Consider the following 57,671-nt stretch of genomic DNA (forward strand, 5'->3'; position numbering starts at 1 on the left):
CGACCCGATCGACAAGCTGCAGGCATTTTCGAACGAACATTGCGCAGGGCGTTTCGCCGTCGCCAGCGCCGGTCCGCGCGTGATCCAGGGGTTCGACGTCGCGCTCAACCGCCCCGCCGCCGCCGATGGCAAGGCGCGTACGATGACCACGCGCACCAGCTATGTCATTGGACGCGATGGCCGGATCGCCTTCGTCCATTCGGACATGAACCCCGCCGACCATGTCCGCACCACGCTGGCGGCGGTACGCGGCCTCGCCGCGCCGCGCTGAGGCGAACCGTGACCGGTGCGGTAATCGTGCATCAATCGTGAATCGCCGGGCAACCCGATCTTAGCAAAGCCAGCCTATCCCTCCTGCTCACGGTTTGGTGGGCGGAGGGACATGCGCGGTGTATATGGAAAGAATCGGTAGCGTGACCCCGGCCGGCAACGGCCTGGTTCGTGCGATCCTCACTTTCCTCGAAGACCAGCGGCTCGAACCCACGCCCGTCAACTACACCTTTGCCTACCGGGTCATGAGCGATCCGGCGGGCGCGCTTGCCCGCGAAGTCGCGCGGCGGACCGATGGCGGCTTTCGTCTGAGCAGCGGCGAGGTCGAGATGCTCGGCAACGCCATCGAGGCCGGTATTCGGTCGCCCGGTCCCGCCGAGCCGGTTCCGCCGCCGTCCGGATCGGCCCCTGCCGCTGCCCCCGACGCCGAACGGGTTGCCGAAACCCAGCGACAGGTCGCCGGGTTCGAATCGATGGTGTCGGCGATCCACAACGAAACCCGCGATTTCGGTCGCGATCTGGCGGCCAGTGCCGACGCGCTGAGCGCCGTGCCGGGGACCGACGTCGTCTCGGCCATCGCCGAACTCGCGCGGATCACCGCGTCGATGCGGGCACGGGTCGATATCGCCGAAACGCGGCTGGCACAGGCGACGCGCGAGGCGAGCGCGTTGCGCCAGGAACTGGCCGTCGCGCATGAGGATGCCCGACGCGATCCGCTGACCGAACTGCCCAATCGTCGTGCGTTCGAATCGGCGTCGACCGATCGCGACGACGGCCCGTTCCATGTCGCGCTGTGCGACGTCGATCACTTCAAGTCGGTCAACGATCAATACGGCCATCCGGTCGGCGACCGCGTGCTGAAGGCGATTGCGGCGACGCTGGACCGCGAATGTGCCGGGCATCTGGTCGCGCGCTATGGCGGCGAGGAATTCGCATTGCTGATCGGCGGCGTCGACCGGGCGACGGCATTCGACATGCTCGAACGGGCGCGCCGTGCGGTCGGTGCGCGCCGCTACCGCCTGCGCGAGACCGATACGGTGATCGAGGGCGTCACCATGTCGGCCGGTCTGGTGACGTTGCGGCCCGGCGAGACGATCGTCGACGGCGTCGGCCGGGCGGACCAGCTGCTCTATGCGGCGAAGCGTGGTGGCCGGGACCAAATGGTTGGCGAAACCGGCTAACTGCTGGCGGAAATTGCGCCAATATCGCGACGCAACTCCGACAGTTTCCAGTAAAATCTATATAAAACAATACGTTAAAGAATTGGCACGGCCCCTGCAAAGCTGTTGGCATCGCCGGCGAGATGGTTCGCACGGCAAGCAGGGAGTTACCACCATGATCCGCCTCGACCTTCGCCAGCAGTTCGCCGCCGCCTTCGCCGCGTTCTTCGTCTCCGCCCTGTTGCTGTCGGCCGCCGCGCCGGTCGTGCCGATCGCCTGATCTATTTACCGGTCAGGGCGCGGCCGACCGCCTCCGCGACCTTGATGCCATCGACCGCCGCCGACAGGATGCCACCGGCATAGCCGGCCCCTTCGCCGGCAGGGAACAGGTTGGCGGTGTTGAGGCTTTGAAAGTCATCACCCCGCGTGATCCGCACCGGCGACGAGGTCCGGGTCTCCACCCCCGTCATCACCGCATCGGGATGGTCATATCCCGGAATCGTGCGGCCGAACGCGACCAGCGCCTCGCGCATCGCCGCCACGACGAAATCGGGCAGGCATTCGGCCAGATCGGTCAGCTGCACCCCCGGACGATAGGACGGAACGACGCTGCGCAACTCGGTCGACGGCCGGCCCGCGAGGAAGTCGCCGATCAGCTGTGCCGGCGCGCGATAGTCGCCGCCGCCCGCCGCATAGGCGCGTTCCTCCCAATGGCGTTGCAGCGCGATTCCCGCCAGCGGATGACCCGGATAATCGCGCGCCGGATCGATGCCGACGACGATGCCCGAATTGGCGTTGCGTTCGTTGCGCGAATATTGGCTCATGCCGTTGGTCGCGACGCGCCCGGGTTCGGAGGTCGCGGCGACGACGGTGCCGCCCGGACACATGCAGAAACTGTAGACGGTGCGCGCATTGGTGCAGTGGTGCGACAGCGTATAGGCGGCGGCACCCAGATCGGGATGGCCGGCGCAGGCACCGAAGCGCGCCTGATCGATCCAGCTTTGCGGATGTTCGACGCGTACGCCGATCGAAAACGGCTTGGGTTCGAGGAACACGCCGCGATCGTGCAGCATGTGAAAGGTGTCGCGGGCGCTGTGGCCGAGGGCGAACACGACGGGGGCGTCGGTCGACAGCGTCTCGCCGGTCGACAGCGTCAGGCCGGTCAGCCGCCGGGTACCGTCGGCCGCTTTCTCCACTTCGATATCGTCGACGCGGTGCGAGAATCGATATTCGCCGCCCAGTTCCTCGACGGTCGCGCGCATCGATTCGACCATCTGCACGAGGCGGAAGGTGCCGATATGCGGATGCGCCTCGGTCAGGATTTCCTCGGGCGCGCCAGCCTTGACGAATTCGATCAGCACCTTGCGACCCAGATGACGCGGGTCCTTGATCTGGCTCCACAATTTGCCGTCGGAAAAGGTGCCGGCACCCCCTTCGCCGAACTGCACGTTCGATTCGGGGTTCAGTTCGCTGCGCCGCCACAGGCCCCAGGTATCCTGCGTCCGCTGCCGAACGACCTTGCCGCGTTCGAGGATGATCGGACGGAACCCCATCTGCGCAAGGATCAGCCCGGCGAACAGCCCGCACGGTCCGGCACCGACGACGATCGGGCGGGGGCCGGCATAGTCGGCGGGTGCCTTCGCGACGAAGCGGTAGCCGGTATCGGGCGTGGGGCCGATATTGCGGTCGCGGCGAACGCGCGCCAGCACCGGCGCTTCGTTGCGGACCGTCACGTCGACCGAATAGACGAGCTGGATATCGTCCTTGTCGCGCGCATCATGCGCCTTGCGCGCGACGGTGTACCGGATCAGGTCGCGCGGGGTGATCCGCAACCGGTCGCGGATCGCGGCCGTCAGCGCCTCTTCCGGGTGATTGAGAGGCAGTTTGAGTTCGGTGATGCGGAGCATCCGGCCATCTACCGCCTGTCCGCGAACGGGGGAAGCGTCGCGATTGTCCCGGCGGCGCGATGGCGATAGGCCGGGGGCATGATGGCAATGTTGCGAACCCTGCTGTCGTTGCTGCTGATGGTGACGGCGATCCCGGCGCTGGCGCAGGCGGCCGGCGATGTGACCACCCGGCTCGACGGTGCGGCCAGCGAATTGGGGCTGGTCGACGGGGCGCTCGACACGAAGCTGGAACAGGGCGACCGTACCGCGCTGCGGGCGAGGGCGCAGGTCGTGCGGGCGACGACCCTCGACGCCGCGCAGCAACTGACCGGCGATCTGGCGCGGATCGACGCACGGCTGGCGCAGCTGGGGCCGGCGGCATCGGGCGAGGACCCGGCGATCCGCAGCGAGCGGACCGCACTGGCACGGCAGCGGACCACGATCGATTCGGCGACGAAGCGCGCCAAACTGTTGTCGGTCGAGGCACAGCAGTTGATCGACGAGATCCAGGAAGGACAGGCGGCGGAGATCAGCCAGAAATGGTTCGGTCGCGGTGCTTCGCCGCTGACCCCGGCCTTCTGGAGCGCGATATTCCGGGCGGTGCCGCGCGATGCGCACCGGATCGAGCGGTTCGTCGCGGCCGAGGTCAGCACCGTCGCCGCCGCCGCGCCGGGGCGGATGTGGCTGGCGTTGCTGGGGCTGGCCATCGCCATCCTGTTGCTGGGACCGGCGCGGCTGGCGGCCGGACGGGTCGGCCAGCGGCTGCTGATCGAAGGTGCGCCGGGGCGGCGGGTGCGGCGATCGGCCAATGCGCTGGGCCGGGTCTTTGTCGGGACGCTCGCGCCGCTGCTCGCCGCCGTGGCGGTGCTGACGGGGCTGCGCTGGGCCGGGCTGGTCGCGCCGGGCTGGAGCGCGATGCTCGACCAGTGGCTGGTCGCGATCGGCTTTACCGGCTTCACCAGTTCGGTGCTGGGCGCGGTGCTGATGCGGGGCAGCCCGAGCTGGCGGATCGCACCGATCGGCGATGCGGTCGCGGCGCGGCTGCGACCCTATTCGTTTCTGCTGGCGCTGCTCGCCGGCTTCGCGATCGCGATCGATGCCGGGCACAGCGCGATCGGGACCACTGCCGCCGCGCGGACCGCGACCGCCGCCGTGCTGGCGCTGGCGCATATCCTGCTGATCGCGGGGGCATTGTTCGCGATCGGCCGGTTGCGGGCGGAGGCGAGCGCGGGCGAGGATGCGCCGGCGCGCACCGGGCTGGCCGCCGTCACGTTGTTCGCATGGTGCGTCGCCGGCGTCGCGCTGCTGGCGCTGGCGGCGGGGTATATCGGGTTCGGCCTGTCGGTCGGACAGATGGCGGCGTGGACGCTGGTGCTGGGTGCGGCGGTCTATCTGGCGCTGGCCGCGATCGACGATGTCGCGACGACGGTGTTCGAACGATCGAGCCCGCTCGGCCTTGCGCTGACCCGCGGACTGGGCCTGCGCGGCGGCACGGTCGATCAGTTCGGGGTGTTGCTGTCGGGGGTGCTGCGGGTGCTGCTGGCGGTGCTGGCGCTGGCGCTCTGGCTGTTGCCGTTCGGCGGCAGCGGCGTGGCGGACATCTTTACCCGGCTCGGCGATCTGGCGCGGGGCATCCAGGTCGGGGGGGTAACGATATCGCCGGGTGCGATCCTGCGATCGGTGCTGGTACTCGCGATCGGGCTGACGCTGGTGCGCGCCTTCATGCGCTGGCTGGAGGGGCGATACCTGCCCGCCACCGAGCTGGATGGCAGCGGACGCAATTCGGTCAGCCTCGTCGCACGCTATGTCGGCATTGCGCTGGCGGTGATCTGGGCGCTGGCGTCGCTGGGCATCGGGGTCGAACGGATCGCGCTGCTGCTATCGGCGCTGTCGGTCGGCATCGGGTTCGGCTTGCAGGCGATCACCCAGAATTTCGTGTCGGGCCTGATCCTGCTCGCCGAACGGCCGATCAAGATCGGCGACCTCATCCGCGTCGGTACCGACGAAGGCGATGTGAAGCGGATCAGCGTGCGGTCGACCGAAATCACGCTGGCCGATCATTCGACGCTGATCGTGCCCAATTCCGAACTCATCACCAAATCGGTGCTCAACAAGACGCTGGCCAGCCCGCTGGGACGGATACAGGTGCAGTTTTCGGTCCCGATCACCGCTGATGCCGCGGCGGTCCAGCAACTGGTGATGGATGCGTTCGCCCGGGAAGCGGCGGTGCTGACCGATCCGGCCCCCGCCGCGTTCATCGACGCGATCGTCAACGACCGGATCGCGTTCAACTGTTTCGGGCATGTCGAATCGCCGCGGGCCGCGTATCGGGCGCGCAGCAACCTCCTGCTCGACCTGCTCACCCGCTTCCGCGCGGAGGGGATCGAGATGGGCACGGTGCCGCAGCGGCTGGAACTGGTGGCGGCCTCGCCGGGCGATCCTATTCCCCCCTTGCCAGCCGATCCCGCCGGCGGCACGGCGCGGTCATGATCCTGCGCAGCGACGAATTTGCCGACCTTCCCACCGCCGATGGCGGGGTGATGCGGACCCATGTCTTTCGCCCGGTGGCGGAAGGACGGTTTCCGGGCGTGATACTCTATTCCGAAATCTATCAGGTGACTGCGCCGATCCGGCGGCTGGCGGCGTTCATCGCCGGGCACGGCTATGTCGTCGCGGTGCCGGAGGTATATCATGAATATGAGGCGCCCGGCACGGTGCTGGCGTATGACAAGCCGGGCACCGATCGCGGCAACGACCTGAAGTTCGCCAAGCCGGTTGGCGGCTTCGATGCCGATGCGACGCGGGTCCTCGATTTTCTCGGCAGCCATCCGGCGTGTTCGGGGCGGATCGGGGTGGCGGGCGTGTGCCTTGGCGGGCATCTCGCCTATCGCGCCGCGCTCGACGCCCGCGTGGCGGCGGCGGCGTGTTTCTATCCGACCGATATCCATTCCGCGACGCTGGGCGCAGGGCGCTGCGACGACAGTCTGTCGCGGATCGGCGAGATCGCGGGCGAGATGCTGTTCGTGTGGGGGCGGCAGGACCCGCATGTGCCCTATGCCGGGCGGCAGGCGATCCGCGAGGCGCTGGAGGCGGCAGGCACGGCCTATGAATGGCATGAGGTGAATGCGCAGCACGCCTTCCTGCGCGATGAGGGGCCGCGTTATGATCCGGCGTTGTTCGTGAGCGCGACGGGGTGGATGCTAGCGTTGTTCGCGCGGGTTTTGGGCGGGCGGGTTTGAACCTGCCCTGATCTCTCTCGCTATCCGTTTGCTTCGAGCCTTTCGAGTACCGTAGTCGAGAAGGGTTGCTCCAAGCAGGCCGTTCTCGACGGACGCTTCTCGACAAGCTCGAAGCTGCTCGAACCGAACGGGTTTGGGTGCGGTAGGCTAACCGACCGCCGCGACCCCCAGCCGCGGAATCTCGATCTTCGGACAGCGATCCATGACGACCTGCAAGCCCGCCGCCTCCGCACGGGCGGCAGCGGCGTCGTTGACGACGCCCAACTGCATCCACACCGCCTTCGCGCCGGCCGCGATGGCGGCATCAACCGCCTCGCCGGCAGCGGCCGAGTTGCGGAAGATGTCGACGATATCGATCGGTTCCCCGATCTGGTCGAGGTCGCGGAACACGAATTCGCCGTGGAGATGCTCGCCGGTGATCTGCGGATTCACCGGGATCACCCGATATCCCTGCCGCTGGAGATACGCCATCACGCCGTAGGACGCCCGGTCGGGACGATCGGACGCGCCGACCAACGCGATGGTGCGTGCTTCGGTCAGCAGGGTGCGGATGCCGTTGTCGTCGAGCATGTCAGTTTCTCGCCAGCCAGTCGCCGACTTGTGCGGCAATCTCCTTGAACGGATCGGCTTCGGCACCGTTCCCGGCCGCAGGCGGCGTGCCGGCATCGGATGCGCTGCGAATCGCGAGCGTCAGCGGGATCCGGCCGAGGAACGGGATGCCGAGCGCCGTTGCCTGCGCCTCCGCGCCGCCGTTGCCGAACGGGTCCGATGCCTGCCCACAATGCGGACAGACATAGCCGGCCATGTTTTCAACGAGGCCGATGATCGGCACGCCGGCCTTGACGAACAGGTCGATCGCGCGCGTGGCGTCGATCAGCGCGAGGTCCTGCGGCGTCGAGACGATGACCGCGCCCGCCGGCTTGTGCTTCTGGATCATGGTCAGTTGCACGTCGCCGGTACCCGGCGGCATGTCGACGACCAGCGTGTCGGCCATGTCCCAGTGCGCGTCGACCAGCTGGGTCAACGCGCCGGCCGCCATCGGCCCGCGCCATGCGATCGCCTGTCCGGCCGGCACCAACTGTCCCATCGACAGCAGCGGTACGCCCAGCTTCGTCGCGACCGGCACCAGTTTCTTGTCGTGCGCCTCGGCCTTGATCCCGTCGACGCCGAGCAGGCGCGGCTGCGACGGGCCATAGATGTCGGCGTCGACCATGCCGACCTTGCGCCCCGAACGGGCGAGCGCGATGGCGAGATTGGCGGCGAGGGTCGATTTGCCGACCCCGCCCTTGCCGCTGGCCACCGCGACGATGCGCTGCGCGACGCGCTCGCTGGTCTGCGCCACGCGGACGCCGGCGATGCCGGGCGCGGTCAGCGCCACTGTGCGGACATCCGCCTCCAGCGCGTCGCGCGCCGCCGGGGGCAGGCCGGTCACGTCGAGGATGATGCTCGCCTGATCGCCGGTCACTCGCACGGTCGCCCGCCCGGCGGCGACGGGGGCGAGCAACGCGTCGAGCGCGGCGGCGGGGGTCGAAGATACGGTCATGGGCGCGATGTAGCGTCGCCCAAGCGCGTTACCACTGTAAAAGGGAGGGCGGCCCCCTATAAAGGAAGGATGCGATGGATCATGGGGTGGCGCCGACGCGCGCAGGTGCTGGGGATGAGCGACAAGGGCCCATGGGGCGGCGGCGGCGATTCCGGCAACGGATCGGGCGGCGGCGGCGATGACGGTCCGCGCAATCCCTGGTCGCTTCCGCCCGCGGGCAAGCGCAGCCGGATCGGCGGATCGACCTCGCTCGACGAATTTCTGAAGCGCGCGCGCAGCGGCGGGCCGGGTGGCGGACCGTCCTTTCCGGTCAATGCCGGGCGGCTGTGGCTGGCGGCGGTGGCGGCGCTGGTGCTGGTGTGGATCGGTTTCACCAGCTTCCATTCGATCGGGCCGCAGGAACGTGGCGTCGTGACCATGTTCGGCAAATATACCAGCACGCTCAACCCCGGCATCCAGTTCACCCTGCCCGCGCCGATCATGCGCGTGCAGGTCGAGGATGTGCAGAATACCCGCACCGAATCTTTCCCCGAAGGCAGCCAGCCCAATCTGATGCTGACCGGCGACCAGAATATCGTCGATCTGGCCTATTCGGTGCGCTGGAACATCAAGTCGCCCGAGGATTACGTCTTCGAAATCAAGAATCCGAAGGAAACGGTGCGTGCCGTCGCCGAGAGCGCGATGCGTGCCGCGGTGGCGGGCAAGAACCTGACCCAGGCGATCGGTTCGGGCCGCGGCGAGATCGAGGCCGAGGTGCAGACGCGGATGCAGGGTCTGCTCGACGAATATCAGTCGGGCGTGCGCGTGCTGGGCATCAGCATCCAGAAGGCGGCCGCCCCCGCCGAAGTCGACGACGCGTTCAAGGCGGTGACGGCGGCGCAACAGGAAGCGCAGTCGAACCTCAACCGCTCGCGCGCCTATGCGCAGCAGGTGATCGCGCGGGCGCAGGGTGATGCGACCGAATTCGACAAGATCTACGAACAATATCGGCTGTCGCCCGACGTGACCCGGCGGCGGCTCTATTACGAGACCATGGAGCAGGTGTTGAACCGCGCCGACAAGACGATCGTTCAGCCGGGCGTGCAGGCCTATCTGCCGCTGCCCGAAGTGCGCCGCCAGCAACAGGCGACGCCCGAACCGCAGGCACCCCCGACGCCGCAGGCGCAGCCGACGGGAGCCGCACGATGAGTCGTATGCTGCGCAATCCAATGGCGGCGGGCATCGCGCTGCTGGTGCTGGTCATCCTGTTCTTCAGCACGATCGTGATCGTGCCGGAGACGCGGCAGGCAGTGATCCTGCGCTTCCAGCAGCCGGTCGGCACGCTCAATCCGTATCGCGCCGATCAGCCGTTCGGGCGGACCGGGGCCGGTCTGGTCGCCAAGATCCCGTTTTTCGACCGGGTGGTGTGGATCGACAAGCGGGTGCTGGACATCGAGCTGAACAATCAGCCGGTGCTGTCGACCGATCAGTTGCGGCTGGAGGTCGATGCCTTTGCCCGGTTCCGCATCGTCGATCCGTTGCAGGCGGTGATTTCGACCGGGTCGACCGCCAACACCGAAGAGCGGGTCGCCAACCAGTTGGAACCGTTGCTGTCATCCGCGTTGCGAGCCGAACTGGGGCGTCGTCCGTTCGCATCGCTGCTCAGCCCGGAGCGCGGCGCGGTAATGGACAATATCCAGAACGCGCTGCAACGCACCGCGCGCCAGTACGGCGCGGAGATCGTCGACGTTCGGATCAAGCACGCCGACCTGCCCGATGGCAGCCCGCTCGAATCGGCGCTGGCGCGGATGCGCTCGGCCCGGGAACAGGAAGCGGCGACGATCGCGGCACAGGGACAGCGTGATGCGCAGGTCGTCCGCGCCAATGCCGAGGCGGAGGCCGCGCGCATCTATGCGGCAAGCTTTGGCAAGGACGCCGATTTCTACGCGTTCTGGCGGGCGATGCAGTCCTATCGCACCACCTTTGCCGGGGCACCGAATCAGAGCGGCAGCACGTCGATCATCCTGTCGCCCGAGAACGGGTATCTTCGCGAATTCGGTGGTCGGGAACGCTAGAACCCCGCCGAACATTCAAACCGCGTTCAGCAAGGCAATGGCAGGTTCATCCCCAAAGGGATCGTGAGCCAAATTCGAGAGGACCATCCAAACGTGCGTTACGCCTACGCCATTACTTCCGCTCTATTGCTGGGCGGCGCCGCCGCGACCCTGACGCTCAATCCGTCGGGGGCGCAGACCGCGCAGAATGAACCCGGTGCGATCAACGCCATGTCCGCACCGCGCCCCGGTGCGCCGATGAGCTTTGCCGACATGGTGACCCGGCTTTCGCCCGCGGTCGTCAACATCTCGACCACGCAGCGTATCACCGTGCAGCAGCAGGCGAACCCGTTCCAGGGTACGCCGCTGGAGCAGTTCTTCGGTGGGCGCGGCGGCGGCGGCGGTGGCGGCCGGACGCAGGAGGCGCAGTCGCTAGGCTCGGGCTTCCTGATTTCGAACGACGGCTATATCGTCACCAACAACCATGTCGTCTCGGCTGGCGCGGAAGGTGCTACGGTCGAATCGATCACCGTGACGCTGGCCGATCAGAAGGAATATAAGGCGAAGCTGATCGGTCGCGATGCGTTGTCCGACCTGGCAGTGCTGAAGATCGACGGTCCGAACTTCCCGTTCGTCCGCTTCGGTGATTCGCGGCAGGCGCGGGTCGGCGACTGGGTGCTGACGATCGGCAACCCGCTCGGCCAGTCGGGTACGGTGACCGCCGGCATCATCTCGGCACTGAACCGCGTGGGTCAGGGACCCTATGATCGCTTTATCCAGACCGATGCCGCGATCAACCGCGGCAATTCGGGCGGACCGATGTTCGACATGCAGGGCAATGTCATCGGCATCAATTCGCAGATCCTGTCGCCGACCGGCGGCAATATCGGCATCGGCTTCGCGATTCCCGCCGAGCAGGCCAAGCCGATCGTCGACAAGTTGATGAAGGGCCAGTCGGTCGCGCGCGGCTATCTGGGTCTCGGGCCGCAGGACGTTAGCGAGGATATCGCCAACGCGCTGGGGATCAGCAAGGATCGTGGCGCATTGGTGCGCAGCGTTTCGCCGGGCGAGCCGGCGGCACGGGCCGGCATCCGCGTCGGCGACGTGGTGCTTGCGATCAACGGCAAGGAAATCACGCCGCAACAGTCGCTGACCTATCTGGTCGGGCTGGAAGCGCCGGGCAGCCGCGTCACGCTCGACGTCCTGCGCGATGGCCGTCGCCAGCAGATTCCGGTGACGCTGGGCACGCGTCCGTCGGAAGAGCAGTTGCAGGCGCAGGACGAACGTTTCGACCCGAACGAGGCACCGAACAATCCGCCGGCGAACGACAGCCTGTCGGCGACCGCGGGCATGGCGGTGCAACCGCTCAACCCGTCGATCGCACGGCAGCTCGGGCTGGAGGCATCGACGCGTGGTGTCGTGATCGTTGCGGTCGATCCGAACAGCGATGCGGCGGCCAAACAGTTGCGGCGCGGCTTCGTCATCCTGTCGGCCGATCGTCAGCCGGTGACGTCGTCGGCCGAGCTTGCCCGCGCGGTCGCGGCGGCGCGTGTGGCGAAACGCAAGCTGTTGCTGCAGATTCAGCCGATCGGTCCCGGCGGATCGGTCCCGCCGGCCTTCGTCGCGATCGCGGTGGACAACCGGTAAGAGGCCGGTTGAAAACTCGCGGTAAGGCGAGTGTCGTAGGAATGCGCCACGGCGCACTTTCAACGGACTTCAAGATAAGGGGGCGGCGGTCATCGGGATCGCCGCCCCTTTTTTCTTGGAAAACACGTGATTTACGTGGACGTCAAACTCGGTAAATATCCTGCCACGACAGGGGGCAGGGCATGACCGACACCACCGAACTCTTCATAGGCGCGACCGCGGCCGGTGTCCGCCAATCGCTCGTCCTGAAACGCGCCAATCGCCATGGGCTGATCGCAGGCGCAACCGGCACCGGCAAGACGGTGACGTTGCAGGGTCTGGCCGAAAACTTTTCCGCCGCCGGCGTTCCGGTCTTCGTTGCCGATGTGAAGGGCGACCTGTCGGGTATCGCCATGGCGGGCAGCGCGACCGCCAGGCCGCACGCCGCCTTTGCCGAACGCGCCGCCGCGATCGGCGACAGCGACTGGCAATATCGCGACACGCCGGTCGTGTTCTGGGACCTGTTCGGTGAGGCCGGCCATCCGATCCGCGCGACGGTGTCGGAGATGGGGCCGCTGCTGCTCGGCCGGATGCTGAACCTGAACGACGTGCAGGAAGGGGTGCTGACCATCGCCTTCCACGTCGCCGACGAGGACGGCTTGCTGCTGCTCGACCTCGACGATCTCCAGGCGATGCTGGTGCATGTCGCCGGACGCGCCGACGAACTGACCACCCGCTATGGCAATGTCGGCAAGCAATCGGTCGGCGCGATCCAGCGTGCACTGCTGCAATTGCGGACCCAGGGCGGCGACCGGTTCTTCGGCGAACCCGCACTCGACCTCGCTGACTTCCGGCGAATGAGCGACGATGGGCGCGGCATCGTATCGGTGCTGGCCGCCGACAAACTGATGGCATCGCCGCGTCTGTATGCGACGTTCCTGCTGTGGCTGTTGTCCGAATTGTTCGAGACGCTTCCCGAGATCGGCGACCCCGACAAACCGGTGCTCGTGTTCTTCTTCGACGAAGCGCATCTGTTGTTCGACGATGCGTCCGACGCGCTGGTCGACAAGGTCGAACAGGTCGTGCGGCTGATCCGGTCGAAGGGCGTCGGCATCTATTTCGTGACGCAGAACCCGGTCGATATTCCCGATGCGGTGGCGGCCCAGTTGGGCAACCGGGTGCAACATGCGCTGCGGGCGTTCACGCCCAAGGAAGCACGGGCGATCCGGGCCGCGGCGGAAACGTTCCGTGCCAATCCCGGCGTCGACGTGGCGCGGGCGATCACCGAACTGAAGACCGGCGAGGCGCTGGTGTCGGTGTTGCAGGCGGATGGATCGCCCAGCCCGGTCGAGCGAACGCTGATCCGGCCGCCGCGATCGCGGGTCGGGCCGGTGACCCCGGTCGAACGCGGCGTGCTGATGGAAACCGATATCATCGGCGACCGCTACGACACCGCGATCGACCGCGAATCGGCAGCAGAACTGTTGGGAGCCAAGGCCGGCGAAGCTGCCGCCGCCGCTGCCGCCGCAAAGGCACAGGTCGCCGCCGACAAGGAAACAGCGTTGCAGGCAAAGGAAGACGCGCGCGCGGCGAAAGAGGCCGAACGCCGGCGCATCGCCGAACAGCGTGCGGCGGACCGCGCGGCGCGTGCGGAAGAGAAGGCGGCGCGTACGGTCGAGCGCGAGGCGGCGAACAATCCATGGAGCCGCGCCACGCAATCGGCGACCCGGTCGGCCGGGTCGGCGGTGGGGCGGATCGTCGTCAACGAAATCGGCAAGCAGGTGTTCGGCACGACCCGCGGCGGGCGTGCGAAAAGCGGCGGCGTCGTCGGCGGTTTGCTGCGCGGTGTTCTGGGCGGGTTGTTCCGCGGTTGACCGGGATGCGGCCGGTCGTCGGCGGGACCGAGACGCCCGACATTCCTCCCGCACTGTTCGCGATGCCGCCCGGCATGGCGATCCGCTACGAACGGCCTGATCCGGCCCTGGCCGATTATACGACCGGTTATCACCTCTATGCCGCCAGCGGGCCGGCATCGATCGGGATGGAGAACTGGTTCCTGCCCGGCACCGCCAATGTCCGGGTGACGTTGAAGGCGGGGCCGATTGCGGTGTCGATCGGGCGGCGGATATTCAACCCGATGCCGCAGGCCAGCCTGTGCGGGCCGAGCAGCCATGCGCTGCATACGCTGACCAATGGCGGAATCATGATCGGCTTCGGGGTCAGTGCGCTCGGCTGGTCGCGGTTCTTTGTGGAAGGAGCCGACCGCTATGCCGACCGGATCGTGCCGCTGGACGATGCCGCGTCGCCGGGGTTCGCCGATCGGCTGGTCGCGACGCTGTCGGCGGTCGAGGACGAACATGGCGTGAAGGCCGCCCTCGACCGGTTCCTGCTCGCCGAGATCGGGCCGCCCAGTCCCGACGAGGAACTGATCCGGCGGATCGCCCGGCTGGTCGTCGACGATGCGCCGGGCGGGCTGGCGCAGGCGGCGCGCGAATGGGATATCTCGCCCGAAGTGCTGCGGCGGATATGCCGGCGGCATTTCGGTTTCCTGCCCAAGACGCTGCTGATCCGGTCGCGTTTCCTGCGGTCGTTGATCCCGTTGATCGAGTCGCGCGGCGAGATCGATTATTCGAGCATCGATCCGGCCTATTTCAGCGCGTCGCATTTCCTGCGCGATTCGCACGCGGTGCTCGGCACGACGCCGCGGCGGTTCCTGCACGAACAGATCGATTTTCTGGTCGCCAGCCTGCGCGCGCGGGCGGCGGTGCTGGGGACCGCGACACAGGCGCTGCACCGGTTGTGAACCGGTAGCGACGTGGCGGCGTGCAAGCCGTTCGGTGAGACGGATCGCCAAGCCCTTCGACGGCCGCCGAAGGGCTTGGCGGGCCAAACCGGTTTACTACGCTACCGACGGCGCGTTACATCGCGCCGAGCAGCGCCTCGATCGTCACGAACGCGAAGGCGACCGAGCTGTCGGCGACGCCATATGGAATGAAGATCCGGTCGCCATGGCGGATCGCGCCGCACGAATAGACGACGTTGGGGACATAGCCCTCGCGGTCCTCGTTCGCCGCTGCAAGGATCGGGTCGCGGGTGCGGCCGATGACCTTCGACGGATCGTCCTTGTCGAGCAGGACCGCACCGATCGCATATTTGCGCATCGCCCCGACGCCGTGGGTCAGCAGCAGCCAGCCTTCGTCGATCTCGATCGGCGGACCACAATTGCCGATCTGCACCAGTTCCCATGGATAGACGGGCTTGAGCAGCATCTCGCCCTCGTCCCAATGGGTCAGCTCGTCGGATTTGATGAGGAACAGGTTCTCGCCGTCCTGCCGGCCGATCATCATATACTGCCCGCCGATCTTGCGCGGGAACAGGCCCATGCCCTTGTTCCGGGCGGCGCTGCCGGTCATCGGCACAAGATCGAACGCGCGGAAATCGCGGGTGCGCAGCAATTCGGACTGGATCATCGATCCGTTATAGGCGGTGTAGGTGCCGAGCCATTCGAAGCTGCCGTCGTCATGCTGGAAGCGGACGAGGCGCATGTCCTCCAGCCCCTTCGACTGGGCCTGCGTGATCGGGAAGATGACCGTGCCCGACAGCGTCGAATCGCGGTGGCGGAACACCGTGACCTCACCCTCGGGCGCTTCGTCCTCTTCACCGATCGCGTCGGCGGCGGTGGCGAAGGGCGGCTCGGGCGCGAGGGTCAGTTCGTTTTCGTCGGTGATGATGCCTTCGCGAAACGCGACCGACGAAATATGGCCTTCGCCGACCGCACGCAGCGACATCAGGATGCGCAGCGACCCGTCGGGCATTCCGGTCTGGTCGAAATGCGGCACCGCGCTCGGGTTCATCAGCGCGGCGGCGGCGTAGCTATATTCGTGACAGAAATAGGCACCGATCAACTGACGCTTTTCATCGCCGATCTCTGCGCCGTTCAGGCCCAGCACCGTCTCGATCTCGTCATAGCGGGTCATGAACACGCGGCGCGTCTGCCAATGCCGCGCCTCGAAATCCTTGAGCACGGTTTCGAGTTGCGCGCGCGTTTCCTGCGCCGACATCGCCAGCACTTCGCCGACCAACCGTTCGGTCCGGCTGGGGGCGGAGCCATTGCGCTGCCACGCAATATGAAACGGGCGCACCACCACGCGCGAGGGATCGGCGTACAGCCGCATGGGGTGGTTGTAGATATCCAGCATTCGCGCGTCCAATAGTCCCGGCCGAAACCGTAGCCGGTCAGGCTACGGCGCGGCGCGGGTCTGCCACGGATGCGCGGCCCTTTGAAAGGGCAGAAATGGCACAGGACGCCAATTGCAGCGCGAGAATCGACTCCGCCCCCTGGTTGCGGTTCAATCCGGTCGGCATCAGCCCGTCGAAACAGCCGCCATCGGCGACGGTCGCCAGCGGCAGGTCGAGGTCGTTGGCCCCGAGATACCAGTTATACGCCTTGACCGCTTCGTTCATCCAGCGCTGGTCGCCGGTGGCTTCGAAGGCGGCGGCGCAGGCCTCGACCGTCGCCTGCGCTTCCAGCGGCTGCTGGTCGAACGGGAGCGGATCAGCATAGGCCCGGCTGAAACTCTCGGTTCCGATCGCCCGGAAGCGACCTTCGGGCGAGGTTTGCTGGCCGACGATCCAGTCGAGCGTTTCCAGCCCGACCTTCAGGTAATCGTCGCGCTGCAATGCCTTGCCGGCGCGGATCATCGCTTCGGGCAGGCGGGCATTGTCATAGGCCAGCACGATTTCGAACCACTGCCATTCGGGCCGGCGCGACGCGTCGAGCAGGGTGACCAGTTCGGCACCGAAGCGGGTCGCAATCTCGGTCGCGAGCGCATGGCCGGGGGTCACCTCCAGCATCGCGACCGCCGCGAGCATCGCGAAGGCCCGCGCGCGGGGCGAGCCGAGGTCGAGCGCGATCGACGCGGTCTGTTCGTACAGCGCGGTCGCCCAGTCGCGATGCTTGCGCGAATGCGCATCACGGGCGGTGATCGCCAATGCCCACAAAGCGCGACCGTTCGAATCCTCCGACCCTTCATCCTCGCACCAGGTCCGGTCGAAATTCATGAAGTTGCGGAAGCGACGCTTGTCGGGGTTCCACGCATATTGGACGAACGATGCGTAGATCGTAGTCCATTTGTCGCGCTGCACCGGATCGAGATCGTCGATCTGCGACATCAGGATCAGCGCGCGCGCATTGTCGTCGATGCAATAGCCGTGGCGGCGATCGGGCACCGAATAGATCGAATGCTGCAACATGCCGGTCGCATCGCTCATCCGCTCGACCGCGGCGAAGTCGGGCGTCAGCGCGGTCAGATCGGTGCTGGGCCGCACCCGACTGGGACGGCCGGCGACGGCGCGCTCGATCTCGACCATCGCCGCTTCGGCAAGGCACGGGAACAGCATCGTCCGACCGCGGGCATAGGCCCGCAGCGCCAGCGTGTCGCGGCGCAGGTCGTTGTCGAGCAGGTCGTTGATTTCACGCGCGAACGCATCGGCGTCACCGAAATCGACGATCACGCCGTGTTCGTCGGCAAGGATCTCGGTGGCATGGACATAGGGGGTCGACACCACGACCTTGCCGACGCCCACCGCATAGGACAGCGTGCCCGACGTGATCTGCGCCGGATTACTGTACGGGGTGACGTACAGGTCGGCCGCCTGGAGATAGTCGAGCAGTTCGTCCTGTTCGACGAAGCCGTCGAGGAAGCAGACATTGTCGGACACGCCCAGCCGGGCGGCCTGCGCCTTCAGCCGGTCGCGATAGGCCTCGCCCTCATGCGCCACCAGATGCGGATGGGTCGCGCCCAGCACGACGTACAGCGCATCGGGATGCTTCGCCGCGACCTGCGGCATCGCATCGATCATCGTTTCGATGCCCTTGTTGGGCGCCAGCAGGCCGAAAGTCAGGATCACGGGACGCCCGGTCCAGCCGAAGCGGCCCTTCATCGTGTCGGGCACGACGAACGGACGGTCATGAACACCGTGCGGGATCGTCACGATCTTGCGCGCATCGGTGCCATGGACGCGCATCAGGATCTCGCGACCCTTGTCGGCCATCACCACCACCTTGGCAGCGCGGCGCAGCAGTGCTTCGAGCACGCGGCGCTCATCGGCATTGGGCGTTTCGAGAATGGTGTGCAGCGTGATGACGACGGGTACGTTCACCCGGTCGAGTAGGCCGACGATATATTCGCCGGCCGAACCCCCATAGATGCCGTATTCATGCTGGACCCACACTGCCTGTGCTCCGCTAGCCTCGATCCGGCGGGCGGCGTCGAGATAGGCGATACGGTCGTTCTGATCGATCGCGTGGGTGACGTCGGGGGGATAGTCATAGGCACCGGGCCGGTCGTCCATCGCATAGACATCGACCGCCAGTTCGGGAAACCGATCGCGCAACGCATTATAGGTGTCGGTCGTAAAGGTCGCGAGCCCGCATTTGCGCGGCAGGAAGTTACCGATCAGCGCGATACGATCGAGCGGCTTCGTGGCGACCATTCGGTCCATCTGCGTTCCTCTTTGCGATGCGGTGAGCAGCTCCCCAAAGGGGCGGTGTCCACAAACAGAAACATTCCGATACGTATAAAAGTTGCATGATTTGTGCGTTGCGGCAGGATTCGACCGTTGAAACGTTGCCGCAACGCGACGAATCATCCGCGTCCGCGATATCCGGGCACGTCCTGTTCAGGAATCCACACGCCGGCGGGTTTTTCCCCCGATTGCCAGAACACGTCGATCGGAATGCCGCCGCGCGGATACCAGTAGCCGCCGATGCGCAGCCACACCGGGTTCATTTCACGGAACAGGCGCTCGCCGATGCCGACGGTGCAATCCTCGTGAAATGCCGCATGGTTGCGAAACGCGCCGAGGAACAGTTTCAGCGATTTCGATTCGACGATCGTCTCGCCCGGCACATAATCGATCACCAGATGCGCGAAATCGGGCTGTCCGGTGACCGGGCACAGCGAGGTGAATTCGGGCGAGGTGAAGCGCACCAGATACGGCGTGCCCCGCGGGTTCGGAACATAATCGAGTTCGGCGGCTTCCGGGTTGGCGGGAAGCGGGCTGGCCTGGCCAAGGAATTTCGGGTCCATGGCCGCCATGTAGGAAAAGGCGGGCGTGAATGGAACGGGTGCTGATCCCGGTGCTGGGCGACCAGTTGTCGATGGGCCTGTCGTCGTTGCGCGACGCCGATCCCGGCTGCACCACGATCCTGATGATGGAGGTGGTCGAGGAAGCGACCTATGTCCGCCATCACCCCAAGAAGATCGCGTTCCTGTTCGCTGCGATGCGGCATCATGCCGCCGCGCTGCGGGAGGCGGGTTGGCGCGTCGACTATGTGACGCTCGACGATCCCGACAATGCCGGCAGCTTCACCGGCGAGGTCGCGCGGGCGGTCGAACGGCATGATCCGACGCGGATCGTCGTGACCGAAGCCGGCGAATGGCGGGTGCAGGCGATGCTGGAGGCGTGGGAGACGGTCTTCGGCATACCCGTCGATGTTCGCGCCGACACGCGGTTCCTGTGTTCGCACGACCGGTTCGCCGCATGGGCGGAGGGGCGGCGCGAATTGCGCATGGAATATTTCTATCGCGACATGCGCCGCGAGACCAGTCTATTGATGGACGGCGACAAGCCGGTCGGCGGCAAATGGAATTTCGATCACGACAATCGCAAGCCCGCCCAGCGCGACATGCTGATGCCGCGACCGCTGTCGTTCGCACCGGACGACGTCACGCAAGCCGTTCTGGCATTGGTCGGCGAACGCTTCGGCGATCATGCCGGGACGCTCGACGGGTTCGACTTCGCCGTCACCCGCAAGGACGCCCTGCGCCAGCAACGCGCCTTCCTGACCCATGCGTTGCCGGGGTTCGGCGACAATCAGGATGCGATGCTGACCGACGAACCGTATCTGTGGCACGCGGTGCTGTCGCCCTACCTGAATGCCGGGCTGCTCGATCCGCTCGACCTGTGCAAGGCGGTGGAGAAGCAGTTCGTGGCCGGCAAGGTGCCGATCAACGCCGCCGAGGGCTTTATCCGGCAGGTCATCGGCTGGCGCGAATATGTCCGCGGCATCTACTGGCGCGAGGGGCCGGACTATGTGACGCGCAATTTCCTGAACGCGAAGCGCGACCTGCCCGGCTTCTACTGGACCGGCGAGACCGACATGCACTGCCTGTCCCAAGCGATCGGGCAGACGCTGGCCAATGCCTATGCCCATCATATCCAGCGGTTGATGATTACCGGCAACTTCGCGCTGCTGATCGGGGCCGAGCCGCAACAGGTGCATCGCTGGTATCTGGAGGTCTATGCCGACGCCTATGAATGGGTCGAGCTGCCCAACACGCTGGGGATGAGCCAGTTCGGCGATGGCGGGCTGCTGGGGTCGAAGCCCTATGCGTCGTCGGGTGCTTATATCGACCGGATGTCCGATTATTGCAGGTCGTGCCGCTATGACGTGAAGCAGCGCACCGGGCCCGATGCGTGCCCATTCAACGCACTGTATTGGGACTTCGTCGTCCGCAACCGCGACAAGTTCGGCAACAATCCCCGGATGGCGATGCCGTATCGCAGCTGGGACAAGATGGCCGGCGAAACGCAGCAGGCGCTCCGTAACCAGGCGGCGGGGTTTTTGAAGGCGCTCGACACGCTTCCGCGGTACGGGGATTGACCGGCGGGACCGCTCGCCTAAGCCTCTCCCCCATGCAATCGCTCCTTTCCACCGCAGGGCTGGCCGACCGGATCGGTACCCCCGGCCTGATCGTCCTCGACGCGACGTTCTTGGCCGTTCAGCCCGATCCGCCGCGCGACGAAGCCGCCGAATATGCCGCCGCGCATGTGCCCGGCGCGCGCTTTCTCGATCTGCGTAGCCTGTCGACGGGCCAGGCGACGTCGCTGCCGACGGCGGACAGATTCGCCGGGCGGCTGGGTGCGCTGGGCGTAGGGCAGGATGCACAGGTCGTGCTGTACGACCATTCGCCGCACCATACGGCGGCGCGGGCGTGGTGGCTGTTCCGGCGGTTCGCGCCGACGCTGCCGGTCGCTATCCTCGATGGCGGCCTGCCGAAATGGCGCAGCGAAGGACGCCCGGTCGAGAGCGGCATCGCAGCGTCCGAACCGACCCGCTTCGTCGCCGATCCCGACCTGGCGGCGGTACGGACCAAGGCGATGATGCTCGCTGGCGACGGGGGACAACTCATTGATGCCCGCTCGCCGGCGCGGTTCGACGGGAGCGAGGCCGATCCGCGCGGGCTGCCGTCGGGGCATATTCCGGGCAGCCGCAACCTGCATTATGCGCGCTTCTTTCGGGACGACGGGACGTGGCGGTCCCCCAAGGAACTGGCGGCACTGTTCGCGAGCGAGGGCGTCGATCTCGACCGGCCGGTGACGACCACCTGCGGGTCGGGCATCACCGCCGCGATCCCTGCCTTTGCACTGCATCTGCTAGGGCGCAGCGCCGCTTTATATGACGGCAGCTGGACCGAATGGGCCGCCGATCCGCAGACGCCGAAGGTGACCGCATGAGCAAGCACGACACCCCGCAATCGCCCGCGACGTGCGTCGTCACCGGCGGGCGGCGCGACGAATGGACCGGCGGCGTGGTCAACGTCCCCGTCTGGCGTGCATCGACGATCCTGTACGACGATGTCGCCGGCCTGCGCGCAGCGGCGGGCAGCGATACCCATCATCGCCTGTTCTACGGCCGGCGCGGCACCCCGACCCAATGGTCGCTGGCCGAGGCGTTGACAGGACTGGAGCCGGGGGCGGAGGGCACGTTGCTCTATCCATCGGGGGTCGCGGCGATCACGACGGCGCTGCTCGCCTATCTGAAGCCGGGCGATCACCTGTTGCTGCCCGACAGTGCCTATGATCCGACGCGCGCCTTCGCGCTGGGAATGCTGCGGACGATCGGGGTCGAGACGACGCTGTACGATCCGATGATCGGGGCGGGCATCGCCGACCTGATGACGTCGCGGACGAAGGTTCTGTTCCTCGAAAGTCCCGGCAGCCTGACGTTCGAGGTACAGGACGTGCCGGCGATGACCGCCCTCGCGCGCGCGCGCGGCATCACCACCATTCTCGACAATACCTGGGCGACGCCGCTGTTGTTCCCGGCAATGGCGCACGGGGTCGACGTGACGATCATGGCCTGCACCAAATATGTCGTCGGCCATTCGGATGCGATGCTGGGATCGGCGACGGCGGTGGCATCGCACTGGCAGGCACTGCGCGACGCGACCTATCAACTGGGCCAGCATGTCGGGCCGGACGATGCCGCGCTCGGTGCACGTGGCCTGCGGACGATGGCGGTGCGGCTGAAACAGCATGGCGAATCGTCGATCCGCATCGCGAAATGGTTGGCGCAGCAGCCCGGCGTCGCGCGGGTACTGCACCCGGCGCTGCCCGGCTGTCCGGGGCACGACCTGTTCGTCCGCGATTTCCGGGGAAGCGCCGGGCTGTTCGCGTTCGTCCTCGACGGCGGCAGCGACGATGCGCGGGCGGCGCTGATCGACGGCCTCGCGCTGTTCGGCATCGGCTATAGCTGGGGCGGGTTCGAAAGCCTCGCGCTGCCGATCGATCCGCACCGCTATCGCAGCGTCACCCGCACGCCGGCGGAGGGGCCGATGATCCGGTTGCAGATCGGGCTGGAGGACGTGGACGACCTGATCGCCGATCTCGACGCCGGTCTGGCGCGGTTCCGGGCGACGCGGTGAACGGGATCGCCGGCTGGCTGACGGCGCGCGGCCTGCCGGTCGGGGATGGCGCGCAATTGGCCGAGGCGGGGGTGGCACTCGGTTTCGTGCTGTTGTCGCTTGCGCTCGGCTGGTTTGTCGGGCGCTGGGCCGGGCCGGGGCTGACCGGCCTGTGGCGTGAGCGGGTGGGCGACCATGCCACCGGCATCGTCGGGCGGCTGTGCGACATCCTCCGCCACCTGGTCGCGGTACTGGCGCTGGCGGTGGTCGGGCAGGTGCACGACTGGGGTGCGTTGGCCGACATCGTCGTCGGACTGGCGCTGGGCGCGGCGGTCGCGCGGCTGGCGGTGCAGCTGTTGCGCGGCGTCCATCTGGCACGGTGGATGGCGTGGACGGTCGGGTTCATCCTGTTCGTCGCCGCGCTGTCGGGCGCGATCGGCGGGCTGGAGCCGATCACCGACACGCTCGACGCGATCGGTTTCTCGATCGGGCGACGGCGGCTGTCGCTGCTGGCGCTGGTCAGTACCCTGCTGACCGCGGTGGTGCTGTATGCGGTCGTGCGGATCGTCAACAAGGTCGTCGCGCATGGCGTGGCGCAGGCCAAGGGGCTGGACCCGGCGCAGAAATTGCTGGCGCAGAAGCTGGCATCGATCGCGGTGGTCATTACCGCGTTCTTCTTCGGGATCGATCTGCTCGGCATCGACCTGACGACCTTTGCGATCTTTTCCGGCGGCCTTGGCCTTGCGGTCGGATTCGGGTTGCAGAAGACGGTCGGCAATCTGATCGCGGGCATCATCCTGTTGATGGACCGCTCGATCAAGCCGGGCGACGTGATCGTCGTCGGCGACAGCTTCGGATGGGTCAACAAGATCGGCGTGCGCGCGGTGTCGGTCATTACCCGCGACGGCAAGGAGCATCTGATCCCAAACGAAAACCTGATGACGCAGGAGGTCGAGAACTGGTCCTTTTCCGACCGAAACGTCCGGGTCCGCATTCCGGTGGGCGTGGGATACGAGACCGATTTGCGGCTGGCGCAGAAGCTGATGTTGCAGGCGGCGACCGAAAGCCCGCGCGTATTGCGCAGTCCCAAGCCCAATGTCTGGCTGATCTCGTACGGCGACTATGCGGTCGAGCATGAGATACTGGCGTGGATCAGCGACCCCGAACAGGGGGTGGGGAACGTCCGGTCGGATGTGCTCAACCGGTTGTGGGATCTGTTCAAGGAGAACGGGATTGAGATACCGGTCCCGCGCCGCGAGTTGCTGTTTCGGGATGGGCTGACGGTGACGAGGGCGTAGGCCTTGTTCGTCGTTCCCGCGCGGGCGGGGGCCAGAGCCGAACAGAACAACGACTTGCGCTTGGAACCCTGGGCCCCCGCCTGCGCGGGGGTACGGCAGGGGGAGGGGTTCGGGACTTTCACAAGTCTCGAATCAACGGACAGACCGGCGTCACGCCTCTTGCCGGGAGGGCCGTTTCCATGGATCCCGGCCTGCGCCGGGATGACGGTGTGAAGGGGGCTACCCGACGCCCGCCATCACCCCTATCTTCGCCCATGTGACGACCATCACCGCCCGCATCGCCGAGGGCGTCCGCGCCGTTCCCGCCGACCAGTGGGACGCCTGCGCGGGCAAGGGCAATCCGTTCCTGTCCTACGCCTTTTTGTCGGCGCTCGAACAATCGGGCAGCGTCGGCGGACGGTCGGGGTGGCAGCCGCTGCCGATCATCGTCGACGATGCCGACGGCGTGCCGGTCGCGATCGCGCCGGCCTATGCCAAGTCGCACAGCCAGGGCGAATATGTGTTCGATCACGCATGGGCCGATGCGTGGGAGCGGGCCGGCGGCGATTATTATCCCAAGCTGCAGATTGCCGTGCCCTTCACCCCGGTGCCCGGCCCCCGGCTGCTGCTGCGCGATCCGGCGCAGGCATCGGCGCTGATCGCGGCGGTCGAGGCGGTGGTGCGGCAGAACGGGCTGTCGTCGGCGCACGCGACGTTCGTCGACGAAGTGCAGTTGCCGGCGTTTCAGGCGGCGGGCTGGCTGACGCGGGCGGGGACGCAGTTTCACTGGGCCAATCGCGGCTATGACAGCTTCGACCATTTCCTGAACGACCTTGCCAGCCGCAAGCGCAAGGCGATCCGCAAGGAACGCGCGGCGGCGCTCGACGGGCTGACCGTGCGGCACCTGACCGGGCGCGACATCCGGGCGGAGCATTGGGATGCGTTCTGGGCGTTCTATCAGGACACCGGGAACCGCAAATGGGGACGGCCGTACCTGACGCGCGGCTTCTTTCCGCTGCTGTCGGAGGTAATGGGCGACGACGTCCTGCTGATCCTCGCCGAACGCGACGGACGGCCGATCGCGGGCGCGCTGAACCTGATCGGCGGCGATGCGCTGTACGGGCGCTACTGGGGTGCGGTGGAGGAGGTGCCGTTCCTCCATTTCGAGCTATGCTATTATCAGGCGATCGATGCCGCGATCGCGCGGCGGTTGCAGCGGGTCGAAGCGGGGGCGCAGGGCGAGCACAAGCTGGCGCGTGGCTATGTTCCGGTTACGACGTGGTCGGCGCATTTCCTGCCCGACCCCGGTTTCCACCGCGCGGTCGCCGAATTCGTCGAGCGCGAGCGCGCGGCGATCGGGCAGGAACAGGAATATCTGGGCGAGATGACCCCGTTCAAGCGGGGGTAAGCCTGATCTACCAACATTGGATCGGACGTCATCCCAGCGCAGGCTGGGATCTCCCGGTGACGGCACGCGGCAGGAGCCGCAAGAGGCCCCGGCCTGCGCTGGGGCAACGTGTTCAGTCGGATGAATCGGGCTTTGAGTTTACTTCCGCCCGAACATCCCGCCGAGATTGCCGAGCACATCACCGGCACCGCCCTTTGCATCGATGTCGAACCCGAATGCCTGCGCGACCTGTCCCAGCGCGTCGGCTCCGCCGATTTCGGACAGGATCGCCTCGATCTGATGACGCGATACGCCGCTATGGTCGGCGGCGTCCTGTGCCGGGTCGACATGGCCGGCGAACTTGCCGAGCAGGCCGATGACCGTCTGCACCTGTTCGGGGGTGATGCCGGCCTTTTCGGCAATGGCGGGCAGGTCGAAGCGACCGGCAAGGTTCAGCGCGTTGTTGAGAAAGTCCATGAAGCGTCTCCTTTACCGGACGATGGTGTCGCGCGCCGCCATCTGGCGCGACGGGCGGCGGCGGGGTTTGGCAAACGGCCGATTGCCCAGATCGCTCCATGTCAGCACCGGCGGCGGGATGCGGTGGTCGATCCGGAACAGCGCGCTGCTGCCATTGCGCCAGACCGGGATCAAGCCCTGTTCCAGCCGCCGGTCATAGGTGGGCGGGCGGATCAGCCAGACATAGTCGAACGCGTCGCGCGGGAATTTGTAGAGCGCGCCGGCGATCGGCCGCCAATATTCGCGCGGGCATTTGACGTCGGTGACCAGTTCGGACGGATCGTGCGAAAAGCCGCGCGCCGGGAAATAGCGCACCGTCAGCAACTGCCCGCCGGCCATCGACCATTGATCGTTGGCATAGGCCAGCCGCCGGGTCAGCGCCATGCCAGGGAGATGTTGCAGCCGGGTCATGCGCCATTCGTTGTAGCAGGTCTCCCCGACGAAAGTGACCAGCCGCGCACCGATCGGCACATGGTCGAGCGCGGCCAGTTCGCGGTCGTACGCGCGGTCGTACAGCCAGAAGCTCGCGGTGGTCGCGCCGATCCGGGCGACGAAGATGGCCAGCCCGATCGCCGCCAGCACCCCGGCACGGCGGATCGACAGGCCCGGCTTGGGCCGGAGCGCGATCAGGCAGATACCGAACAGATACGGGACCAGCCGCATGTCGGCATAGGCCGACCCGAACACGATGCGCGGCAACAGGACATAGACCGCGATCAGGAACAGCGCCGACAGGCCCAGATTGCGCGAATAGCCGATATTGGGATCGCGCACCCCCTTGAACAGCACGAGATAGAAGACCGCGACCGAGGCAAGGTCGTAGAGCTGCCACCGGTCGCGCAACGTCATGGTCAGCCACAACATCTTCGCGCGCCAGTTGAACCAGTCGGCGGTCTGCCCGCCGACATGCCCGCCCGACCGCCACAACAGCATCAGCAGCGCCGGGGGCGCGAGGACGAGGCAGTGGAGTCCGGCATGGAAGGCGGCGGCGAACCAGTTGCGCCGCTTGTCATGCTCGCGGATCAGTTCGGCCGATGCGGCGAGCACGCCCAATGTCCCCCAGCCGAACGTATGGGTCAGCCAGACCAGTCCGGCGATCGGCACGAACACGATCCCGCGCAGCAGCAGCCGCCCCTGCCGCCCCAGCCGCAGCCACAATGCAAAGGCGTTGAGCGCCAGCGCCATTGACAGCGCGAAATTGGCGAATCCGAAATGCAGCGGAAAGCTGTAGACGATCGGCAGCGCGAACAGCGCGGTGGCCGGAATGCGGCCATGCACCTCGCGCGCGATCCACAACAGCCCGATGGCGGTCAGTGGCGGGATGGCGAGGATGATGAGCTTGACGGTCGGTTCGAGGCCGAGCAGCGGTTCGAACAGCCAGACGAGCAGGTCGACGCCGAGATTGCCGATCAGGCTCCAGTCGAAATTATACCAGTCGTGAAACCAGGGTGCCTGTCCGGTGTCCCACAGTTGCTGGACGCGATATCGCCCCATATGACCGGGCAGGTCGACCATCGGCGGAACATCGGGCCACAGCAGCGGCACCGCCGCCAGCACCGCCATGAGCGCGACGAACCACCGCGTCTGCCACCACATACGGCGGTGTTCACCTGCCAACGTCTCTATTCCCCGTATGCCCGCGCCTTTAGTCGACTCTGCGATAAAGCCGGAGCGGCGTTCCGTGCAAGGGGACACGCACAAAGCCCGGCGGCGTTCCACCATGGGTCAGGACCGTGGCGAGGCTGTTCGGATAGGTTCGCTCGACCTTGATCTCCGAAAAATCGCCGGGGCAGAACATCACATAGTCGGCCCGCCACGCCCGCACGATGGGATCGCCCACGCCCGGCGGCGACAGAAAATAACGGTACATGTCCATGTTCGCACGGTCGTTGCGGTGATAGCCCGCGCCCACCGTCTTCATATGTGTTGCGCCGATCATGTACGACGCCATGTTGGTCGGTGCCATCACGACCCCTGCGGGGAGCCGGTCGACCTGTTCCCAGGTATTGCCGCTGTTGCACGCCATCTGCGGCGTCGCGTACGCCGCGCGCCCCTTGGCAAGCAGGGCGGCGGGCGGCGGGTTCAGCCAGCGATCGATATAGGACGGAACCACCAGATACGTGACGCCGGCACCGGCCAGCCAGGCGACTACAACCAGTAGCGGCCGTCCGTGTCGCCGTGCCGTAACGACCCACCCCGCGAGCAGCGGTACGCTGAGTGGTGCGCCGATATAGACGCCGCGCACCTGCGACAGCGTGATAAGTCCCGATACCAAGACGACTGCCACGATCGGTGCCCATCGCGGCCACCGTCGCGAGGCATGCCACGCGGTCCAGCCGCAGGCGACGAGGCCGGCCGCCATCAACCCCGCCAGCGACACCATGCGCCACCACAGCGTTTGCGCAAAGATGCTGTTCGCTTCGTCGATATGGGCGATGAACCGGGTGCGCAGGAACGGCGATACCTGTCCGTATGGCCCGGTCATGCAGGCGGGATAGCGCGCCAGTACCAGCGCGATCACCAGTCCGCCGAGCGACGCCCCTACCCCCAGTCGCTGCCAGGGGGACGTCAGGCGCGGTGTCAGCCATGCCAGCAACGCCAGCACACCCGATACGAGGATGATCGCGCTGGCCGAGGCGGGGGTGAAGGCATCGCACAGCGTGTCCGACCAATAGGTCGGCCGCATCGTCAGGTAGAAGACCAGCGTCAGCCCGGCGAATCCGGCCGCCAGCATCGTCAGCCGCGCCGAGTCGCGCTGCCCCCGCACCGCCCAGCCGACCGCGGCGACGCCGATCAGCGCCACGACCTGCGGCGCAGTTTCCAACCCGATCATCATGCTGCACGCCAGCGCCAGTCCGGCGATCGTTGCCGCAACGCGTCCGGGCGTCATCAGCGCCAGAACCGCGATCTGGATCACGACCACCTGCAATGCGTGATGATCGATCCGGCCGGGAATGAACAACGTCGTTCCCGGATAGGCAAGCCCGGCGAGCACCACTGCCGCCACGCCCGCACGTTCGCCCCACAGCCGCCGGGCGATCCTGGCGCCCAGCAGCATCGAGACGAACAGCAGTAGCAGCGGATAGCCGACCACCGTAACCAGTTCGGCAAGGTAGCGGCCGAAGATCGGCGTCAGGGTCAGGATCGATGCCGCCGGGATCAGGTCGTTCAGCCGCGACCAGTGCATCGGCGAGCCCATCGGCGGCGCCATGCGATATTGCGTCCAGTCGTTCATCGCCTGGCCGCCGATCCAGTCGCGAATCTGCGCGAGGCGCATCATGTCGTCGGCATCGGGCAGGATCAGCCGAGACAACCGCGCGGTATCGGCAAGCCCCCAGCTGAGCCCGAGAATCGTGACCATCGCCAGTGCGATCGCGGTTTCGATCAGGCCGGGGCGGGACATGGCGCGGGCGGGGCGTGGCGGGGTCATCGCCAGCGACGATAGCCGACAATGGTTAACCGTCTTTTCAACCTTCCGCCCTAGCTTCGTGGCATATCTGGTACAGGGGAACACGCGTGCAGGCCATGATCGTCCCGACCGCCCCGGTCGATGTCCCGCATCAACCGGCCATCGACGACATCGAACTGTCGATCGTCATGCCCTGCCTCAACGAGGCGGAGACGCTCGCACTTTGCATCCGGAAGGCCAGAACCTTCCTCGATTCCAGCGGCATTGCGGGGGAGATCATCGTCGCCGACAACGGTTCGACCGATGGGTCGCGACAGATCGCCAATGCGATGGGTGCGCGGCTGGTCGGGGTCGAGGCACGCGGCTATGGTGCCGCGCTGATCGGCGGGATCGCGGCTGCGCGCGGACGCTATGTGATCATGGGCGACGCCGATGACAGCTATGACTTCTCGGCGCTCATGCCGTTCGTCGATGCGCTGCGCGCGGGCGGCGAGCTGGTGATGGGCGATCGTTTCCGTGGCGGGATCGCCAAGGGTGCGATGCCGCTTCTGCACCGCTATCTGGGCAATCCGGTACTCAGCTTTCTCGGTCGGCACCTCTTTGATTCGTCGGTCGGCGATTTCCATTGCGGGCTGCGCGGGTTCCGCCGCGACAAGGTTCTGGCGCTCAACCTCGCCTCTCCCGGCATGGAATTCGCCAGTGAAATGGTGGTCAAGGCGGTCCTGAACCGGCTCGACGTGCGACAGGTGCCGACGACGCTTTCGCTCGATGGACGCAGCCGCGCGCCGCACCTGCGCACATGGCGTGACGGGTGGCGACACCTGCGCTTCCTGTTGACCCATGCGCCGCGGCACCTCTTCCTGTATCCGGGCACCGCGCTGGGTGCGGTCGGTGGGATCGGGGTCGCCGTCCTGTCGACGACCAGCGTCGAGCTGGGTCGCGTGGAACTGTCGGGTACGACACTGCTGTTCTGTGCGCTTGCCGCGTTTCTCGGCAGTCAGTTGATCGGGTTCGGCGCGGTCGCCCGCCTGTATGGCGTTGCGGGCAAATTGTGGCCGACCAGTACGGGCGTCGAGCGGTTCCGCCGCCACTTCACCGTCGAGCGCGGCTGTTTACTGGGCGGCGGGCTGTTCGTGATCGGGTTGGCCGGGCTGGGCGGAGCGGTGGCGATGTGGATGGGCAACAGCTTCGGTCCGATGGAACCCGTGACCATGCTGCGGCTGACCATCCCGGCGATGCTCGCGACGCTGATCGGGTTGCAGACGGTCTTCACCAGCTTCCTGATCGGGCTAATCGACCCGCGCTGATCCGTCGGCACAAGCAAAGGGCCGCGTGGGGATCGTCCACGCCGCCCTTTGCTTGATGTCAGCGCGACAGGATGGTCGCGAAATGCAGCCCACGGTCGAACGCCCAGCTGAACGGGCGGGGGTAGAGCGACAGGCGGTTACCGAATTCGCTCGGCTTGAGCGTGAGCCTGTCCCAGATCGCGCTCCATTCGCAACGCGAGAGGTAATTGTACGGCAAACGCACGCCGTGTGCGGCATTGCCGACCCAGTCCATAAAGCGCAGCGTGATCCCGGCGGCGATGCCGTCCCGCAGATGGTCTTTGAGAATGACGACCTTTGCCACGCGTGCGATTTCCGCCAGCACCGCTTCCGGGTCGTCGGTGTGGTGGAGCACGTCGACGACGATCGCCGCATCGAACGCACCGTCGGGGTGCGGAATGTTCGCACCGTCATAGGCTTCGACCGGAATGGCGGTATCGGGACGGACCAGCACGTCGATGCCGCGAATGGCGACATCGGGCCGCAGCGTCACGATCAGCGCGGCGAGATCGCCGCTGCCGCAGCCGACGTCGAGGACGCGCGCGTTTCGTGGCAGTCGGCCGGCGATCTCGCGCGCGAGGGTCGCGATGCGCCGCCCGAACACCAATTTGCCATGTACCGCACCCAGCATCACCGATTCTCCCAGTCACTCATCGGCCCACCATGGCGGTGAACCCGATGAAGAATGGTTAACGGCAGGTAGGTGCCGGAGGCGGCCGTGCCGCGGACGAAAGGCCTACCGGTCGCGCCGGCCCAGCAGGCGCAGGCGCAGCGCGTTCAGCTTGATGAAGCCGGCGGCGTCGCGCTGGTCATAGGCACCCTGATCGTCCTCGAACGTCACGACCTTTTCGCTGTACAGCGAATTGGGCGAACGGCGGCCGGTAACATGGACGCCGCCCTTGTACAGCTTCAGCCGGACTTCGCCCGACACCTTGTGCTGGCTGTGGTCGATCGCGGCCTGCAGCATCTCGCGCTCCGGCGAGAACCAGAAACCGTTATAGACCAGCTCGGCATAGCGCGGGGCCAGTTCGTCCTTCAGATGCGCGGCACCGCGGTCGAGCGTGATCTGTTCGATCGCGCGGTGCGCGGCGTGCAGGATCGTGCCGCCGGGCGTTTCGTACATGCCCCGCGACTTCATGCCGACGAAGCGGTTTTCCACGAGATCGAGCCGGCCGATGCCGTGCGCCCGGCCGAGGTCGTTCAGCTTGGCGAGCAGCGTCGCAGGGCTCATTCCTTCGCCATCGACCGCCACCGCATCGCCGCGTTCGAACGCGATGGTGACGACCTGTGGCGTATCGGGCGCGTCCTCGGGGCTGACCGTCCGCGAGAAGACATATTCTGGAACCTCGTCCCACGGGTCCTCCAGCACCTTCCCCTCGGACGAGGTGTGCAGCAGGTTGGCATCGGTCGAGAAGGGCGATTCGCCGCGCTTGTCCTTGGGCACCGGGATCTGGTGCTGTTCGGCGAAGGCGATCAGCGCGGTGCGGCTGGTCAGATCCCATTCGCGCCACGGCGCGATGACCTTGATATCGGGTTGCAGCGCGTAATAGCCGAGTTCGAAGCGGACCTGGTCGTTGCCCTTGCCGGTCGCGCCGTGGCTGACCGCGTCGGCGTTCACCTGACGCGCGATCTCGATCTGGCGCTTGGCGATCAGCGGGCGCGCGATCGAGGTGCCGAGCAGGTACAGCCCCTCATACAGCGCGTTCGAGCGCATCATCGGGAACACGAAGTCGCGGACGAATTCCTCGCGCAGGTCGTCGATGAAGATATGCTCGGGCTTGATGCCCATCAGCTCGGCCTTTTTGCGCGCCGGCTCCAGCTCTTCGCCCTGGCCGAGGTCGGCGGTGAAGGTCACGACCTCGCACTTATATTCCTGTTGCAGCCATTTCAGGATTACGCTGGTATCGAGGCCGCCCGAATAGGCGAGTACGACGCGGTTGATGGACTCGGCCATGGGCAGGCTCCTTGAGGCTCGCGATTTGATGTTGGCGCGCGACTAGGCGACAAGGGGACAGGGCGCAAGGATGCGTGGGCGGATGTCTCTCCTTGCCTCCACCACCGTTCGCTTCGAGCGCAGGTTCGAGCTTGTCGAGAACCGTAGTCGAGAAGGTGGCGCCCCAAACGACCCAGTTCTCGACGGACGCTTCTCGACAGGCTCGAAGCTGCTCGAACCAAACGGCATTAAGCCTAAGTGAGAAACCCTATTCCGCCGCCAGCAAACTGGTCGCGCCGCCCAGATCGACCGATACCAGCCGGCTGATTCCGCGTTCGATCATCGTCACGCCGAACAGGCGGTGCATGCGGCTCATCGTCGCGGCATTGTGGGTGACGATCAGGTAGCGGGTGTCGGTATCGGCGGCCATCCGGTCGAGCAGGTCGCAGAAGCGGTCGATATTGGCATCGTCGAGCGGTGCGTCGACTTCGTCGAGGACGCAGATCGGCGCGGGATTGGTCAGAAACAATGCGAAGATCAGCGCGACGGCGGTCAGCGCCTGTTCGCCGCCTGACAGCAAGGTCAGCGATTGCAGACGCTTGCCCGGCGGCTGGGCGAGGATTTCGAGGCCTGCTTCCAGGGGATCGTCCGAATCGATCAGTTCGAGCCGGGCCTGCCCGCCATCGAACAGCGCACCGAACAGCCGGCGGAAATGTGCGTCCACTGCGTCGAACGCTGCCAGCAGGCGTTGTCGTCCTTCGCGGTTCAGCGTGCCGATCGATCCGCGCAGCCGCTGGACCGCCTCGGCCAGATCGGCGCGTTCGGCGGCGGTTTCGCCCTGTGCGGCCTCCAGCTCTGCCAATTCGGTCTCGGCGATCAGGTTGACCGGGCCGATCCGGTCGCGATCGGCGAGCAACCGGTCATGCGCTGCGGTCTCGGCCGCCGCGTCGCCGACCTCGGCCCCGACGAAGCCGATGCGTGGCAAGAGCGGCGGGGGGCATTGGAAACGCTCGCCCGAAAGCCGGCCCGTTTCCAAGCGGCGTTGTTCATGCCCCTCGGCACGCGCCGATGCGCCGGCGCGGGTTTCGCGGGCGGCGGCGAGCGTTTCGGCAATGCCGCTCACGATGCGCTCGGCGGCACGCAGGCGCGCGTCGGCGGCCTGTTCGGCGGCAGCGGCCTCGGCAGCCGCCGCGCGCAACCGGGTGAAGTCGCTTTCGATCCGCGCCAGTTCGGCGGCGAGCGCGGCGGGCCGATCGCGCAGGGCATCGCGGTCGGCGGCGATGGTCGTCATGCGGTCGTCGATCTCGGCGATCCGACCGGCGGCGTCGGCGGCGCGGGCATGCCACGACGCGATCTCGCTGGCAGCCGCCCCGGCACGCTCACGGTCGCGGACCAGCGCGGCGTCGAGGGTCGACCGGTCGGCGCGGGCGTCGGCGACGCGCACGCGGGCGGCATCGGCTTGCGCCAGCGAACCGGCGACCCTTGCGGCGGCCATGGTCCGGTCGGGCAGTTGCGCGACCGCAGCGGCGGCGCGGTCCGCATCGGCCAGCGTTTCGGCAAGGTCGCCGCGCAGACGGTGCAGGCGGGCCGCGACATCGTCGGCGCGCGCCTGTGCCCGTTCGATCACGGCGGCAGCGCGGTCTTCGGCACGGGCGGCATCGCGGGCGACGGTCTCGGCAGCGTCGAGCGCCCGGCGGGCAGCGGTCAGGGCCGCGCGCGCTTCGGCGATTGCGACATCGGCCGAATGGAGCGCGGCATCGGCGACGTCGCGTCGATCGACCAGCGCCCGTCGCCCCTCGCGCAACAGGCGCAGCCGGTTGGTTCGTGCCAGTCGTTCCGCCGCCGCCGCCCCCGATCCGGCGCGGCTGCGCAAACCGTCCCAGCGGCGCAGCGCCCCGTCGAGCGTCACCAGCCGCTGCCCGACCGCCAGGGGCGTACCCTCGTCACGTTCGACGACCAGGATTTGCGCCAGTCGCCGGGCGAGGAGCGGGGCGGTGACATGCGCCGACAGCCGGCCGACCCCGATCGGTATCGCCGGCCCATCGGTTGGGCCATCGTCGCCCTGCCAATGGCGATCGTCGGCCGGATCGCTGCCGGCGTCGAGATCGTCGCCCAGCGCCGCCGCCAATGCCGCTTCGAAGCCCGGTTCGACCACGACCGAATCGATGATCCGGGCGCGCCCGCCCCGGCGGAGCGCACGGTCGAGTGCCGCAATCTCGCTGTCGATCGCGGCGAGTTCGGCGGCAGCGGCGGCACGGTCCGACTGGGCGCGATCCCGTGCTTCCTGCGCGGACCGGTCGGCGGCTTCGGCATGGGTGATCGCCGCGCGGGCAGTGTCTGCGTCGGTCAGCGCCGCCGCCCGACGTTCGGCCGCCGCCGTGCGTTCCGCGAACAACGGGGCGACCGCCGACAGCGCCCCCTGTTCGGCAAGCAGCCGCGCTTCGTCGCGCCGGACGCGGTCGAGCCGGGCGCGGGCGGCATCGTGCGCGGCGGTGGCGACGCGCGCTTCGGCCAGTTCGGCGGCCTGTGCCGCAAGTGCTTCGGCATGCGCGCTGTCGGCCATTGCGGCGGCGTGGGTCGCTGCATCGAGCGCGGTATCGAGTTCGGGCAGGCGGGGTGGCTCCGGCCAGCGTGTCGGCCAGTCGCGTACGTTCGGCTTCGAGTCGTGCGACGGCCGTTTCGGCGTCGCCGGCCAGCGCCGCCTCGCGCGCCCGGTCCTCGGTCAGGCGCGCCGCCTGTGCGGTGAGGTCGGCCAGTCGCCGGGTCGCGGCATTGGCCTGTGCCTGCACCCGTTCGCGGGCATGGCCGACATCGCCGACCTGCTGGCGCAGGCGTTCGGCATCGGCGCGAGCGGTGGCGAGCGTCTGCGTGGCGGCGGACAGTTCGCCGGCGGCCTGCCCCTGCGCCCCGGCCTGACCGGCGACCAGCGCCTCGGCGGCCTTCGCTTCCGCCGTCGCTGCATCGGCCGCCGCCACCGCGTCGCGCCAACGGGCATAGAGCGCCCGCGCCTCCGCCACCCGGATCGCATCGGTCAGTTCGCGGTAGCGCGCGGCGACCCGCGCCTGCCGCCGGAGCGTTGTGGCGCGGGCATCCTGTTCGTGCGCCATCTCGCCCAGCCGGTCGAGATTGGCTTCGGTCGCGCGCAGCTTGCCCTCGGCATCCCTGCGCCGAACGTGCAGCCCGGCGATGCCGGCCGCTTCCTCCAGCATCGCGCGGCGTTCGGCGGGGCGGGCGGCGATGACCGCGCCGATGCGGTTCTGGCTGACCAGCGCGGGCGAATGCGCGCCGGTCGCGGCGTCGGCGAACAGCAGCGACACGTCCTTGGCCCGCACGTCGCGCCCGTTGATGCGATAGGCGGAACCGGCACCGCGTTCGATCCGGCGGACGATCTCGACCTCGTCGCCATTCGCGTCTTCGGCAAGGATCGCGACCTCGGCGAAGTCGCGTTGCGGGCGGGTGGCGGTGCCGGCGAAGATGACGTCGTCCATGCCGGCACCGCGCAGCGATTTCGCGCTGTTCTCACCCATGGTCCAGCGCAACGCTTCGAGCAGGTTCGACTTGCCGCAGCCATTGGGGCCGACCACGCCGGTCAGCCCGGCCTCGATCACCAGATCGGCGGGATCGACGAAGCTCTTGAACCCGCCGAGCCGCAGCCGCCGGAGCGTCAGCCCCGGCGCGCGGGGGATGGCCGCGTCATCCGGCGCGGCCATGGGGTCAGGCGCCGGCGGCCTTCAGCGCCGCTTCGATCTGTGGCCAGCTGACCGCATTCTCGACCTTTTCGCCGTTGATCAGGAAGGTCGGGGTGCCGGTGACGACCGAACCGCCCTCTTCGGTGATCTTGACGACCTGTTGCAGCAGCGTCTGGTCGGCGAGGCACTGGCGTGCCTTTGCTTCCGGTACGCCGCGCTGCTTGACGAAATCGACGAAGCCGGCGGCATCCGCCCATGCCGACACCGCCTGCAATGGCGGGATCGACTGGAGCCGCGCCTGTTCGGCCTGCGGCAGTGCCTGCATCCGGTCGAGCGTGGCGGCCTGATCCTGATACATCGCTTCGAGCAGCGGGAAGAAGGTCGCCGTTCCGTTGCACCGGCCGAGGACCGCCGCGGCGAGATCGGGCGCGCCATGGACCGCGAAGTCGCGGAATTCGAAGCTCACCTTGCCGGTCGAGACATAGTTGTTGATGAGCGGTTCGTTGCCTTCGCGACCGAATGCGCCGCACGTCGGGCAGGTGCGCGAGCCATATTCGAGCAGCTTCACCGCCGCTTGCGGGTTGCCGATGCGATACCCGCCCTCGGGGGTGACCGCGACCATGTCGGACCATTTCTGTCCGGCGGGCGCGGCGACATTGGCGACCGGCGCGGCGGCGCTGCCATTGCCGCCGGTATCACCGCCGCCGCCACAGGCCGACAGCGAAGCAAGCGCGATCAGGGGAAGTGCGAAACGCATGGGGAATACTCTCTTGCGAACGGGGGTTATTTGGCGGTGAGCAGCGGCTTCAGGGTCGCCCAGTCATGGACGTCGGCCTTTTGACCGTTGACCTCGAAGCTGGGCGTACCGGCGATACCGGCGGACTGCGCCGCTTCGGCGATGGCGATGACCCGCTTCTGCGCGGCTTCGTCGTTCAGGCAGGCGGTGATCTTCGCATCGTCGAGGCCGTGGCCGCGCATCAGTGCACGCAGACCGGTCGCCTCGGCCAGCTGTTGCAGGCGGATCGCGATCGTCGCGGCGCGGGTCTGCGCGGCGGGCGTCTGGGCAAAGGCATCGGCTTTGTCGAGCATCGTCGCCTGCTGCGCCATGATCGCGTCATGCGCGGCGATGAAGCGGTTCGGACCGCCGCAGCGCACGAGCAACGCCGCCGCGAGGTCGAGCGCGTCGCGCGGCAGCGTGCGATATTCGACCCGCACCTTTCCCGACCGCAGCAACGCCGGCAGCTCGGCCCTCGCATCCTTGGCGAAGGCGGCGCAATGCGGGCAAGTATAGCTGGCCCATTCGACCAGCTGCACCCGCGCCATCGGGTTGCCGACGACGATCCCGCCGGTCGGCAGCATCGTGACGTTGGTCGACCAGTCGCGGCCGGCGATGGCACGGGCCGGTGCCTGCGCCTTGGCCGGGGGCATGCCGAACAGCGCCAGCAGGAACGAACAGACGAGAATGAGGATGCGCATCAGCGGACCTTGCCAAGAATCGGAATGGCGGGGGGCGGCGGGGCGGCGACGGCACCGGCCAGCGCGGCAAGCACCGCGCGCAGTTCGGGATCGGCGATGTCGCGGATCGATTCGCCCATATCGGCCGGGATCGGCAGCGGATCGCGCCGGACCGGGATCGCGCGGCGCGGACGGACCTCGCCATGCCGGAATTGCAACCGGGCGACGGCGGGATAGCCGAAGAACCGGTTGACCCGTTCGACGATCTCCGGCGCGATATGCTGCATCATCGTGCCGTGCGCGCCCGATACGGTCAGCGTCAGCGTACCATCGGCGCGCTTGCCCGGCGGGAAGCGGATCGATTCGGGCGCGGATACGCGGGCGAAGCGTTCGCCGACGATCTCTCCCCAGCGGCTGACTACCGCCGACTGCACGAACCCGAATTTGCGGAAGGCCGCACCGCCGATATCGGGCAGCAATTCGGCCACGGCGCGCGCGCCGCCACGGCGGCGGGGTTCGGGAATCGTCGCATGGGGGCGGGGACGCGTCGTCATTGTCGCCACCCCATGCCATAGAGCCGCGGTGGACGCCAAGCATCTCTCTGTCGCCGAACGGTTGCTCGACTGGTACGACCGCCATCATCGCAGCCTGCCATGGCGGAGCCCGCCCGGCGCCCCGCCGCCCGATCCGTATCGCGTGTGGATGTCCGAAGTGATGCTGCAACAGACGCAGGTCGCGACCGTCCGGCCGTATTTCCTGAGCTGGACGGCGCGCTGGCCGTCGTTCGCGGCGCTGGCGGCGGCGGCGGATGCCGATGTCATGGCGGCATGGGCCGGGCTCGGATATTATGCGCGGGCACGCAATCTGCTGGCGTGCGCACGGGTCGTCGCGGCGCGGGGCGCGCTGCCCGATACCGAGACTGGCTTACGCGCCCTGCCGGGGATCGGCGACTATACCGCCGCCGCAATCGCCGCGATCGCGTTCGGGCGGCGGGCGGTGGTGGTCGATGCCAATGTCGAGCGCGTCGTCTCGCGGCTGTTCGCGATTGCTCAGGCTTTGCCCGCCGCCCGGCCGGCGATCCGCGCCGCGACCGATACGATCACGCCCGACGACCGCGCGGGCGATTTCGCGCAGGCGATGATGGATCTGGGGTCGATGGTATGCACGGTGCGGGGGCCGCGCTGCCTGCTTTGCCCGCTGCGCGACGATTGTGCCGCATTCCAAGCGGCCACGCCCGAAGCCTTTCCGGTCAAGGCGGCGAAGAAGGCCAAGCCGCAACGTTATGGCACGCTGTTCTGGGCGGAACGCGACGGGCGGGTGTTGCTGGTCCGGCGGCCGGACAAGGGGCTGTTGGGCGGGATGCGCGCGTTGCCGACCGGGCCATGGGTCGACAGCGATCCGGGGACGGCGGGTGCGCCCTTTGCTGCCGACTGGCGCAGCATCGGGTTGGTTCGCCACGGTTTCACCCATTTCGATCTTGCCTGCACGGTCATGGTGGCGGATGCAGGCGACGAACCCGTGCAGGGCGAATGGTGGCCGGTGGCGGAGATCGCCGATGCCGGGCTGCCGACGCTGTTCGCGCGGGCGATAGCGGTGGTGGAGGGAATGCGATGACGATCGGACGATGGGCGCACGGATCGATGGCGCTGGCGGTGCTGCTGGCGCAACCGGTGGCGGCCTTTGCGCAGGCGGCACCGCCCCGCGCACCGGCCGCTCCCGCGACGCGCTCGCTGCCAGCGACCGGGGCGATGGTCAAAACCTATGTCACGGACAAGAAGGTTCCGGGCATGGTCGTGGTCGTCGGCGGTCCGACGTGGACCAGCGCCCACGCCGCCGGACGCACCGCCGCCGATTCGAGCGCCCCTGCGGCCACTGTCGATACGCTGTGGCGCGTCTATTCGATGACCAAGCCGATCACCGGCATTGCGGCGATGATGCTGGTCGAGGACGGCAAGCTGAAGCTCGATCAGCCGATCAGCGACTTCATCCCCGCGTTCAAGTCGATGAAGGTGCTGACCGATCCCGACAACAGCCTTGCCAGCCGTGCGGCGACCAAACCGATCACGGTCCGCAACCTGCTGACCCATACCGCCGGGCTTGGCTATACCATCGTGACCAAGGGGCCGCTGCTCAAGGAATATGAGCGGTTGGGCATCGTGCCGGCAGCGATCAACGCCCAGACCGAGGTCGCGATGGCACAGGCGCGGCCCAAATCGCTGGAAGAATTCGCCAACCGGGTCGCTTCGCTGCCGCTGATCGCCGAGCCGGGGACGAAATGGAGCTATTCGATCGGTCTCGACGTGATGGGCCGGGTGATCGAGGTCGCGAGCGGCATGTCGTTCGAGCGTTTCCTGCAAACGCGGATGTTCGACCCGCTCGGCATGACGTCGACCTATTGGCAGGTGCCGGAGCGCGAGAAAGCGCGGCTGGCGACCAACTATGCGTGGGCCGGCGACACGCTGGCCCCGGTCGATCCGGCGGCAACGTCGGTCTGGTTGCAGAAGCCGAGCTTTCCCTATGGCGGCGCTGGGCTGGCGATGTCGGCGCGGGATTACGACCGGTTCCTGCACATGTTGCAGAATGGCGGGACGCTGGACGGCAAGCGGGTGATGAAGGCGGAAACGGTCGCGCTGGCGATGTCGAACCTGCTGCCCGACGGCGTCACCTTCGGCGGGGTCGATGGCGCGACCGGCGGGCAGGCGGGGCCGAAAATGGGCTTCGGTGCGGGCGGTTCGGTCTATCTGGAAACGCTGCCGGGGCGGCCGGGCAAGGGCACCTATGGCTGGGGCGGCGCGGCGGGCACCGTCGCGTTCGTCGATCCGGTGCGGCAACTTCGGGGAACGGTGATGGTCAATTATTTCCCGGCCGATCGTTTCCCGCTGCGCGAGGATCTAGTGAAGGCGCTGGCGAGCGATCTCGCGGGCGCACGATGATCGGTTTTACCGGCGCGACGCTGGAACGGGTCGATCACGAGCGCGACGATCCGGCGGCATTCGCGCGGGCGCTGGCGCATCCGGGCGCGCGGTTGCTGGTGCTGGACGGGCTTGCGCCGCCGGTCGAGGGCGATCGACTGGCGTTGGCGCCGATGGACCCGGCGCGGGGCGACGCGTTGCTGCTCGGCAATCTGGACGGCGCGCCGTTGTTCGCGATCGGCGACGGCATCGCGACCGCACCGGCGATGCGATCGCCGACGCTGATGACGACGCTGGCCGCCATGCCGGTGGGCGAGGCGGCGCTGTACGGCATCGCCCGCAGCCTGATCGACTGGCACGTCCGGCACGGCTTCTGCGCGAATTGCGGGCAGGCGACGGCGGTGTCGCGGGCGGGGTGGGCGCGCGCGTGCGGCACCTGCGCCGCACAGCATTTTCCGCGTACCGATCCGGTGGTCATCATGGCGGTCGAACATGGCGACCGGGTGCTGCTGGGGCGGCAACCGAGCTGGCCGCCGGGGCGATATTCGACGCTCGCCGGGTTCGTCGAGGTCGGCGAATCGATCGAGGAAGCGGTGGCGCGCGAGGTGCTGGAGGAAGCGGGCGTGCGCGTCGGCGCGGTACGCTATGTCGCCAGCCAGCCGTGGCCGTTCCCGTCGCAGCTGATGATCGGGTGCATCGCCGTCGCCAAGGACGATTTGTTGCGGGTGGACACCGCCGAGCTGGAGGACGCGTTCTGGGCGACGCGGCAGGAGGTGCGGGCGGTGCTGGCCGGGGAGACCGGGCGGTTCATCGCGCCGCCGACCTATGCGATCGCGCATAGTTTGCTGGCGGCGTGGGCCGGCTTCTAACCCCGCTCGCGCGCGCGTCCGTAGCTGCCCAGCAGCCGCATGCTCTTGGTATGGAACGCCAATTCCTCAAGCGCGCGGTCGACATGGGGTTCGCCCGGTCGCCCTTCGATATCGCAGAAGAATTCGGTCGCGGCGAAGGTGCCGCCGCGCTGATAGCTTTCCAGCTTGGTCATGTTGACGCCGTTGGTCGCGAAACCGCCCATCGCCTTGTACAGGGCGGCGGGCACGTTCTTCACCTCGAACACCAGCGTCGTCATGCAGGGCCCGGCGGGCAATTCCGATGCGGCGGCGCGGGCGAGGACGACGAAGCGGGTGGTGTTGTGATCGGCGTCGGCGATGTCGTCGGCCAGCACCTGCAATCCGTACAGCGTCGCCGCGGCGGGCGGCGCGAGGGCGGCGACGGACGGGTCGGCCATCGCCGCCGCCGACGCTGCCGCGCCCGCCGTGTCGGGATGCGCCACCGGTTCGATGCCGCGCGCGCCGAGCCAGTGGCGGCATTGGCCGAGCGCCTGTTCGTGGCTCATCGCCTGGCGCACCGCCTCGATCGGACCGAGGCCCAGCAGCGCGTGCCGGATCGGCAGGAAATGTTCGCCGGTGATGACCAGCCCCGATTCGGGCAGCAGGAAATGAATGTCGGCGACGCGACCGTGCAGCGAATTTTCGATCGGAATGATCGCGCAGTCGGCCTTGCCCGAACGCACCGCGTCGATTGCATCGGCAAAGCCGAAACAGGGCAGGGGCAGCGCGTCGGGAAACGCCTGTACCAGCGCAACGTGCGAATTGGCGCCGGGCGCGCCCTGAAACGCCACGGCGCGATGCGGTTCGCGGGCGGCGGCTTCGGTCATCTGCGCGACAAGGGGACGCGCCGGTGCGGCGTATTTCTGCATGGGGGGCGGCGGATATCGCTCGCGGCGGCAACCGGCAAGCCCGTCTTGCCAGTAATCAAAGCCACCTCTAAGCATGGCTCCAAACAAAACCATCTTAGGCGAGACGGCTCAGCGCATGGACGACCGGACGAACACGATCGCGGGTTGGGTATTGGCGGGATGCGCCGCGGCCCTCGGACTGTCCATTGCCAGTGGCATGATCTTCCATTCCGGTCCGCCGGAAAAGTCGGGCTATCCGGTGGAGGGCGCTGCCGAGGCGGGTGGCGGCGGCGGTGCGGCGGCGGTGCCGATCGCGACGTTGCTGGCCTCCGCCGACGTCGCCAAGGGGGCCGAAGTCTTCAAGAAATGCGCGGCCTGTCATACCGTCAATCAGGGCGGGGCCAATGGTATCGGCCCGAACCTGTGGGGCGTGATCGGCAAGAAACATGGCCATCTGGCCGGTTTCGCCTATTCGAGTGCGTTGACCGGCGTTGCGGGCAATTGGGACTTCGACGCGATGAACGCGTGGCTGACGTCGCCGCGCAAATATGCGCCGGGGACCAAGATGACCTTTGCCGGTCTGGGCAGTGCCGAGGACCGGGCGAACGTCATCGCCTATCTCAACACGCAGGGGTCGAACCTGCCGTTGCCGGCCGCCCCCGCCGCCGGAGCCGCGCCGGCCAAGGAAGGCGTGAAGAATGTCGAGGAGGGCGCGACCGCCAATACCGCCGACATCGTGAACGCGGCCACACCCGCTTCGGGCGCGCCGTCGGTCGATCCGGCGGCGGCGGAACAGGCCGCGAAGAAGGGCGAGTAACGCTTCGGTTCTGTCTTCGCGGCGAGCCGGGATCGGTTCGCGCGAAGGCGCGAAGAAGGTCAGATTTCGCGCAGAGGCGCGGAGGCGCAGAGGGGTTGCGTTTGCTGCGTCTTCGCGTGCGTTCGGCAGACGAATGCGCCCGCTGCAACCTGAAAGAAGGGCCGCGGTCGCGGGTGAGGTTGCGTCAAGAACAACCTCTCCGCGCCTCGGCGGCTCTGCGCGAACCAATTTCTTCTATTCCACGCCGTCGCGTGAACCGATTCAGGCGTTCACCGGCTCCAGCCCCAGCAGCTTCGAAACCTCATCGAAGCCGTGCGCGATGTCGGTCACGCCCAGTTCGCGCAGGCGGGCGTCGTGGCCGACGCCGCAGTGCGACCCCGCACACAGGCCGATCACGCGCGCGCCCGATGCGACCGCGCCGGTGACGCCGACCGGTGAGTCTTCAAGGATCGCGCATTGTTCGATTGGCACGCCGAGCTGCTTCGCGCCGTAGAGATACAGGTCGGGTGCGGGCTTGCCGTTCGCGACATGCTCCTTGCCGCTGTAGATATGATCGCCGAACGCGTCGGCCAGCCCCAGATGGCGCAGATGGGTCGAGATCCAGTGGGTCGTGCTCGACGAGACGATCGCGCGCGGCAGGTCGGCGGGGAGCGAGCGGACGAAGGCGATCGCGCCGGCGACTGCCTCGACGCCCTCTTCCAGCACCCGCGCGTCTTCGATCGCGCGGGCTTCGAAAAAGCCGGCGGGGATCGGTCCGCCGACCCAGCGTTCGATCGCCTGCGTGAAGTGGGTGCCCGACAGGCCCATGAAATTGGCCATCGAATCGGCGGCGCTGGTCGGGTGACCGGCGGCGGTGAGGAATTCGGCGATCTGGCGATTGCCGGCGAATTCGCTCTCCAGCAGCACACCGTCAAAGTCGAACAGCAAGGCTTGCGGACGGGTCATGATACGCTCCGTAACGTCAGCCGCGTGGGCCGAACAGCGCCGATCCGACGCGGACATGGGTCGCGCCGAGGGTGACGGCAGTCTCGAAATCGTCGGACATGCCCATGCTCAACCCGGTCAGGCCGTGGTCGCGGGCGAGCTTGGCGGTCAGCGCGAAATAGGGGGCGGCGTCGAGGCCGGCGGGGGGCACGCACATCAGGCCCGCGATGGGCAGTCCGGCGGCCTTCGCTTCGGCCAGCAGCGCCGGCAGATCGGCAAGGGCGCAGCCGCCCTTTTGCGGTTCGTCGCCGATATCGACCTGGATGAAACAGGCGGGTGCGCGGCCGGTCTTGTCGATCGCTTTCGCCAGTGCCGCGACCAGCGACGGGCGGTCGACCGAATGGATGGCGTCGAACAGGCGGACCGCGTCCTCGGCCTTGTTCGATTGCAGCTGGCCGACCAGATGCAGTTCGATGCCGGGGGTAACGTCCTGCAACGCCGGCCATTTCGCCTGCGCCTCCTGCACTCGGTTTTCGCCGAAGACGCGCTGTCCGGCGTCGATCAGCGGCTGGATCGCGGCGGCGTCGCGGGTCTTGCTGACCGCGATCAGCGTCGTCGCGCCACGGTCCCGGCGCGCGATCGATTCGGCATGGGCGATCCGGTCGCGAAGGTGGCCAAGCGAGGTTGCGGTTTCGGTCATCGCGCGCGCTATAGAGGCGGTCATGCGTCGCCGCCACCCTTTGCCGAGCCGCTGGCTGATGACCGACGAGCGGCTGGGCGACGACCTGGCCGCGAAGGTGGCGAAGTTGCCACGCGGCAGCGGGGTCGTCTTTCGCCAATATGCTACGCCCGAAGGGAAAAGGCGGCGGATGTTTGCACAGGTGCGGCGGATCGCGCGGGCGCGGCGGCTGGTGCTGCTGGTCGCGGGGCCGTTTCTGCCGGGTGGCGACGGGGTGCATGGCCGAAAGGCAAGGAAGAACAGGGGGTTGACGACGCGGCCGGTGCATTCGGTGCGCGAACGTATCGCCGCCGAGCGGGCGGGGGTCGATGCAACCTTCGTCTCGCCTGTCTTCGCCACCCGCTCGCATCCGGGCGCAAGGCCGCTTGGCCGTGTCCGCTTCGCGCTGCTGATCCGCGGCGCGCGCCTGCCGGTCATCGCCCTGGGCGGCATGACCGAGCAGCGCGCCCGCACGCTGCCGGGCATCGCCGGTTGGGCCGCGATCGACGCGTGGTCAGAATTTCGTGCGTAGTTCGACGAAGGCGGTGCGCGGTTCGCCGGGGAAATGGCCGGTCTGCGCGGTGAAGCCCGATGCGGCATAGACCTTGTCGAACAGGTTATCGACGCGCAGCATCAGTTCGGCGAAGCCCAGCTGGCGCGTGATCGACGCGTCGAAGATGGTGTAGGGCAGCACCGGCTGTCCCGAGCGGCTGACCCGGCGCGACACATGCTCGCCGCCGAACGCGAAGGCGGTGCGGAGCGGTGCGACCTGATAGCGGGTCCAGAACCCCAGCTTGTGCGCGGGCGCATTGGCGAAGCGATTGCCGATCGCATCGGCCAGCGACTGGCCGGCGACGCTGCCGGTGATGCGCGTATCGTTATAAGCGTAATTGGCGAGCAGCACCCAGTCCGGCGTCAGATCGGTGGTCAGATCGATCTCGACCCCCTTGCTGGTCACCTCGCCGATCGGGCGGAGCTGATCGACACCGCCGACCGGCGGCAGGCTGGGATCGACTTGCAACAGATTGCGGCGAACGATGCGATAGAGCGCGGCATTGGCCTGTACCCGACCGTCGAGCAGCCGCGATTTGAAGCCGGTTTCGATCTGGTTGCCGGTGATCGGGGCGAAGGGACCGCCGGCGGCGGGCAGCTGGCTGGCCGGGGCCTGCGGATCGAAGCCCTGCGACCAGCTGACATAGAGCGACAGATCGTCCTGCGGCCGGTAGATTGCGCCGGTGCGGAAGGTGATATCGCCGTCCTCGTACCGCGCGTTCGCCGTCACCCGGCCGGCGGTGGCAACATGGGTGCTATCCTCGAACCGGTCGTAGCGGACGCCCGCGACCAGCAGGAGATGCGCGGTCAGGTCGATCTGATCCTGCGCATAGACGCCGAAGCGGCGCGAATCGGTATCGGTGACGGTGAAGGGCAGAGCCGTCGCCCGCAACGCATCACCATCGGAACGGCCATAGACCGGGTTGGACACGCTGAGCGGCAACACGCCAGCGCGCAGGATCCGCGACTCCAGCGCGTTCGATTCGCGATACCAGTCGCCGCCGATCTGAACGCGGTGCGACAGGCCGAGCAAGGTCGTGCGCGCGGTGGCATTGGCCATGAACGACAGGCCATCGACCGGGCGGACCTGATCGCGAAATTCGCGCAGGACCAGATCGGGGTTGGCCGCACTCAACCCGCGCGGCTCGTGATATTGCTGGCGTTCGGTCGAGCGGAAGCTGCGGACGCCGGCATCGAGCGTCACCGCATCGCCGATCGCGGTCGCATAGCGCGCGGCCCATGCGGTCGATGCGAGGTGGAGATCATCGCTCTTTTCGTTCGCATTCCAGCCGATCGAGGTGCGGAAACGGCCGCTGTCGTCGACCAGCACCCCGCGCAGCCGGTTGGCGCGCAGATCATTGTCGTAGGTGGTGACCTGCAGCGTCAGCAGCCCGCCGGGATTGGTGCGGATCGACAGCCCGGCATCGCCGATCAGCGCCTTGTGCAGGGTGTTGAAGCGGTACGGCTGCATCGCTTCGTAAAAGCCGCCGATGCGATAGGACACGACACCATCGGCATCGATGCGGTCGATCGCCTCCGCCGAGATGCCGAACCGGTCGTAATTGCCGGCGGTGACGACGGTGCGCAGCGCCGCGCGGTCCGACGGCGTTTTCGACACATAGTTGATGATCCCGCCCGGCGCACCGGGGCCGAAGAACAGCCCCGCCGGTCCCTTCAGCACCTCGACCCGGTCGATGTTGAACAATTGCGGCACGGTAAAGCCGACGAACGGATTGCCGCGCATCCCGTCATAGAAAGATTCGTCCTGGCGAAACCCACGGAAGGTGACGCCGGCATAGCTGTACGCGCTGACGCCCGAGATATTGCGATACAGGTCGGTCGCGTCGCGCGCGCCCTGATCGGTGAACAGTTCGTGGTTGATGACCTGCAACGCCTGCGGAATGTCGAGCGGGTCCTGCGCCGATTTGCCGACGGTGGTGATGGTGGTGCGATAAAGTTGCCGGGCGCGTCCCTCGACCACGATGTCGGCGTCGTCGCCGGCGGGGCGTTCCTGCGCCGCCACCGGGGTTGCCATCATCGCCGCCGTCATCGCCGGCATCCACCACAGTTTCACGTCGTTCCCCCTATTGCGATTTGCTCGCATTAGCGACAGTCACGACGCGGTGCAATCGTTTCGGATACGATCGTTCGAACGATGCCCGCCACCAACACGGAACGGCGGCGGGTTCCGCCCGTTGACGCACCGAAGGGGATGGCGATGCGGGGTGACACGGAACAGGCGGGACCGGGCTATGCACGGGTCGCGGCGATGACGGTGATGGTGCTGGCGATCATCGGCACCGGGTATCTCATCCTCTCGATGATGCGGCTGGTGCTGCTGGTCTTTGCCGCGACGGTCATCGCGGTGTTGTTCAGCGCGGTCGCGCGCCGCATTCAGAAATGGACCCACCTGCCGCGCGGGCTGGCGCTGGCGGCGGCGATCATCCTGTTGCTGGGGATCGTGATCGGCATCTTCTATGGCTTCGGCGCGCAGCTGGTGCAGCAGTTCGATACGATCCGCGAACAGATCCCGTCGGCGTTGCAGGCGATCCAGCGGCAACTGGACGCATGGGGGCTGGGCGAGCCGGCGCGCGACCTGCTGTCGCAGGGCAGCAGCGACCTGTCGACGATCATGTCGCGCGCGGGCAGCTATGTCCTGTCGATCGGGTCGGGACTGTCGGATGCGGTGCTGGTGCTGGTCGGGGCGATCTTCCTCGCGGCCGATCCCGAACTGTATCGCCGCGGTCTGGTGAAGCTGGTGCCGCCGGCGGCCGAACCGGTCGCGCGCAAGGCGGTGGACGATGCCGCCGCGGGCCTGCGCGGATGGATGAAGGGTGAAGCGGTGGCGATCGTCGTCGTCGCGGTGCTGACCGGCACCGGGCTGTGGCTGCTGGGCGTGCCCGCCGCGATCGGGCTGGGCCTGATCGCCGGGTTGATGGATATCGTGCCCTATGTCGGGCCGATCATCGCCGGACTGCCCGCGGTGATGCTGGCCTTCACCCATTCGCCGTCGACCGCGCTGTGGACGATCGTGCTGTTCCTGATCGTCCAGCAGATTCAGGGCAATATCCTGCAACCCATCGTCCAGAAGCACGCCGTCGACGTGCCGCCCGCCGTGCTGCTGTTCTCGGTCATCGGCATGGGGCTGATGTTCGGGTTCATCGGCGTGGTGCTGGCCGCGCCGCTGACCATCGTCGTGTTCGTGCTGGTGCAGCGGATTTACGTGCAGGCGTTGCTGGGGCGGGAGATTACGGTGGCAACCGACAAGGTGAAGGGGGAGGACCAGTGAGGAAGCGGATGTTTCTGCTCTCCTCCTTCCGGTCCCCAGCCCATGCTCTGTCGTCACTCCCGCGCAGGCGGGAGTCCATATGCGCCGAGGTCACTACTTCAGCACAAACCTCAGCGGCTATGGATTCCCGCCTGCGCGGGAATGACGAACATTCTTAAGGATCGTTGAACGTCGCTCCGTCCTAGTTCGGGCGCGTCCAGAGCGACGGGTCGCGGGGCGTATCGGGGGCCGGGCGCCAGCGGGCGGCGATGAACGCGCGGGCGATCGCCGCGATCTTCTTGCCCTTCGACGTCGTCTGGCGCTGGTCCCACGCCGCGGGGCCAGCCGCCGCAACCTTGCGGGCGATGCCGCCATAGATGTCGGCGGCAGCCAGTACCGCCCATGCCGATCGCCATGGCAGGCGCGCCGCGCCGACCCGGGCGCTGTCCTCGTGGAGCGCCGCGCGCGCCGCCATCCGCCGGGCGAGCACCGCAACCCGATCGGGCGTCGCCATCGGATCGGCCGGGTCGATGCGCTGTTCGGCCAGCCAGTCGCGCGGCAAATAGCAGCGCCCGGCGGCGGCATCCTCCGCCACGTCACGGGCGATATTGGCGAGCTGGAAAGCGAGGCCGAGATCGCAGGCGCGGTCGAGCGTGTCGTGGTCCTGTGCGGGCACGCCCATCACCACCGCCATCAGCCCGCCGACCGCGCCCGCGACGTGATAGCAATATTGGTACAGATCGTTCTCGGTCACCGGTTGCCAGCCATCGGCGTCGAGCTGGAATCCGTCGATCACGTCGTGGATCAGCCGGTGCGGCAAACCGACCTCGGCCGCGACGACGCCCAGCGCGTCGAAGGCCGGATCGCCGGTCGGCTGCCCGGCCAGCGCCTGCGCCGTGCGCTCGCGGATCAGCAGCAGGCGCGCGGGGGCATCGTCGAGCCGCTGCATCCCGTGCCCCATGTCCTGCCCGTCCGCCAGATCGTCGCAGGCGCGACACCAGGCATAGAGCAGCCAGGCGCGTTCGCGGGTTTGGCGGTCGAACAGCTTGCTCGCCGCCGCGAAACTTTTCGAACCGCGCGCGATGGTGTCGCGGGCGTGCGCGACGAGCTCGGCGCGGGGCGGGATCAAAGGTCTTTGCTGCTCATGTGGATGATCGCCTGTACCGGGGTATGCGCGGCCATCCTGTCGAGCAGGACGTCGAGCGTGTCGGCGACCAGCAGGATGTCTCGGTGCATGGGGCGCATGAAGCCGACCTCGGCCATTTTGTCGACGAAGGCGATCAGGTGATCGTAATAGCCGGCGGTGTTGAGCAGGCCGACCGGCTTGGCATGATAGCCAAGCTGGGCCCAGCTCATCGCCTCCCACAATTCGTCCATCGTGCCGGTGCCGCCGGGGATGGTGACGAAGCCGTCGGACAGGTCGGTAAATGCCTGTTTGCGCTGATGCATGGTGTCGACGACGTGGAGTTCGGTGAGGCCCTTGTGCGCGGCCTCCGCCTTGACCAGCGCGGTCGGGATGACGCCGATGACGTCGCCGCCCGCCTCGATCGCGCCATCGGCGACCGCGCCCATCAGGCCGAGCCGCCCGCCGCCATAGACGACGCCGATGCCGCGTTCCGCAAGGGCACGACCCACGGCGCGGGCGGAGTCGATGTAGATCGGATCGGCGGGGGTCGCGGACCCGCAGTAAATGGCCAGACGCTTCATGGGCGTGAGCGGTAGGCGATCGGCGGGAGGGGGGCAAGATCGCGGTGCGACGGGCGGACTTCCCTCCCCTCCCTGGCAAGGGAGGGGCCGGGGGTGGGTCGGCCGGCAAGGGAAGGTTCGCGCGCGATAACGGGCCTACCCACCCCCTCCCTTGTCGGGGAGGGGAGCAGGATGCGTTAGTCCTCCCCGCCCAGCATCAGCGCCGCCGTCGCCTTGGCACTGCCGACCACGCCCGGAATCCCCGCGCCCGGATGGGTGCCCGCGCCCACGACATACAGGTTCGGGATGTCGTCGTCGCGGTTGTGCGCGCGGAAATAGGCGCTCTGCGTCAGGATTGGCTCCAGCGAGAAGGCCGAGCCGTGATACGCGTTCAGATCGTGGGTGAAGTCGCTCGGCATATAGCTGAACTTCGTCACGATCCGGTCGTGGATGTCGGGGATCAGGCGGCGACCGACCTCGTCCAGAATCCGCTTTTCGAGGATCGGGCCGATCTTGTCCCAGTCGACCGGGAACTTGCCGGTGTGCGGCACCGGGCACAGTGCGTAGAAGGTCGAATGCCCCTCCGGCGCCATCGACGGGTCGGTGACGGTCGGATGGTGGAGGTAGAGCGAGAAATCCTCGCTGAGCACGCCATGGTCGTAAATGTCGGCGAGCAGCCCCTTATAGCGCGGGCCGAACAGGATCATGTGGTGCGGGATGCCCGGCCACGTGCCCTTGATGCCGAAATGGACGACGAACAGCGACGGGGAAAAACGCTTCTTTTCGAGGCGCTTGACCTTGCGCTGCGCGCTGCGCGAACCGGCCAGCAGATCCTTGTAACTGTGCATCAGATCGGCGTTGGTCGCGACCATGTCGGCGGCGATCACCGTGCCGCTCTTCGTCGTGACGCCGGTCGCGCGGTCGCCGAGCGTGTCGATGCTGGCGACCGGGTCGTTCAGGATCAGCGTGCCGCCCAGTTTCTCGAACAGGCGGACCATGCCGGCGACCAGCTTGTTCGTGCCGCCCAGCGCGAACCAGACGCCGCCGTCGCGCTCCAGCTTGTGGATCAGCGCATAGATGCTGCTGGTCTTCATCGGATCGCCGCCGACCAGCAGCGTGTGGAACGACAGCGCCTGGCGCAGCTTCTCGTTCTTCACGAACGACGACACGATCGAATAGACCGAGCGCCATGCCTGATATTTCGCGAGCGCCGGCGCGGCCTTGATCATCGAGGCGAAGTCGAGGAACGGCACGTGCCCCAGTTTCACATAGCCTTCCTCGTACACGCCCGCCGAATATTCGAGGAAACGGGCATAGCCGGCGATGTCGCCGGGATCGAGCTTGGCGATTTCGGAGCGCAGCAGCGTGTCGTCGTTGGTATAGTCGAAATTGGTGCCGTCGGGCCAGTTGAGCCGGTAGAAGGGCGACACCGCCTGTAGCGTCACGTCCTCCGCCATGTCGCGGCCGGTCAGCTGCCACAGTTCCTGCAACGCTTCGGGCGCGGTGATGACGGTCGGGCCGGCGTCGAAGACGAAGCCGTCGCGTTCCCAGTAATAGGCACGGCCGCCGGGCTTGTCCCGCCCTTCGACCAGAGATGTTTGTACGCCGGCGGATTGCAGGCGGATGGCGAGCGCGAGGCCGCCGAACCCCGCACCGATTACGACTGCCGTCTTCACCCCTGTCTCCCCACCAAAGCCTGTACCGCACGTCCGATCGGTACCGGCGGTTTGCCTGTCAGCACGCGCAATTTGTCGAACAGCGTCGACCCGCCGGCGTAGAAACGTCCGACCAGTCCCGCATCCAGGCGGTAGAAGCGTTCGAGCACACGGTAGCGTTCCGCCGGTTCCGCCGCACGGAACAACATCGTCGCCAGCATCCGGTAGAATCGCCGCTGTCGCCACAGCGTCGCGGCATAATCATGGGTCAGCGTGTGCAGCGCGCCGCCCGACCAGTCGCCGCTGTCGGCGACCAGATGGGCGAGCCGCACCGCATCGGGCAGCGAATAGCCGGTCAGCGGATGGAACAGCCCGGCGCGCATCCCGCCCTTCGCCACGCGGTTTCCGCCCGATCGCCAATATTCCTCGAAATCGCCGCCCATCGCGACCGGCAGCACGCCGGTCTCGCTGCGACCGACGCGGGCGATGTTCCAGCCCTGCGCCTGCGCATAGCCGGCGATGCGCCCGGCCAGCAGCTGCGTGTCGATATCGGGGGTGTCGCTGTAATAAGTGTCCTCGACGAACAGCGTCGAGGCATCGAACGGCAGGGTATAGACGAAGCGATAGCCGTCGAGCTGTTCGACCGAACCGTCCATGACGATCGGCCGCTCGACGCCGTGCAGGTCGTCGGTGACCAGCTCCATCCCCATGAATTTCTGCCAGCCGAGGTCGAGCAGCGACGTATCGCCGGGACCGCGACAGTCGATCACGCCCTGTGCCTCGACCCGGTCGCCATCGGCGAGGACGACCGCGGTCGGGCTGGCCCCCAGCACGCGGACCGATGGCATCAGCGTCTCGCGCGACAGCGTCTGGCGCAGCACCGTATCGAGCCGTTCGGAGGTGATCGAATAATAAGCGGTGTCGAGCGTGCGGGCATGGGCGGGAAAAACGATGTCGTAGCCGCGCCACGCATGGGCGATGAGCGGGGCGACCAGCGCGCGATGATCGTCCGACACGTCGCTGCCGAAGAACGACCAGACATGGTTGCCGCCGAAATGCGATGCGCCCTCGATCAGGCGGATGCGCGCATCGGGTCGCCGCTTCGCCGCCGCCAGCGCGATCAACGCACCGGCAAGCCCTCCGCCGACGATGGCGAGGTCGCAGTGATGGATGGTTGGCATGGGATGGCCCTAGGGGAGGGCGGCAACAGTAGCAACGGCGCGTACAAAATCCTCCCCGCGAGCGGGAAGGGGGACCATGCGTGGCATAGTGGAGGGGGAGCGCCGCATACGAAGCCGTTGTTTTCGTGGATGCCCCCCTCCACCACCGCCTTCGGCGACGGTCCCCCTCCCCGTGCCGGGGAGGATTTTGGGTGCCCTTCCCCGGGAGGATCTGGGGTGTCATCCGGTCCTGCAATCCGCTACAGCGGCTGCATGTCGATCCCGTTGGCTATCTTCCTGTCCGCCGTGGCGATGACGGCGATCGTCGGCGTCCGCTATCTGCTGGCGTCGGCCGGGTTTGCCTTTGCGACGCGTAGCAAGCATCCGGGGCTGTACCGCGGACTCGACGCACAGATCGCGAAGGAAATCCGCTGGTCGCTGTTGTCCGCCGCGATCTACGGCGTGCCGGCGGGCATCGTGGCGTGGGGCTGGGAGCATCGCGGCTGGACGGCAATCTACCGCGACGTCCACGCCTATCCCTTATGGTATCTGCCGGTATCGGTGCTGCTGTACCTCTTTGCGCACGACACCTGGTTCTACTGGACGCATCGCTGGATGCACCGGCCGAAATGGTTTCGCATCGCCCATGCCGTCCACCATGCCAGCCGGCCGCCGACGGCGTGGGCGGCAATGGCGTTCCACCCGATCGAAGCGTTAACCGGCGCTGTGGTAATTCCGTTACTGGTATTCGTCATTCCGATTCACACCGGCGCACTGGCGTTGGTGCTGACGATCATGACGGTTATGGGGGTAACCAACCATATGGGGTGGGAAATGTTCCCGCGATTCATGTGGTCGGGGCGATTGGGCGGCTGGCTGATTACCGCCAGCCATCATCAGAGGCATCATGAGCGCTATGGCTGCAATTTCGGGCTCTATTTCCGCTTCTGGGACCGGTTGTGCGGCACCGATGGCGGGCTGGGCGACTTCGAAAAGGAACGTGCGCGCGTCGCGCGGCGGGCGAATCGCGCTGGCGGCGCTGGCGCTGGCGACGCTGCCGGGGGCCATGCCGACCGGCACGCTTGACGTCCGTATCGCCGACCTGCGGTCGGCCAAGGGCGTCATCCGCCTGTGCCTGACCGCCGATCCGAAGAATTTTCCCGGTTGCACCGACGACCGCAATGCCGTCACCCGCACCTTTGCCGCGGCGGAGCGCGGCGTACGCATCGCCGGGCTGGGGCGTGGCGATTATGCCGTATCGGTGATCCACGACGAGAACAACAATTCGAAGCTCGACACCTTTGCCGGCATCCCGCGCGAAGGGTTCGGATTCTCGCGCAATCCGGCGATCCGCTTCGGCCCGCCTGCCTTCAGCTCGGCGGAGTTCCCGGTCGCGGGTGATGTAACCATGCAACAGGTGCGGATTCGCTATCTGCTATAGTAGTCGCGACGGACCGAAGCGCGCAGCGTAGCGTTACGGCCGGGTAACATTTTCTCGGAGCTACGCCCTTGCGCGCCTTTCTTGCCGCCGTCCTGACCGCCGCCGCCGTTGCCGGCCCCGCCTTCGCACAGGAAGCGGCGACCCCGGCGGTGCCGGCATCGTCGCTGCCCAACACCGATACCGGTGCCGATTTCTACGTCGTCGGCCTCGGCGCGGCGGTGCTGCCCGATTACGAAGGGTCGGACGATTATTCGTTCAGCCCGGTGCCGGCCGCGACCGGCCGCGTGTCGGGGTTCAACTTCCTGCTCGCCGGCAACCGCGTCAGCGTCGACCTGATCCCCGACGGCATCGGCCCGACCTGGGATTTCCAGGCCGGGCCGATCGCGGTCGTGAACCTGAACCGCAATTCGACCAAGGGCATCGACGATGCGCAGGTCCGCGCGCTGGGTACGGTCGATACCGCGATCGAACTGGGCGGCTATGTCGGGTTGGGCAAGACCGGGGTCATCACCTCGCAATTCGACCGGCTGTCGGCATCGGTCAGCTATCGCAAGGACGTGGGCGGCGGCCACAAGTCGACGGTGCTGGCCCCGACGATCAACTATGTGACGCCGCTCAGCACGCGCGCCATCGTCGGGGTGATCGTGTCGGCCGAACGGGTCGGCGAAGGCTATGCCGACAGCTATTTCTCGGTCACGCCGGCGCAGTCGCTGGCAAGCGGCCTGCCGGTCTACAACGCGCGGGGCGGGTGGAAGAACTGGACGCTGGGCCTGCTCGGCGGCCGGTCGATCAGCGGCGACCTGCGCTCGGGCTGGCAGCTGTTCGGCACCGTCGTCTATCGCAAGCTGCTGAACGATTTCGCCGACAGCCCGATCGTCGCGCGCAACGGGTCGAGCAACCAATGGCTGGGTGCGGTCGGGGTCGCCTATAGCTTCTGATTTGGCGTCAGATCGGGCGGGGCGAGCGCCGGACGATGAGACCTTTGCGACAGTATTCCTTCCCGCTCCCCTGCCGTACCCCCGCGCAGGCGGGGGTCCAGGGTTTCAGGCACAAGCCGTGGTTCTGTTTGGCTCTGGACCCCCGCCTGCGCGGGGGTACGGAGAGTTTTTGGCTAGGCTTGCGACTTTCGCAGCGGTCTTGATGATCGGGTGCGTTTGAACATGATCGTCGGTGCAGGAATGCACGCCGGCGGCTTTTTCGTGAGGGTGATTGTTAGGCGGGATCGACATTCAGTTCGCTGGACGCAGGAATAGCGTTCAATTCCCCTTCGTCACTCCCGCGCAGGCGGGAGTCCCTATACGCCAGCGTCGCGAATCCAGCCAAACCGTCGGCGTCTATGGATTCCCGCCTGCGCGGGAATGACGAAATTCCGTAGTTATCGCTGAAGGTCGACCGGGGGAAGAACCGGCCGCGGTGACGGTGGGCCGCAGCGACGCGCCTTGGCCCACATGGCGGCGTTCGCCACCGGTCCCCGATCCGGGCCGAAGCGGCGGTCGCCGATCGTGCTGCTGCGCTGCGGCAAATGAGATTGTCAACGGCTGCCATGGTTTCTAGCCAACCTTGGCATACTGGCCGGCATTGGCAGTGTGCCGGGCCAGCAACTTGACTGCGTCCCACGCCGGTTCGCAGGATCGGGTGCAATGACGGTCGTAACAGGTCGAAGCCCGCGCGCATCCTTCGGCAAATGGTGCACAGCAACAATATTTAACATTGCGCCCGATACACAGACGGGATTTTCGACGTAAGGCGCGGCAGGGCGGTCTGGCGTCGGTAGCACGGGGCGATGGCGACCGGTTCCGGACGCAGGAATAGGGGTGTGCTTTGGCGACGCAACGACTGGGGTTCCGGGATGCGATCGGCTGGCTTTCGCAGATCATCGGTCCCGACTCGGCCTATGTACGGCTGGGCATCGTCTATACCGTCGCGATCAGCCTGCTGGCGCTCGCGACGCCGATCTCGGTGCAGTTGCTGATCAACAGCGTCGCCAATACGGCGATGCCCGCGCCGCTATGGGCGCTGTCGGGGGTCCTGCTGCTGCTGCTATTGATGGTGGTGGCGCTGAGTGCGCTACGCGTCTGGATCATGGCGGGGTTCGAACGTCGCCTGTTCTCGCGCATCGTCGCCGAAGTCACGCTGCGCGCGGTGCATGCGCAGGACCCGTTCTTTACCGATGGCAATCGCGGCGACCTGTTCAACCGTTTCTTCGATCTGGTCGTCGTCCAGAAATCGGTGCCGAGCCTCGTGATCGGTGCCTTTACCATCGTGTTGCAGGCGGTGATCGGGCTGACCATCACCAGCTTCTATCATCCGGTCTTTCTCGCCTTCAACGTCGTGCTGGTCGCGGCCATCTTCATGGTTTGGCTGATCTGGCGGCGTGGCGCGATCGGCGGGGCGGTGGCGCTGAGCCATGCCAAGCACAAGGCCGCCCACTGGCTGGAAAGCGTCGGCGGGTCGAACGGCTTCTACAAATCGTCGCGCCATCTGGATTTCGCGATGCAGCGTTCGGAGGCAGTGACCGCCAGCTATGTCGACACGCATCGGCGGTATTTCCGGTATCAGTTCGCGCAAACGGTCGCGTTCCTGCTGATCTATGCCTTTGCCAGTGCCGGGCTGTTGCTGCTGGGCGGCATGCTGATCTTGCGCGGGCAATTGTCACTGGGACAGCTGGTCGCGGCTGAGCTGATCCTGTCGGGCGTCTTTTACGGCATTTCGCAGTTCGGCTGGTATCTCGACAGCTTTTACGAACTGGTCGCGAGTTCGGAGGAATTGTCGCTGCTGTTCGCCATTCCGCAGGAAACCACCGTGCGCGGTGACCATGGTCCGCGCGACGGTGCGGTGAAGCTGACCGACGTGGTGCTCGACGGTGCGCGCTATACGCTGGCGCTGGGGGCGGGCGAACAACTGGTCACCGTCGCCGAACCGGGAGCCGAGCGGCGGCTGGCGATGCTGCTGAAACGCCATGCGCTCCCCGAACGGGGGCTGCTTCGCATCGGAGGGGCCGATCCCGGCTCGTTCGACATCTACCGGTTGCGATCGGACGTGACGGTGCTCGACCGCTCGACCATCGTCGAGGCGACGATCCGCCAGTATCTCCGCCTCGCATCCGAAGACCTTGACGAGGTGGCGATGGAGGCGCTGGCGACGGTCGGTCTCGAACGCCGCCTCGCCAGCCTGCCCAAGGGGCTCGACACGCAGCTGGGATCGACCGGCTATCCGCTGAGCGTCGGCGAGACGATGGCGCTGAAGCTCGCCAATGCGCTGCTGGTCCGGCCGAAGCTGTTGCTGCTGGGCCAACTGTACGACCTGTTGCCGCCCGAACGGCTGGCCGCGGCGCTGCGCCTGCTGAAGGCGCATGGCACGACGG

At 67.2% G+C, this 57,671-nt stretch carries 47 protein-coding genes and 1 pseudogene (2 of these 48 running past the window's edge); 25 read left to right on the plus strand and 23 right to left on the minus strand.

What is annotated here, in order from left to right:
• Both ASE50_RS03160 and ASE50_RS03165 read left to right on the plus strand, forming a co-directional pair.
• Positions 1 to 271, plus strand: the 3' portion of a protein-coding gene (locus ASE50_RS03160) for a peroxiredoxin (RefSeq protein ID WP_056395295.1). The gene continues 281 nt to the left of window position 1, outside the view; only the last 271 of its 552 coding nucleotides appear in the window; its start codon lies beyond the left edge, outside the window; it ends in the stop codon at positions 269 to 271.
• Positions 272 to 395: 124 nt separating this feature from the next.
• Positions 396 to 1,451 (plus strand): GGDEF domain-containing protein, encoded by a 1,056-nt coding sequence (locus tag ASE50_RS03165; RefSeq protein ID WP_056395298.1) that lies wholly within the window; start codon positions 396 to 398, stop codon positions 1,449 to 1,451.
• Positions 1,452 to 1,711: 260 nt separating this feature from the next.
• Here ASE50_RS03165 and ASE50_RS03170 read toward each other — a convergent pair whose 3' ends face one another.
• Positions 1,712 to 3,337 carry an NAD(P)/FAD-dependent oxidoreductase gene (locus tag ASE50_RS03170; protein ID WP_056395303.1) on the minus strand — a complete coding sequence of 542 codons (1,626 nt, stop codon included), beginning with the start codon at positions 3,335 to 3,337 and terminating at the stop codon, positions 1,712 to 1,714.
• Positions 3,338 to 3,415: 78 nt separating this feature from the next.
• Between ASE50_RS03170 and ASE50_RS03175 the strand changes: the two genes are divergently transcribed.
• Both ASE50_RS03175 and ASE50_RS03180 read left to right on the plus strand, forming a co-directional pair.
• On the plus strand, positions 3,416 to 5,806 hold the full coding sequence (locus ASE50_RS03175) for a DUF3772 domain-containing protein (RefSeq protein WP_056395306.1): 2,391 nt from the start codon (positions 3,416 to 3,418) through the stop codon (positions 5,804 to 5,806).
• Positions 5,803 to 6,555, plus strand: a complete 753-nt coding sequence (locus ASE50_RS03180) for a dienelactone hydrolase family protein (protein ID WP_056395309.1) — start codon at positions 5,803 to 5,805, stop codon at positions 6,553 to 6,555. Before ASE50_RS03175 ends, ASE50_RS03180 begins: the two co-directional genes overlap by 4 nt.
• 147 nt (positions 6,556 to 6,702) lie before the next feature.
• On the opposite strand, the gene ASE50_RS03185 is transcribed toward ASE50_RS03180, so the two are convergent.
• Entirely contained in the window at positions 6,703 to 7,125 is a 423-nt protein-coding gene (locus ASE50_RS03185; RefSeq protein ID WP_056395312.1) for a CoA-binding protein, read from the minus strand.
• Position 7,126: 1 nt separating this feature from the next.
• A complete protein-coding gene (locus ASE50_RS03190; protein ID WP_056395316.1) occupies positions 7,127 to 8,098 on the minus strand; it encodes an Mrp/NBP35 family ATP-binding protein in 972 nt (323 codons plus the stop codon).
• Between the two features lie 69 nt (positions 8,099 to 8,167).
• Between ASE50_RS03190 and hflK the strand changes: the two genes are divergently transcribed.
• The 5 genes from hflK (at position 8,168) to ASE50_RS03215 (ending at position 14,560) form a co-directional block, all read left to right on the plus strand.
• Positions 8,168 to 9,286, plus strand: a complete 1,119-nt coding sequence (gene hflK / locus ASE50_RS03195) for a protease modulator HflK (protein WP_056395318.1) — start codon at positions 8,168 to 8,170, stop codon at positions 9,284 to 9,286.
• Entirely contained in the window at positions 9,283 to 10,152 is an 870-nt protein-coding gene (gene hflC, locus ASE50_RS03200; RefSeq protein WP_056395321.1) for a protease modulator HflC, read from the plus strand. Before hflK ends, hflC begins: the two co-directional genes overlap by 4 nt.
• 93 nt (positions 10,153 to 10,245) lie before the next feature.
• The gene (locus ASE50_RS03205; protein WP_056395326.1) at positions 10,246 to 11,778 is read left to right on the plus strand and encodes a Do family serine endopeptidase; all 1,533 of its coding nucleotides are present in this window, start codon (positions 10,246 to 10,248) and stop codon (positions 11,776 to 11,778) included.
• 182 nt (positions 11,779 to 11,960) lie between these two features.
• Entirely contained in the window at positions 11,961 to 13,631 is a 1,671-nt protein-coding gene (locus ASE50_RS03210) for a helicase HerA-like domain-containing protein (RefSeq protein WP_056395327.1), read from the plus strand.
• Between the two features lie 5 nt (positions 13,632 to 13,636).
• Complete coding sequence (locus ASE50_RS03215) at positions 13,637 to 14,560, plus strand: hypothetical protein (protein WP_156347260.1); 924 nt, start codon at positions 13,637 to 13,639, stop codon at positions 14,558 to 14,560.
• A gap of 115 nt (positions 14,561 to 14,675) precedes the next feature.
• Here ASE50_RS03215 and ASE50_RS03220 read toward each other — a convergent pair whose 3' ends face one another.
• From ASE50_RS03220 to queF, 3 genes are all read right to left on the minus strand, one after another.
• Positions 14,676 to 15,956 (minus strand): glycoside hydrolase family 130 protein, encoded by a 1,281-nt coding sequence (locus ASE50_RS03220; RefSeq protein WP_056395335.1) that lies wholly within the window; start codon positions 15,954 to 15,956, stop codon positions 14,676 to 14,678.
• A gap of 37 nt (positions 15,957 to 15,993) precedes the next feature.
• Positions 15,994 to 18,261, minus strand: a complete 2,268-nt coding sequence (locus ASE50_RS03225) for a glycosyltransferase family 4 protein (RefSeq protein WP_156347261.1) — start codon at positions 18,259 to 18,261, stop codon at positions 15,994 to 15,996.
• A gap of 143 nt (positions 18,262 to 18,404) precedes the next feature.
• Positions 18,405 to 18,848: a preQ(1) synthase gene (gene queF / locus ASE50_RS03230; RefSeq protein ID WP_200909450.1), complete on the minus strand. Its 444-nt coding sequence runs from the start codon at positions 18,846 to 18,848 to the stop codon at positions 18,405 to 18,407.
• 29 nt (positions 18,849 to 18,877) lie between these two features.
• Between queF and ASE50_RS03235 the strand changes: the two genes are divergently transcribed.
• From ASE50_RS03235 to ASE50_RS03255, 5 genes are all read left to right on the plus strand, one after another.
• The gene (locus ASE50_RS03235) at positions 18,878 to 20,425 is read left to right on the plus strand and encodes a cryptochrome/photolyase family protein (protein WP_056395348.1); all 1,548 of its coding nucleotides are present in this window, start codon (positions 18,878 to 18,880) and stop codon (positions 20,423 to 20,425) included.
• Between the two features lie 32 nt (positions 20,426 to 20,457).
• On the plus strand, positions 20,458 to 21,279 hold the full coding sequence (locus tag ASE50_RS03240; protein WP_056395351.1) for a sulfurtransferase: 822 nt from the start codon (positions 20,458 to 20,460) through the stop codon (positions 21,277 to 21,279).
• Positions 21,276 to 22,469 carry a cystathionine beta-lyase gene (gene metC, locus ASE50_RS03245; protein ID WP_056395353.1) on the plus strand — a complete coding sequence of 398 codons (1,194 nt, stop codon included), beginning with the start codon at positions 21,276 to 21,278 and terminating at the stop codon, positions 22,467 to 22,469. Before ASE50_RS03240 ends, metC begins: the two co-directional genes overlap by 4 nt.
• Entirely contained in the window at positions 22,466 to 23,746 is a 1,281-nt protein-coding gene (locus ASE50_RS03250; protein ID WP_056395355.1) for a mechanosensitive ion channel family protein, read from the plus strand. The genes metC and ASE50_RS03250 overlap by 4 nt, the downstream gene beginning before the upstream one ends.
• A gap of 256 nt (positions 23,747 to 24,002) precedes the next feature.
• Complete coding sequence (locus ASE50_RS03255) at positions 24,003 to 25,133, plus strand: GNAT family N-acetyltransferase (RefSeq protein ID WP_056395357.1); 1,131 nt, start codon at positions 24,003 to 24,005, stop codon at positions 25,131 to 25,133.
• 138 nt (positions 25,134 to 25,271) lie between these two features.
• On the opposite strand, the gene ASE50_RS03260 is transcribed toward ASE50_RS03255, so the two are convergent.
• The 3 genes from ASE50_RS03260 to ASE50_RS03270 form a co-directional block, all read right to left on the minus strand.
• Positions 25,272 to 25,589, minus strand: a complete 318-nt coding sequence (locus ASE50_RS03260) for a hypothetical protein (RefSeq protein ID WP_056395360.1) — start codon at positions 25,587 to 25,589, stop codon at positions 25,272 to 25,274.
• Between the two features lie 12 nt (positions 25,590 to 25,601).
• A complete protein-coding gene (locus ASE50_RS03265; protein ID WP_082438770.1) occupies positions 25,602 to 27,191 on the minus strand; it encodes a hypothetical protein in 1,590 nt (529 codons plus the stop codon).
• 82 nt (positions 27,192 to 27,273) lie between these two features.
• Positions 27,274 to 29,058, minus strand: a complete 1,785-nt coding sequence (locus tag ASE50_RS03270) for a hypothetical protein (protein WP_156347262.1) — start codon at positions 29,056 to 29,058, stop codon at positions 27,274 to 27,276.
• Between the two features lie 95 nt (positions 29,059 to 29,153).
• On the opposite strand from ASE50_RS03270, the gene ASE50_RS03275 reads away from it, so the two are divergent.
• Positions 29,154 to 30,344, plus strand: coding sequence for a glycosyltransferase family 2 protein (locus ASE50_RS03275; protein ID WP_056395371.1), 1,191 nt, complete (start codon positions 29,154 to 29,156; stop codon positions 30,342 to 30,344).
• Between the two features lie 58 nt (positions 30,345 to 30,402).
• On the opposite strand, the gene ASE50_RS03280 is transcribed toward ASE50_RS03275, so the two are convergent.
• The 6 genes and pseudogenes from ASE50_RS03280 to ASE50_RS03305 all read right to left on the minus strand — a co-directional run bounded on the left by ASE50_RS03280 (position 30,403) and on the right by ASE50_RS03305 (position 37,993).
• Positions 30,403 to 30,993 carry a class I SAM-dependent methyltransferase gene (locus ASE50_RS03280; protein ID WP_056395374.1) on the minus strand — a complete coding sequence of 197 codons (591 nt, stop codon included), beginning with the start codon at positions 30,991 to 30,993 and terminating at the stop codon, positions 30,403 to 30,405.
• A 105-nt stretch (positions 30,994 to 31,098) separates the two neighbouring features.
• Positions 31,099 to 32,316: an argininosuccinate synthase gene (locus ASE50_RS03285; RefSeq protein WP_055998610.1), complete on the minus strand. Its 1,218-nt coding sequence runs from the start codon at positions 32,314 to 32,316 to the stop codon at positions 31,099 to 31,101.
• 247 nt (positions 32,317 to 32,563) lie between these two features.
• A pseudogene (locus ASE50_RS03290) lies at positions 32,564 to 35,963 on the minus strand (chromosome segregation SMC family protein).
• A gap of 46 nt (positions 35,964 to 36,009) precedes the next feature.
• Positions 36,010 to 36,741 carry a thioredoxin domain-containing protein gene (locus ASE50_RS03295; protein WP_056395377.1) on the minus strand — a complete coding sequence of 244 codons (732 nt, stop codon included), beginning with the start codon at positions 36,739 to 36,741 and terminating at the stop codon, positions 36,010 to 36,012.
• A gap of 26 nt (positions 36,742 to 36,767) precedes the next feature.
• The gene (locus ASE50_RS03300) at positions 36,768 to 37,460 is read right to left on the minus strand and encodes a DsbA family protein (protein WP_056395383.1); all 693 of its coding nucleotides are present in this window, start codon (positions 37,458 to 37,460) and stop codon (positions 36,768 to 36,770) included.
• Entirely contained in the window at positions 37,460 to 37,993 is a 534-nt protein-coding gene (locus tag ASE50_RS03305; RefSeq protein WP_056395387.1) for a DUF721 domain-containing protein, read from the minus strand. The genes ASE50_RS03300 and ASE50_RS03305 overlap by 1 nt, the downstream gene beginning before the upstream one ends.
• Positions 37,994 to 38,021: 28 nt before the next feature.
• On the opposite strand from ASE50_RS03305, the gene ASE50_RS03310 reads away from it, so the two are divergent.
• Genes ASE50_RS03310 through nudC form a run of 3 tightly spaced genes read left to right on the plus strand, consistent with a single transcriptional unit; the run spans position 38,022 to position 41,220 of the window.
• On the plus strand, positions 38,022 to 39,053 hold the full coding sequence (locus ASE50_RS03310) for an A/G-specific adenine glycosylase (RefSeq protein ID WP_235512113.1): 1,032 nt from the start codon (positions 38,022 to 38,024) through the stop codon (positions 39,051 to 39,053).
• Positions 39,050 to 40,372 carry a serine hydrolase domain-containing protein gene (locus tag ASE50_RS03315; protein WP_056395391.1) on the plus strand — a complete coding sequence of 441 codons (1,323 nt, stop codon included), beginning with the start codon at positions 39,050 to 39,052 and terminating at the stop codon, positions 40,370 to 40,372. The genes ASE50_RS03310 and ASE50_RS03315 overlap by 4 nt, the downstream gene beginning before the upstream one ends.
• The gene (gene nudC, locus ASE50_RS03320) at positions 40,369 to 41,220 is read left to right on the plus strand and encodes an NAD(+) diphosphatase (protein WP_056395396.1); all 852 of its coding nucleotides are present in this window, start codon (positions 40,369 to 40,371) and stop codon (positions 41,218 to 41,220) included. Before ASE50_RS03315 ends, nudC begins: the two co-directional genes overlap by 4 nt.
• Here the strand turns inward: nudC and ASE50_RS03325 are convergent.
• Positions 41,217 to 42,107 carry a prephenate dehydratase gene (locus ASE50_RS03325; protein ID WP_056395399.1) on the minus strand — a complete coding sequence of 297 codons (891 nt, stop codon included), beginning with the start codon at positions 42,105 to 42,107 and terminating at the stop codon, positions 41,217 to 41,219. The two genes, nudC and ASE50_RS03325, sit on opposite strands and share 4 nt — an antisense overlap.
• Positions 42,108 to 42,222: 115 nt before the next feature.
• Between ASE50_RS03325 and ASE50_RS03330 the strand changes: the two genes are divergently transcribed.
• Positions 42,223 to 42,903 (plus strand): c-type cytochrome, encoded by a 681-nt coding sequence (locus ASE50_RS03330; RefSeq protein ID WP_056395402.1) that lies wholly within the window; start codon positions 42,223 to 42,225, stop codon positions 42,901 to 42,903.
• Between the two features lie 261 nt (positions 42,904 to 43,164).
• Here the strand turns inward: ASE50_RS03330 and ASE50_RS03335 are convergent, their stop codons facing one another.
• The gene (locus ASE50_RS03335) at positions 43,165 to 43,848 is read right to left on the minus strand and encodes an HAD family hydrolase (protein WP_056395403.1); all 684 of its coding nucleotides are present in this window, start codon (positions 43,846 to 43,848) and stop codon (positions 43,165 to 43,167) included.
• Between the two features lie 16 nt (positions 43,849 to 43,864).
• Positions 43,865 to 44,527 carry a YggS family pyridoxal phosphate-dependent enzyme gene (locus ASE50_RS03340; protein WP_056395406.1) on the minus strand — a complete coding sequence of 221 codons (663 nt, stop codon included), beginning with the start codon at positions 44,525 to 44,527 and terminating at the stop codon, positions 43,865 to 43,867.
• 22 nt (positions 44,528 to 44,549) lie between these two features.
• Here ASE50_RS03340 and ASE50_RS03345 point away from each other — a divergent pair, with 22 nt between their 5' ends.
• On the plus strand, positions 44,550 to 45,077 hold the full coding sequence (locus tag ASE50_RS03345; RefSeq protein WP_056395409.1) for a thiamine phosphate synthase: 528 nt from the start codon (positions 44,550 to 44,552) through the stop codon (positions 45,075 to 45,077).
• Here the strand turns inward: ASE50_RS03345 and ASE50_RS03350 are convergent.
• Entirely contained in the window at positions 45,060 to 47,171 is a 2,112-nt protein-coding gene (locus ASE50_RS03350) for a TonB-dependent siderophore receptor (RefSeq protein ID WP_235512115.1), read from the minus strand. The genes ASE50_RS03345 and ASE50_RS03350 overlap by 18 nt on opposite strands.
• A 144-nt stretch (positions 47,172 to 47,315) precedes the next feature.
• On the opposite strand from ASE50_RS03350, the gene ASE50_RS03355 reads away from it, so the two are divergent.
• On the plus strand, positions 47,316 to 48,386 hold the full coding sequence (locus ASE50_RS03355) for an AI-2E family transporter (RefSeq protein ID WP_162235941.1): 1,071 nt from the start codon (positions 47,316 to 47,318) through the stop codon (positions 48,384 to 48,386).
• A gap of 181 nt (positions 48,387 to 48,567) precedes the next feature.
• On the opposite strand, the gene ASE50_RS03360 is transcribed toward ASE50_RS03355, so the two are convergent.
• The 4 genes from ASE50_RS03360 to crtY form a co-directional block, all read right to left on the minus strand.
• Positions 48,568 to 49,494, minus strand: coding sequence for a phytoene/squalene synthase family protein (locus ASE50_RS03360; RefSeq protein ID WP_056395419.1), 927 nt, complete (start codon positions 49,492 to 49,494; stop codon positions 48,568 to 48,570).
• Complete coding sequence (locus ASE50_RS03365) at positions 49,491 to 50,072, minus strand: TIGR00730 family Rossman fold protein (protein WP_056395422.1); 582 nt, start codon at positions 50,070 to 50,072, stop codon at positions 49,491 to 49,493. Before ASE50_RS03365 ends, ASE50_RS03360 begins: the two co-directional genes overlap by 4 nt.
• A 176-nt stretch (positions 50,073 to 50,248) precedes the next feature.
• On the minus strand, positions 50,249 to 51,727 hold the full coding sequence (locus ASE50_RS03370; RefSeq protein ID WP_056395425.1) for a phytoene desaturase: 1,479 nt from the start codon (positions 51,725 to 51,727) through the stop codon (positions 50,249 to 50,251).
• On the minus strand, positions 51,724 to 52,887 hold the full coding sequence (gene crtY, locus ASE50_RS03375) for a lycopene beta-cyclase CrtY (protein WP_056395428.1): 1,164 nt from the start codon (positions 52,885 to 52,887) through the stop codon (positions 51,724 to 51,726). The genes ASE50_RS03370 and crtY overlap by 4 nt, the downstream gene beginning before the upstream one ends.
• A gap of 252 nt (positions 52,888 to 53,139) precedes the next feature.
• Here crtY and ASE50_RS03380 point away from each other — a divergent pair, with 252 nt between their 5' ends.
• The 4 genes from ASE50_RS03380 to ASE50_RS03395 form a co-directional block, all read left to right on the plus strand.
• On the plus strand, positions 53,140 to 53,952 hold the full coding sequence (locus ASE50_RS03380; RefSeq protein WP_056395431.1) for a sterol desaturase family protein: 813 nt from the start codon (positions 53,140 to 53,142) through the stop codon (positions 53,950 to 53,952).
• Positions 53,867 to 54,307, plus strand: a complete 441-nt coding sequence (locus ASE50_RS03385; protein ID WP_235512116.1) for a DUF2141 domain-containing protein — start codon at positions 53,867 to 53,869, stop codon at positions 54,305 to 54,307. Before ASE50_RS03380 ends, ASE50_RS03385 begins: the two co-directional genes overlap by 86 nt.
• A gap of 68 nt (positions 54,308 to 54,375) precedes the next feature.
• Entirely contained in the window at positions 54,376 to 55,245 is an 870-nt protein-coding gene (locus tag ASE50_RS03390) for a MipA/OmpV family protein (protein ID WP_056395434.1), read from the plus strand.
• 883 nt (positions 55,246 to 56,128) lie between these two features.
• Positions 56,129 to 57,671, plus strand: partial view of an ABC transporter transmembrane domain-containing protein gene (locus ASE50_RS03395; protein ID WP_056395436.1) — the 5' portion only. It continues 143 nt past the right edge of the window; the window shows 1,543 of its 1,686 coding nt (coding positions 1–1,543); the start codon lies at positions 56,129 to 56,131; its stop codon lies off the right edge, out of view.

It is taken from the genome of Sphingomonas sp. Leaf5 (genome assembly GCF_001421155.1).
Taxonomy (GTDB): Bacteria; Pseudomonadota; Alphaproteobacteria; order Sphingomonadales; family Sphingomonadaceae; genus Sphingomonas.

Bases quoted from the DNA above. Each gene is read 5' to 3' on its own strand.
- ASE50_RS03165 (WP_056395298.1), top strand. From the start codon at position 396: ATGGAAAGAATCGGTAGCGTGACCCCGGCCGGCAACGGCCTGGTTCGT.
- ASE50_RS03365 (WP_056395422.1), bottom strand. From the start codon at position 50,072: ATGAAGCGTCTGGCCATTTACTGCGGGTCCGCGACCCCCGCCGATCCG.
- ASE50_RS03240 (WP_056395351.1), top strand. From the start codon at position 20,458: ATGCAATCGCTCCTTTCCACCGCAGGGCTGGCCGACCGGATCGGTACC.
- ASE50_RS03305 (WP_056395387.1), bottom strand. From the start codon at position 37,993: ATGACGACGCGTCCCCGCCCCCATGCGACGATTCCCGAACCCCGCCGC.
- hflC (WP_056395321.1), top strand. From the start codon at position 9,283: ATGAGTCGTATGCTGCGCAATCCAATGGCGGCGGGCATCGCGCTGCTG.
- ASE50_RS03280 (WP_056395374.1), bottom strand. From the start codon at position 30,993: ATGCTGGGTGCGGTACATGGCAAATTGGTGTTCGGGCGGCGCATCGCG.
- ASE50_RS03345 (WP_056395409.1), top strand. From the start codon at position 44,550: ATGCGTCGCCGCCACCCTTTGCCGAGCCGCTGGCTGATGACCGACGAG.
- ASE50_RS03265 (WP_082438770.1), bottom strand. From the start codon at position 27,191: ATGGCGGTGCTGGCGGCGGTGCCGCTGCTGTGGCCCGATGTTCCGCCG.
- ASE50_RS03170 (WP_056395303.1), bottom strand. From the start codon at position 3,337: ATGCTCCGCATCACCGAACTCAAACTGCCTCTCAATCACCCGGAAGAG.
- ASE50_RS03175 (WP_056395306.1), top strand. From the start codon at position 3,416: ATGATGGCAATGTTGCGAACCCTGCTGTCGTTGCTGCTGATGGTGACG.
- ASE50_RS03275 (WP_056395371.1), top strand. From the start codon at position 29,154: ATGATCGTCCCGACCGCCCCGGTCGATGTCCCGCATCAACCGGCCATC.
- ASE50_RS03220 (WP_056395335.1), bottom strand. From the start codon at position 15,956: ATGCTGGATATCTACAACCACCCCATGCGGCTGTACGCCGATCCCTCG.
- queF (WP_200909450.1), bottom strand. From the start codon at position 18,848: ATGGACCCGAAATTCCTTGGCCAGGCCAGCCCGCTTCCCGCCAACCCG.
- ASE50_RS03295 (WP_056395377.1), bottom strand. From the start codon at position 36,741: ATGCGTTTCGCACTTCCCCTGATCGCGCTTGCTTCGCTGTCGGCCTGT.
- ASE50_RS03235 (WP_056395348.1), top strand. From the start codon at position 18,878: ATGGAACGGGTGCTGATCCCGGTGCTGGGCGACCAGTTGTCGATGGGC.
- ASE50_RS03185 (WP_056395312.1), bottom strand. From the start codon at position 7,125: ATGCTCGACGACAACGGCATCCGCACCCTGCTGACCGAAGCACGCACC.
- ASE50_RS03270 (WP_156347262.1), bottom strand. From the start codon at position 29,058: ATGACCCCGCCACGCCCCGCCCGCGCCATGTCCCGCCCCGGCCTGATC.
- ASE50_RS03180 (WP_056395309.1), top strand. From the start codon at position 5,803: ATGATCCTGCGCAGCGACGAATTTGCCGACCTTCCCACCGCCGATGGC.
- ASE50_RS03225 (WP_156347261.1), bottom strand. From the start codon at position 18,261: ATGGACCGAATGGTCGCCACGAAGCCGCTCGATCGTATCGCGCTGATC.
- ASE50_RS03315 (WP_056395391.1), top strand. From the start codon at position 39,050: ATGACGATCGGACGATGGGCGCACGGATCGATGGCGCTGGCGGTGCTG.
- ASE50_RS03355 (WP_162235941.1), top strand. From the start codon at position 47,316: ATGCGGGGTGACACGGAACAGGCGGGACCGGGCTATGCACGGGTCGCG.
- ASE50_RS03215 (WP_156347260.1), top strand. From the start codon at position 13,637: ATGCGGCCGGTCGTCGGCGGGACCGAGACGCCCGACATTCCTCCCGCA.
- metC (WP_056395353.1), top strand. From the start codon at position 21,276: ATGAGCAAGCACGACACCCCGCAATCGCCCGCGACGTGCGTCGTCACC.
- nudC (WP_056395396.1), top strand. From the start codon at position 40,369: ATGATCGGTTTTACCGGCGCGACGCTGGAACGGGTCGATCACGAGCGC.
- ASE50_RS03330 (WP_056395402.1), top strand. From the start codon at position 42,223: ATGGACGACCGGACGAACACGATCGCGGGTTGGGTATTGGCGGGATGC.
- crtY (WP_056395428.1), bottom strand. From the start codon at position 52,887: ATGCCAACCATCCATCACTGCGACCTCGCCATCGTCGGCGGAGGGCTT.
- ASE50_RS03190 (WP_056395316.1), bottom strand. From the start codon at position 8,098: ATGACCGTATCTTCGACCCCCGCCGCCGCGCTCGACGCGTTGCTCGCC.
- hflK (WP_056395318.1), top strand. From the start codon at position 8,168: ATGCGATGGATCATGGGGTGGCGCCGACGCGCGCAGGTGCTGGGGATG.
- ASE50_RS03260 (WP_056395360.1), bottom strand. From the start codon at position 25,589: ATGGACTTTCTCAACAACGCGCTGAACCTTGCCGGTCGCTTCGACCTG.
- ASE50_RS03325 (WP_056395399.1), bottom strand. From the start codon at position 42,107: ATGCAGAAATACGCCGCACCGGCGCGTCCCCTTGTCGCGCAGATGACC.
- ASE50_RS03210 (WP_056395327.1), top strand. From the start codon at position 11,961: ATGACCGACACCACCGAACTCTTCATAGGCGCGACCGCGGCCGGTGTC.
- ASE50_RS03300 (WP_056395383.1), bottom strand. From the start codon at position 37,460: ATGCGCATCCTCATTCTCGTCTGTTCGTTCCTGCTGGCGCTGTTCGGC.
- ASE50_RS03340 (WP_056395406.1), bottom strand. From the start codon at position 44,527: ATGACCGAAACCGCAACCTCGCTTGGCCACCTTCGCGACCGGATCGCC.
- ASE50_RS03335 (WP_056395403.1), bottom strand. From the start codon at position 43,848: ATGACCCGTCCGCAAGCCTTGCTGTTCGACTTTGACGGTGTGCTGCTG.
- ASE50_RS03380 (WP_056395431.1), top strand. From the start codon at position 53,140: ATGTCGATCCCGTTGGCTATCTTCCTGTCCGCCGTGGCGATGACGGCG.
- ASE50_RS03285 (WP_055998610.1), bottom strand. From the start codon at position 32,316: ATGGCCGAGTCCATCAACCGCGTCGTACTCGCCTATTCGGGCGGCCTC.